Annotated in this window: 59 protein-coding genes, 1 other RNA gene and 1 pseudogene (1 of these 61 only partly in view); 29 read left to right on the plus strand and 32 right to left on the minus strand. The window is 60.8% G+C overall.

The features are described 5' to 3' along the window. A pseudogene (locus tag ACQ4WN_RS04235) lies at positions 1 to 151 on the plus strand (IS1595 family transposase); the annotation flags it as partial. Between the two features lie 57 nt (positions 152 to 208). On the opposite strand, the gene ylqF reads toward ACQ4WN_RS04235, so the two are convergent. Next, positions 209 to 1,156 (minus strand): ribosome biogenesis GTPase YlqF, encoded by a 948-nt coding sequence (gene ylqF / locus ACQ4WN_RS04240; protein ID WP_101484263.1) that lies wholly within the window; start codon positions 1,154 to 1,156, stop codon positions 209 to 211. A gap of 200 nt (positions 1,157 to 1,356) precedes the next feature. Between ylqF and ACQ4WN_RS04245 the strand changes: the two genes are divergently transcribed. Both ACQ4WN_RS04245 and ACQ4WN_RS04250 read left to right on the plus strand, forming a co-directional pair. Next, positions 1,357 to 2,154: a hypothetical protein gene (locus ACQ4WN_RS04245; RefSeq protein ID WP_436550402.1), complete on the plus strand. Its 798-nt coding sequence runs from the start codon at positions 1,357 to 1,359 to the stop codon at positions 2,152 to 2,154. A 43-nt stretch (positions 2,155 to 2,197) separates the two neighbouring features. Then, positions 2,198 to 2,383, plus strand: a complete 186-nt coding sequence (locus ACQ4WN_RS04250; protein WP_436550403.1) for a hypothetical protein — start codon at positions 2,198 to 2,200, stop codon at positions 2,381 to 2,383. Between the two features lie 14 nt (positions 2,384 to 2,397). Here ACQ4WN_RS04250 and ACQ4WN_RS04255 read toward each other — a convergent pair whose 3' ends face one another. Continuing rightward, positions 2,398 to 3,324, minus strand: a complete 927-nt coding sequence (locus tag ACQ4WN_RS04255; RefSeq protein WP_436550404.1) for a histone deacetylase family protein — start codon at positions 3,322 to 3,324, stop codon at positions 2,398 to 2,400. A gap of 244 nt (positions 3,325 to 3,568) precedes the next feature. On the opposite strand from ACQ4WN_RS04255, the gene ACQ4WN_RS04260 reads away from it, so the two are divergent. The 5 genes from ACQ4WN_RS04260 to ACQ4WN_RS04280 all read left to right on the plus strand — a co-directional run bounded on the left by ACQ4WN_RS04260 (position 3,569) and on the right by ACQ4WN_RS04280 (position 9,430). Continuing rightward, entirely contained in the window at positions 3,569 to 4,477 is a 909-nt protein-coding gene (locus ACQ4WN_RS04260; protein WP_436550405.1) for an AAA family ATPase, read from the plus strand. Positions 4,478 to 4,482: 5 nt separating this feature from the next. Continuing rightward, positions 4,483 to 5,481, plus strand: a complete 999-nt coding sequence (locus ACQ4WN_RS04265; RefSeq protein WP_436550406.1) for a DUF58 domain-containing protein — start codon at positions 4,483 to 4,485, stop codon at positions 5,479 to 5,481. Then, positions 5,478 to 7,505: a transglutaminase TgpA family protein gene (locus tag ACQ4WN_RS04270; RefSeq protein WP_436550407.1), complete on the plus strand. Its 2,028-nt coding sequence runs from the start codon at positions 5,478 to 5,480 to the stop codon at positions 7,503 to 7,505. Before ACQ4WN_RS04265 ends, ACQ4WN_RS04270 begins: the two co-directional genes overlap by 4 nt. 8 nt (positions 7,506 to 7,513) lie before the next feature. Beyond that, positions 7,514 to 8,659, plus strand: coding sequence for a lytic murein transglycosylase B (gene mltB, locus ACQ4WN_RS04275; protein ID WP_436550408.1), 1,146 nt, complete (start codon positions 7,514 to 7,516; stop codon positions 8,657 to 8,659). Between the two features lie 438 nt (positions 8,660 to 9,097). After that, positions 9,098 to 9,430: a hypothetical protein gene (locus ACQ4WN_RS04280; RefSeq protein ID WP_034751784.1), complete on the plus strand. Its 333-nt coding sequence runs from the start codon at positions 9,098 to 9,100 to the stop codon at positions 9,428 to 9,430. Between the two features lie 97 nt (positions 9,431 to 9,527). Here ACQ4WN_RS04280 and cysM read toward each other — a convergent pair whose 3' ends face one another. Next, positions 9,528 to 10,430, minus strand: coding sequence for a cysteine synthase CysM (gene cysM / locus ACQ4WN_RS04285; protein ID WP_102121602.1), 903 nt, complete (start codon positions 10,428 to 10,430; stop codon positions 9,528 to 9,530). Positions 10,431 to 10,678: 248 nt separating this feature from the next. Here cysM and ACQ4WN_RS04290 point away from each other — a divergent pair, with 248 nt between their 5' ends. From ACQ4WN_RS04290 to ACQ4WN_RS04310, 5 genes are read left to right on the plus strand one after another with little or no spacing between them, the layout of a single operon-like run. Continuing rightward, positions 10,679 to 12,448, plus strand: a complete 1,770-nt coding sequence (locus ACQ4WN_RS04290) for an FAD-dependent oxidoreductase (RefSeq protein ID WP_436550409.1) — start codon at positions 10,679 to 10,681, stop codon at positions 12,446 to 12,448. A 60-nt stretch (positions 12,449 to 12,508) separates the two neighbouring features. Beyond that, positions 12,509 to 12,868: a phospholipase D-like domain-containing protein gene (locus tag ACQ4WN_RS04295; protein WP_436550410.1), complete on the plus strand. Its 360-nt coding sequence runs from the start codon at positions 12,509 to 12,511 to the stop codon at positions 12,866 to 12,868. A gap of 43 nt (positions 12,869 to 12,911) precedes the next feature. After that, a complete protein-coding gene (locus ACQ4WN_RS04300; protein ID WP_436550411.1) occupies positions 12,912 to 13,109 on the plus strand; it encodes a hypothetical protein in 198 nt (65 codons plus the stop codon). An 18-nt stretch (positions 13,110 to 13,127) separates the two neighbouring features. After that, a complete protein-coding gene (locus ACQ4WN_RS04305; RefSeq protein WP_436550412.1) occupies positions 13,128 to 13,418 on the plus strand; it encodes a phospholipase D-like domain-containing protein in 291 nt (96 codons plus the stop codon). Then, the gene (locus ACQ4WN_RS04310; protein ID WP_436550413.1) at positions 13,387 to 13,578 is read left to right on the plus strand and encodes a phospholipase D-like domain-containing protein; all 192 of its coding nucleotides are present in this window, start codon (positions 13,387 to 13,389) and stop codon (positions 13,576 to 13,578) included. Before ACQ4WN_RS04305 ends, ACQ4WN_RS04310 begins: the two co-directional genes overlap by 32 nt. Positions 13,579 to 13,696: 118 nt before the next feature. Here the strand turns inward: ACQ4WN_RS04310 and ACQ4WN_RS04315 are convergent, their stop codons facing one another. The 15 genes from ACQ4WN_RS04315 to gyrA all read right to left on the minus strand — a co-directional run bounded on the left by ACQ4WN_RS04315 (position 13,697) and on the right by gyrA (position 30,491). Continuing rightward, the gene (locus tag ACQ4WN_RS04315) at positions 13,697 to 14,227 is read right to left on the minus strand and encodes a ComEA family DNA-binding protein (RefSeq protein WP_436550414.1); all 531 of its coding nucleotides are present in this window, start codon (positions 14,225 to 14,227) and stop codon (positions 13,697 to 13,699) included. 174 nt (positions 14,228 to 14,401) lie between these two features. Beyond that, positions 14,402 to 15,355 (minus strand): D-glycero-beta-D-manno-heptose-7-phosphate kinase, encoded by a 954-nt coding sequence (rfaE1, locus tag ACQ4WN_RS04320; RefSeq protein WP_436550415.1) that lies wholly within the window; start codon positions 15,353 to 15,355, stop codon positions 14,402 to 14,404. Then, the gene (locus tag ACQ4WN_RS04325; protein ID WP_436550416.1) at positions 15,352 to 16,719 is read right to left on the minus strand and encodes a UDP-glucose dehydrogenase family protein; all 1,368 of its coding nucleotides are present in this window, start codon (positions 16,717 to 16,719) and stop codon (positions 15,352 to 15,354) included. Before ACQ4WN_RS04325 ends, rfaE1 begins: the two co-directional genes overlap by 4 nt. An 82-nt stretch (positions 16,720 to 16,801) precedes the next feature. Continuing rightward, a complete protein-coding gene (gene lapB / locus ACQ4WN_RS04330; protein ID WP_436550417.1) occupies positions 16,802 to 17,977 on the minus strand; it encodes a lipopolysaccharide assembly protein LapB in 1,176 nt (391 codons plus the stop codon). A gap of 46 nt (positions 17,978 to 18,023) precedes the next feature. Beyond that, positions 18,024 to 18,326 (minus strand): LapA family protein, encoded by a 303-nt coding sequence (locus tag ACQ4WN_RS04335; RefSeq protein ID WP_034751796.1) that lies wholly within the window; start codon positions 18,324 to 18,326, stop codon positions 18,024 to 18,026. A 240-nt stretch (positions 18,327 to 18,566) separates the two neighbouring features. Then, positions 18,567 to 18,872: an integration host factor subunit beta gene (locus tag ACQ4WN_RS04340; protein ID WP_008446215.1), complete on the minus strand. Its 306-nt coding sequence runs from the start codon at positions 18,870 to 18,872 to the stop codon at positions 18,567 to 18,569. 17 nt (positions 18,873 to 18,889) lie between these two features. Then, positions 18,890 to 20,602, minus strand: a complete 1,713-nt coding sequence (rpsA, locus tag ACQ4WN_RS04345) for a 30S ribosomal protein S1 (RefSeq protein WP_080570587.1) — start codon at positions 20,600 to 20,602, stop codon at positions 18,890 to 18,892. A gap of 115 nt (positions 20,603 to 20,717) precedes the next feature. Next, positions 20,718 to 21,386: a (d)CMP kinase gene (gene cmk / locus ACQ4WN_RS04350; protein ID WP_436550418.1), complete on the minus strand. Its 669-nt coding sequence runs from the start codon at positions 21,384 to 21,386 to the stop codon at positions 20,718 to 20,720. A 16-nt stretch (positions 21,387 to 21,402) separates the two neighbouring features. Next, positions 21,403 to 22,758 (minus strand): 3-phosphoshikimate 1-carboxyvinyltransferase, encoded by a 1,356-nt coding sequence (gene aroA, locus ACQ4WN_RS04355; protein WP_436550419.1) that lies wholly within the window; start codon positions 22,756 to 22,758, stop codon positions 21,403 to 21,405. 18 nt (positions 22,759 to 22,776) lie between these two features. Beyond that, positions 22,777 to 23,685, minus strand: a complete 909-nt coding sequence (locus ACQ4WN_RS04360; protein WP_436550420.1) for a prephenate dehydrogenase — start codon at positions 23,683 to 23,685, stop codon at positions 22,777 to 22,779. 4 nt (positions 23,686 to 23,689) lie between these two features. Beyond that, complete coding sequence (hisC, locus tag ACQ4WN_RS04365) at positions 23,690 to 24,796, minus strand: histidinol-phosphate transaminase (RefSeq protein WP_436550421.1); 1,107 nt, start codon at positions 24,794 to 24,796, stop codon at positions 23,690 to 23,692. Positions 24,797 to 24,840: 44 nt separating this feature from the next. Next, entirely contained in the window at positions 24,841 to 25,911 is a 1,071-nt protein-coding gene (gene pheA / locus ACQ4WN_RS04370) for a prephenate dehydratase (RefSeq protein WP_436550422.1), read from the minus strand. Between the two features lie 82 nt (positions 25,912 to 25,993). After that, positions 25,994 to 27,085, minus strand: coding sequence for a 3-phosphoserine/phosphohydroxythreonine transaminase (gene serC / locus ACQ4WN_RS04375; RefSeq protein WP_436550423.1), 1,092 nt, complete (start codon positions 27,083 to 27,085; stop codon positions 25,994 to 25,996). Positions 27,086 to 27,109: 24 nt separating this feature from the next. Further along, positions 27,110 to 27,694, minus strand: a complete 585-nt coding sequence (locus ACQ4WN_RS04380) for a DUF2059 domain-containing protein (protein WP_436550424.1) — start codon at positions 27,692 to 27,694, stop codon at positions 27,110 to 27,112. Between the two features lie 109 nt (positions 27,695 to 27,803). Next, positions 27,804 to 30,491: a DNA gyrase subunit A gene (gyrA, locus tag ACQ4WN_RS04385; protein ID WP_436550425.1), complete on the minus strand. Its 2,688-nt coding sequence runs from the start codon at positions 30,489 to 30,491 to the stop codon at positions 27,804 to 27,806. A 656-nt stretch (positions 30,492 to 31,147) separates the two neighbouring features. Here gyrA and ompA point away from each other — a divergent pair. The 6 genes from ompA to ACQ4WN_RS04415 all read left to right on the plus strand — a co-directional run bounded on the left by ompA (position 31,148) and on the right by ACQ4WN_RS04415 (position 35,207). After that, a complete protein-coding gene (gene ompA, locus ACQ4WN_RS04390; protein ID WP_035825645.1) occupies positions 31,148 to 31,858 on the plus strand; it encodes an outer membrane protein OmpA in 711 nt (236 codons plus the stop codon). A 127-nt stretch (positions 31,859 to 31,985) separates the two neighbouring features. Further along, on the plus strand, positions 31,986 to 32,681 hold the full coding sequence (ubiG, locus tag ACQ4WN_RS04395; protein ID WP_436550426.1) for a bifunctional 2-polyprenyl-6-hydroxyphenol methylase/3-demethylubiquinol 3-O-methyltransferase UbiG: 696 nt from the start codon (positions 31,986 to 31,988) through the stop codon (positions 32,679 to 32,681). Between the two features lie 68 nt (positions 32,682 to 32,749). Then, positions 32,750 to 33,454 (plus strand): HAD family hydrolase, encoded by a 705-nt coding sequence (locus tag ACQ4WN_RS04400; protein ID WP_436550427.1) that lies wholly within the window; start codon positions 32,750 to 32,752, stop codon positions 33,452 to 33,454. Positions 33,455 to 33,537: 83 nt separating this feature from the next. Next, positions 33,538 to 33,898, plus strand: a transfer-messenger RNA (tmRNA) gene (gene ssrA, locus ACQ4WN_RS04405). A gap of 474 nt (positions 33,899 to 34,372) precedes the next feature. Then, positions 34,373 to 34,837, plus strand: a complete 465-nt coding sequence (locus ACQ4WN_RS04410) for a hypothetical protein (RefSeq protein ID WP_436550428.1) — start codon at positions 34,373 to 34,375, stop codon at positions 34,835 to 34,837. Position 34,838: 1 nt separating this feature from the next. Continuing rightward, positions 34,839 to 35,207, plus strand: coding sequence for a hypothetical protein (locus ACQ4WN_RS04415; protein ID WP_436550429.1), 369 nt, complete (start codon positions 34,839 to 34,841; stop codon positions 35,205 to 35,207). 98 nt (positions 35,208 to 35,305) lie between these two features. Here the strand turns inward: ACQ4WN_RS04415 and ACQ4WN_RS04420 are convergent, their stop codons facing one another. Further along, on the minus strand, positions 35,306 to 35,575 hold the full coding sequence (locus ACQ4WN_RS04420; protein WP_436550430.1) for a type II toxin-antitoxin system PrlF family antitoxin: 270 nt from the start codon (positions 35,573 to 35,575) through the stop codon (positions 35,306 to 35,308). Between the two features lie 524 nt (positions 35,576 to 36,099). Between ACQ4WN_RS04420 and ACQ4WN_RS04425 the strand changes: the two genes are divergently transcribed. After that, entirely contained in the window at positions 36,100 to 36,378 is a 279-nt protein-coding gene (locus ACQ4WN_RS04425) for a site-specific integrase (protein WP_436550431.1), read from the plus strand. A 62-nt stretch (positions 36,379 to 36,440) separates the two neighbouring features. Here ACQ4WN_RS04425 and ACQ4WN_RS04430 read toward each other — a convergent pair whose 3' ends face one another. The 3 genes from ACQ4WN_RS04430 to ACQ4WN_RS04440 are packed head-to-tail and all read right to left on the minus strand — an operon-like array spanning position 36,441 to position 37,992. Next, positions 36,441 to 36,971 (minus strand): hypothetical protein, encoded by a 531-nt coding sequence (locus ACQ4WN_RS04430; protein WP_436550432.1) that lies wholly within the window; start codon positions 36,969 to 36,971, stop codon positions 36,441 to 36,443. Further along, positions 36,926 to 37,561 carry a type II TA system antitoxin MqsA family protein gene (locus ACQ4WN_RS04435; RefSeq protein WP_436550433.1) on the minus strand — a complete coding sequence of 212 codons (636 nt, stop codon included), beginning with the start codon at positions 37,559 to 37,561 and terminating at the stop codon, positions 36,926 to 36,928. Before ACQ4WN_RS04435 ends, ACQ4WN_RS04430 begins: the two co-directional genes overlap by 46 nt. Continuing rightward, entirely contained in the window at positions 37,558 to 37,992 is a 435-nt protein-coding gene (locus ACQ4WN_RS04440) for a hypothetical protein (RefSeq protein ID WP_436550434.1), read from the minus strand. Before ACQ4WN_RS04440 ends, ACQ4WN_RS04435 begins: the two co-directional genes overlap by 4 nt. Positions 37,993 to 38,237: 245 nt before the next feature. Here ACQ4WN_RS04440 and ACQ4WN_RS04445 point away from each other — a divergent pair, with 245 nt between their 5' ends. Next, positions 38,238 to 38,423, plus strand: a complete 186-nt coding sequence (locus ACQ4WN_RS04445; RefSeq protein ID WP_436550435.1) for a transposase — start codon at positions 38,238 to 38,240, stop codon at positions 38,421 to 38,423. A gap of 936 nt (positions 38,424 to 39,359) precedes the next feature. Here the strand turns inward: ACQ4WN_RS04445 and ACQ4WN_RS04450 are convergent. From ACQ4WN_RS04450 to ACQ4WN_RS04460, 3 genes are all read right to left on the minus strand, one after another. Further along, positions 39,360 to 39,728, minus strand: coding sequence for a hypothetical protein (locus ACQ4WN_RS04450; RefSeq protein ID WP_436550436.1), 369 nt, complete (start codon positions 39,726 to 39,728; stop codon positions 39,360 to 39,362). A gap of 13 nt (positions 39,729 to 39,741) precedes the next feature. Further along, the gene (locus ACQ4WN_RS04455; RefSeq protein WP_436550437.1) at positions 39,742 to 40,203 is read right to left on the minus strand and encodes a penicillin-insensitive murein endopeptidase; all 462 of its coding nucleotides are present in this window, start codon (positions 40,201 to 40,203) and stop codon (positions 39,742 to 39,744) included. A 209-nt stretch (positions 40,204 to 40,412) separates the two neighbouring features. Continuing rightward, entirely contained in the window at positions 40,413 to 40,877 is a 465-nt protein-coding gene (locus ACQ4WN_RS04460) for an HD domain-containing protein (protein ID WP_436550641.1), read from the minus strand. A 352-nt stretch (positions 40,878 to 41,229) separates the two neighbouring features. Here ACQ4WN_RS04460 and ACQ4WN_RS04465 point away from each other — a divergent pair, with 352 nt between their 5' ends. From ACQ4WN_RS04465 to ACQ4WN_RS04475, 3 genes are all read left to right on the plus strand, one after another. Beyond that, complete coding sequence (locus ACQ4WN_RS04465; RefSeq protein ID WP_436550438.1) at positions 41,230 to 41,739, plus strand: penicillin-insensitive murein endopeptidase; 510 nt, start codon at positions 41,230 to 41,232, stop codon at positions 41,737 to 41,739. Beyond that, the gene (locus ACQ4WN_RS04470; RefSeq protein WP_436550439.1) at positions 41,739 to 42,122 is read left to right on the plus strand and encodes a hypothetical protein; all 384 of its coding nucleotides are present in this window, start codon (positions 41,739 to 41,741) and stop codon (positions 42,120 to 42,122) included. Before ACQ4WN_RS04465 ends, ACQ4WN_RS04470 begins: the two co-directional genes overlap by 1 nt. A 289-nt stretch (positions 42,123 to 42,411) precedes the next feature. Next, on the plus strand, positions 42,412 to 43,458 hold the full coding sequence (locus ACQ4WN_RS04475; RefSeq protein WP_436550440.1) for a sensor histidine kinase: 1,047 nt from the start codon (positions 42,412 to 42,414) through the stop codon (positions 43,456 to 43,458). A gap of 47 nt (positions 43,459 to 43,505) precedes the next feature. On the opposite strand, the gene ACQ4WN_RS04480 is transcribed toward ACQ4WN_RS04475, so the two are convergent. The 5 genes from ACQ4WN_RS04480 to ACQ4WN_RS04500 all read right to left on the minus strand — a co-directional run bounded on the left by ACQ4WN_RS04480 (position 43,506) and on the right by ACQ4WN_RS04500 (position 47,580). Beyond that, positions 43,506 to 43,751: a hypothetical protein gene (locus ACQ4WN_RS04480; protein WP_070257558.1), complete on the minus strand. Its 246-nt coding sequence runs from the start codon at positions 43,749 to 43,751 to the stop codon at positions 43,506 to 43,508. Positions 43,752 to 43,878: 127 nt separating this feature from the next. Continuing rightward, positions 43,879 to 45,324: an ATPase domain-containing protein gene (locus ACQ4WN_RS04485; RefSeq protein ID WP_436550441.1), complete on the minus strand. Its 1,446-nt coding sequence runs from the start codon at positions 45,322 to 45,324 to the stop codon at positions 43,879 to 43,881. After that, positions 45,321 to 45,737, minus strand: a complete 417-nt coding sequence (locus ACQ4WN_RS04490; protein ID WP_436550442.1) for a hypothetical protein — start codon at positions 45,735 to 45,737, stop codon at positions 45,321 to 45,323. The genes ACQ4WN_RS04485 and ACQ4WN_RS04490 overlap by 4 nt, the downstream gene beginning before the upstream one ends. Positions 45,738 to 45,809: 72 nt before the next feature. Continuing rightward, the gene (locus tag ACQ4WN_RS04495; RefSeq protein ID WP_436550443.1) at positions 45,810 to 47,180 is read right to left on the minus strand and encodes a hybrid sensor histidine kinase/response regulator; all 1,371 of its coding nucleotides are present in this window, start codon (positions 47,178 to 47,180) and stop codon (positions 45,810 to 45,812) included. Between the two features lie 163 nt (positions 47,181 to 47,343). Then, positions 47,344 to 47,580: a hypothetical protein gene (locus ACQ4WN_RS04500; RefSeq protein ID WP_436550444.1), complete on the minus strand. Its 237-nt coding sequence runs from the start codon at positions 47,578 to 47,580 to the stop codon at positions 47,344 to 47,346. A gap of 228 nt (positions 47,581 to 47,808) precedes the next feature. Here ACQ4WN_RS04500 and ACQ4WN_RS04505 point away from each other — a divergent pair, with 228 nt between their 5' ends. After that, complete coding sequence (locus ACQ4WN_RS04505) at positions 47,809 to 48,051, plus strand: Imm32 family immunity protein (protein ID WP_436550445.1); 243 nt, start codon at positions 47,809 to 47,811, stop codon at positions 48,049 to 48,051. A gap of 87 nt (positions 48,052 to 48,138) precedes the next feature. After that, positions 48,139 to 49,134, plus strand: coding sequence for an SMP-30/gluconolactonase/LRE family protein (locus ACQ4WN_RS04510; RefSeq protein WP_436550446.1), 996 nt, complete (start codon positions 48,139 to 48,141; stop codon positions 49,132 to 49,134). Here ACQ4WN_RS04510 and ACQ4WN_RS04515 read toward each other — a convergent pair. Further along, positions 49,121 to 50,188, minus strand: coding sequence for an SDR family oxidoreductase (locus tag ACQ4WN_RS04515; RefSeq protein ID WP_436550447.1), 1,068 nt, complete (start codon positions 50,186 to 50,188; stop codon positions 49,121 to 49,123). The two genes, ACQ4WN_RS04510 and ACQ4WN_RS04515, sit on opposite strands and share 14 nt — an antisense overlap. 97 nt (positions 50,189 to 50,285) lie before the next feature. Between ACQ4WN_RS04515 and ACQ4WN_RS04520 the strand changes: the two genes are divergently transcribed. From ACQ4WN_RS04520 to ACQ4WN_RS04530, 3 genes are all read left to right on the plus strand, one after another. Beyond that, entirely contained in the window at positions 50,286 to 51,191 is a 906-nt protein-coding gene (locus ACQ4WN_RS04520; RefSeq protein WP_436550448.1) for a LysR family transcriptional regulator, read from the plus strand. Positions 51,192 to 51,262: 71 nt separating this feature from the next. Then, a complete protein-coding gene (locus ACQ4WN_RS04525; RefSeq protein WP_436550449.1) occupies positions 51,263 to 52,294 on the plus strand; it encodes a MerR family transcriptional regulator in 1,032 nt (343 codons plus the stop codon). A 69-nt stretch (positions 52,295 to 52,363) separates the two neighbouring features. Continuing rightward, the gene (locus tag ACQ4WN_RS04530; protein ID WP_436550450.1) at positions 52,364 to 53,455 is read left to right on the plus strand and encodes a hypothetical protein; all 1,092 of its coding nucleotides are present in this window, start codon (positions 52,364 to 52,366) and stop codon (positions 53,453 to 53,455) included. Here ACQ4WN_RS04530 and ACQ4WN_RS04535 read toward each other — a convergent pair. After that, positions 53,430 to 54,492, minus strand: the 3' portion of a protein-coding gene (locus ACQ4WN_RS04535; protein ID WP_436550451.1) for a D-amino acid dehydrogenase. The gene runs 155 nt beyond the window's last position; 1,063 of the gene's 1,218 nt are visible here — the last part of the coding sequence; the start codon falls outside the window, past its right edge; the stop codon is at positions 53,430 to 53,432. The two genes, ACQ4WN_RS04530 and ACQ4WN_RS04535, sit on opposite strands and share 26 nt — an antisense overlap.

The raw sequence follows: 54,492 nt of genomic DNA on the forward strand, positions 1-54,492 counted from the left end.
CGGCTGGCTGCGCATATTCCACGGGGTAGCCAGCCATTACCTGCCGAATTATCTGGGGTGGCGCTGGATACTCGACGCCGGACGCATCCGCTCCCCAGAAACATTGTTGAAGGCAACCATGGGAGAGTTCCCACACCTTACGGTGACATAGCCTAAAAAAAACGCCGTGACAGCCATGTCGCGGCGTTTTTCCTGGTGAAGCGGTAACTTACGTGCCGCGCTTGCCGCGCGCCGCATTCTTGGCCTTTTCGGCGGCAATCGCTGCCGCTATGGCCGCTTTTTCCGCCATCTCGGCTGCGTGCTGGGCCAGCAGGGCCGCGCGCGTGTCCGGCGTTTCCAGCGAAATGCGCCCCAGGATGCCGCTGCGGTAGTCAAGCAGCAAGGTATGCGAGGCTTTCTCGAAATCGTAGTCGCCGCCCTTGATGCGGAAGCCGCGCTTGGCGGCGATGCCCTCGACCACGCCGATGGCGTCGACTTCACCGACCTTGGTGCCATAGCGGGCCGCCAGCAAGTCTGGATAGCGCTTGAGCAATTCCTCGGCCAGGAACACGGCCACTTCTTCTTCGATCAACGCGTTCGAGCCGATCGCGTGACTGGCCGCCAGCATCAGGCCGTCGCTGGGGATGGCGATCTTCGGCCACAGCATGCCGGGCGTGTCGACCAGGATGGTGTTCTTGTCCAGATACAGCTTTTGCTGCATCTTCGTCACGGCTGGTTCGTCGCCCACCTTGGCCACGCGCTTTTTCAGCAGCGCATTCATCAGGGTCGACTTGCCCACGTTGGGGATGCCCATGATCATGATGCGCAGCGGCTTGGTCGGCACGCCGCGGTGCGGCGCCAGCGATTTGGCCAGGTCCGGAATGCGCGCTACGTCGCCCGGCTTCTTGGTCGTCATCGCATACGCGGTCACGCCTTCCTGGGCATTGAAATAGGCCACCCAGGCGGCAGTGGCGGCAGGATCGGCCAGGTCGGTCTTGTTGAGGATCTTCAGGCAAGGGCGCTGGCGGAACAGGCGCAACTCGTCCACCATGGGATTGCAACTGGCTGCCGGCAGGCGCGCGTCCACCACTTCAATCACCAGGTCGGTATTTTCCATGGTTTCGGCCGCTTTCTTGCGGGCCGCGTTCATGTGTCCTGGGTACCATTGTATCGCCATGCTCTTGCCTTCAGTTCGTTCAGTCAATCCGCTATTTTACGTGGTTGCCGCCACGACGTCCCATTTTCCACCACCAGCGCCAGCCGTACGACGCGGACGAGACAATTGGTGATAATTTAGCAGTTACTTGAATGATAAGATCCGCAGTCCGTCCAGCCTGGCCGGTTTCCCCATTACAAGCTCAACCTGGCACGCATTCCATGCATCTTCCCCGTTTTTTCCTCCTTGCTCCCCTTTGCGCCTGCCTGCTGCCCGCCATGGCCCAGGAACAAGCGGCGGCGCCTGGCGACACGGCCAGCCAGGTAATGCAGCAGGTTGTCGACGTGCAAGGCACGCGCGATCCCGACTTGCGCCCCTACCGCACCATGCTCAAGGGACTCGATGCGTATGCCGACCACCAGCGCCTGGCACCGGGCGCGCCGTTGCGCTTCATGCTGATCCCCGCGACATCCCAGGCCAGGCTCGATAACGTGACCCTGCACCTGTCGGCCGACAACCTGTCGATCCCCGTCCCCCTGGCGGCGGATGGCGGCTTCACCTTGACGCGCGACAAGACCGCCTACGACGCGAATGCCGACCTGGTCAGCAACAAGAAGCGCGACACCCTGCGCTGGCGCGCCGACATCCACACGCCGGGCCTGCCCCAGAATGTGCGCCGCCTGGGCGACCTGCGCCTGGAGTGCGAAATCCGCTGGGCCGTCGAGCAGGATGACCTGCCCTTTGTCCGGCGTAAGCTGTTCCGCCTGGCGGGCGGACCCTGCCACTCGTCGCTGATCCACGTGCCGTTTCCCGTGTTCCGCAAGCTGCTGGCCGTACAGGCGCGCTCGGGCGAGCGCACACTGGACATCCGCGTCACGGAAGACCGCCAGCGCTACGTGCCGCCGCTGCATGACCTGAACTGGGACGACAATACCCTGCTGACCCTGACGTACGGCGACGATGGAAAAATGGCCGGAGCCGTCCCCGCAGCACCGTTGAAGGAAGCGCAGCGCCAGTGACGCGCGCCGGAAAAGCCAGAGCGCCGACAGCTATGGCTTGCAAATGCTGTATGACCAATTGGTCAATGAAATCAAGCACCACCGCGACATGTTGCAGCTTGACAGTGTCGACGCGGATAAATCATCGCTCGTCTACACGCAAGCCTGGCGCCGCTTTATGGCCGGCGACATACTCGATGACCAGATCCACCGCCATACCAATTCGCGCAGCCGCCCCAGCTTGCTGTAGTAATAGCGCAACCTTTACAGCTCCGCCAGCGCCTTCACATGCGCCGCCACGCTGCGGCCCAGCGACGACAGGTTGTAGCCCCCCTCGAGGCAGCTGACGATGCGGCCCTTGGCATACTGATTGGCCACGGCCATCATCTGCTGCGTCAGCCACGTGTAATCGGCCTCCACCAGGCCCATGCCGCCCACGTCGTCTTCGCGGTGGGCATCGAAACCGGCGGAAATGAAAATCATCTGTGGCTGCTGCCGGTGCAGCGCCGGCAGCCAGTGGTCGAGCACCAGCTGGCGCACGGCATCGCCCTTCGAGCGGGCCGGCACGGGCACGTTGACGCGCGTGTCCGTGTAGGACTCGACATCGCTGTACGGATAAAACGGGTGCTGGAAAAAACTCACCATCAGGATGCGTGGATCATTTGCCACGGATTCGGCCGTGCCATTGCCATGGTGCACGTCAAAGTCGACGATGGCGACTCTGTCGAGGCCCCGCACATCGAGTGCATGCTTGGCGGCGATGGCGACATTGTTGAACAGGCAGAAACCCATGGGCTCGCTGGGCCGCGCATGGTGGCCGGGCGGACGGATCGCGCAGAAGGCGTTGCTGATCTCGCCATCGATGACGGCGTCCGTGGCAGTCACGGCCGAGCCTGCTGCCGCCAGCGCCGCGTCGTAGCTGTGCGCGTTGAGCAGGGTATCGCCGTCGAGCGGATAGTAGTCGCCCTCGGCCGGCACATTGTCGCGCACCAGGCCGATGGCCGTGGCGCTGTGGTTGCGCTCGATATCGGACAATTGCGCGCGCACGCCGTCGCGGTGCTCGACCAGGTCGCTGATATGCGCGAGGATCAATTGATCATTGATGGCCTGCAAGCGGGCCGGCGATTCAGGGTGCCAGTCGCCCATTTCGTGACGCTGGCAATCGGGATGGGTATAAATGGCTGTGCTCATGCGCTGTACTGGTTACCTCTGTCTCTGCTCTCTATCCATACCGGGAACGTGCGCCGCAATCACTGCACAGCATTCCTGCCTGCCTGGCGCGTTCTCGCATAAAATCACTGGCTGGTCTGTGCAGCCCTTGCCGCCTTTGCTGTCACGCTAATCTACCACGAGCGCGCAGCTGGCGGGCGGCGCCGTTTGACCTGGCCAAAGCGATTGTAAATTAAATAATCCCTCGCACTGTGATAGAAATAACATGTTTTCGAAAATACACCAGGCCGCACAGCAGATCGGCGAAGTTCTCGTCGGCAAACACTTGCAGATCCGCCAGACCCTCGCCTGTGTGCTGGCGGGCGGCCACCTGCTGATCGAAGACGTGCCCGGCGTGGGCAAGACCACCTTGGCGCATGCGCTGGCCATCTCACTGGGCTTGCAATGGAAGCGCCAGCAATTTACCAGCGACCTGCTGCCGGCCGACGTGGCCGGCATGAGCGTGTATGACCGCGGCAGCGCCAGCTTCATCTTCCACCCCGGCCCCCTGTTCACGCAAGTACTGCTGGCAGACGAGATCAACCGCGCCACGCCGAAGACGCAATCGGGCTTGCTGGAAGCGATGGAAGAGCGGCAAGTGACGCTCGATGGCGTCACGCACGCGCTGCCGCAGCCGTTCTTCGTCATCGCCACGCAAAACTGCGCGCACCAGCTGGGTACCTTCCCCCTGCCCGAATCGCAACTCGACCGTTTTCTCATGTGCGTCACGCTCGGTTACCCCGATGCGGCCGCCGAGCGGGCGCTGCTGCTGGGCGCCGACCGCCGCGCCATGCTGCAAACCTTGCCGGCCGTGATGAATGCGGAGCAATTGCTGCAGGCGCAAGCGGGCCTGCGCGCCATCCACGCCTCGCCTGCCGTGGTCGACTACGTGCTGGCCCTCGTGCATGCCACCCGCGTGCCCGGCGTGTTTGCCGATGGACTCAGCCCGCGCGCCGCGCTGGCCCTGTTGCACGCGGCGCGTGCCTGGGCCGCCCTGGCCGGACGCGACCACGTCACGCCCGACGATGTGCAAGCCGTGCTGCTACCTGTCTGCGCCCACCGTCTGCATGCCGCGCAAGGGACCACGGACAGCCGCGCGCTGCTGCAGCACCTGCTGTTGAGCATTCCCGTCTGAGCGGCATGCGCTGGCGCACTATTCCATGGCTGCCCGCGCGCCCCTGGCTGGGCGCGCAGCGCGTGCACATCCGTCCCTCGCGTGCGGGCCTGGCATTTGCCGCGCTGCTGCTGGCGCTGTGGATCGCCGCCGTCAATTACCGCCTGGGCCTGGGTTATGCACTCACGTATTTCGCGGCCGCCTGCGCCATCGCCGACATGCTGTTTACCAGCCGCAACCTGGCGGGGCTGTCGCTGGCGGCCACGCCGGGCCATCCCGTGTTTGCGGGCAGCCACGCCTTGTTCACGTTGCGCCTGATCAACCGCAGCACCCGCCCGCGCCATGCAATCCGCCTGGCCGTTACCGGTTCCCCGGCAGCACCGGGCCTGGCCGATATTGCCGCCCACGGCGAAACGGCCGTCAGCATCGGCGTGGCAACGCGGCAACGGGGATGGGTCATTGCCCCGTCCGTGCGCCTGTCCGGCAGTTTTCCACTGGGCCTGTTTGTTGCCTGGTGCCATTGGCAGCCCGAGGCGCGCGTGCTCGTGTATCCACAGCCAGAACAGAATGCGCCGCCGCTGCCCTGGCTGGCCGGCACGGTACGGCAGGCCCGGCAGCCAGGCTCGCGCGGCGGCGCCCTGGAACTGGTGGGCGTGCGCGCCTACCAGCCCGGTGACGCCTTGCGGCGCCTGGCCTGGCGCCAGATCGCCCGCCATGACGGCGAGCAATTGTTCAGCAAGCAATTCCAGCCTGACGCCGACGCGCCAACTGGCGCACCGCACGGCCCGTATGGCAACCTTATGCTCGACCACGCGGACCTGCACGCGCTGGCGCCGGAAACGCGCCTGTCGCGCCTGGCAGCCTGGGTGCTGCAGGCGGATCGCACGGGCCTGCCGTATGGCTTGCGCCTGGGTGTGCTGACTCTGGCACCGGCCCTGGGTGCCAGCCAGCGCGACGCCTGCCTGCGCGCGCTGGCCTTGCATGGTTCGCAGCACGATTTGCCGCCAGCACAGGGGATGCCATGAAAGCCTGGCTGAGCGGCTTGCCGCGCGAGAAGGCCGACATTGTGCTGCTGTTGCTGGCCGCCGCCATGGTGCTGGCGCCGCACGCACTGCACCTGCCCCCGTGGTTGTCGGTAGCGACAGCCGCACCGCTGCTGTGGCGCGCCATCATTACCGTGCGGGGCCGGCGCCAGCCGCAGCTAACCCTGCTCGTGCCGCTGGCAGTACTGGGTATCGCCGGCGTGTACGCCAGCTATGGCAGCGTGCTGGGGCGCGATGCGGGCGTGGCCATGCTGGCCCTGCTGCTGGCCTTGAAATCGCTGGAAATGCATGGCCGGCGCGACATCTTCGTCTTCGTCTTCCTCAGTTTCTTTTTGCTGTTGGCTAATTTTTTTCATGCGCAGGGCATCCTCAGCGCCGCCTGGATGCTGGCCACTGTCATCGTCCTGCTGGCCGCCCTGCTGTCGGCCCAGTACGGCACGCTGCAGCCTCGCCTGGCGCAAAGGCTGGGCTTGCTGGGGCGCATGCTGGCGCTGGCCATTCCCCTGTCAGCCGTGATGTTTCTTGCCGTGCCGCGTCCCGACGGCCCCCTGTGGGGTGCGCCGTACGAAGGCGAAGGCGCGCAGGCGCGCACGGGCTTGTCGGACAGCATGCAGCCAGGCGCCATCGCCTCACTGGCCCTGTCCGGCGAGCCCGTCTTCACGGCGCGCTTTTCCACACCCATTCCGCCGCAAGACCAGCTGTACTGGCGCGGCGTGGTGCTGGGCGACTACGATGGCGCCACCTGGACGCGCCGGGGCACCGGCCAGCCTGCGCCTGCCAGCGACAGCCGCATCGACATCACCCTGGAAGGCCAGCCCAGCCAATACGAAGTGACCTTGCAAGCGAGCGGCCAGCGGCGCATCTTCGCCCTCGACCTGCCGCGCAGCATCGAACGCTTGCCCGGCAACCCCTACGTCGTCTCGTCCGCGCTGGAAGTGCTGACCATACAAGCCATTACTTCGACCGTGCGTTACCGCGTCAGTTCCCAGTCCCGCTACCGGCTGCAGGCCGGCCTGTCTTTGGCCCAGCAGCAGCCATGGCTGGCCTTGCCCGCTGGCAGCAACCCGCGCAGCGTGGCCTGGGCCCGCGCACTGCGCGGCAGCGGCGCGCAGATGCTGGCACCCACCGACGCCATCGCCGCCGTGTTTGAGTACTTCCGCCGCGCGCCCTTCCGCTACACCCTGCAGCCACCGCTGCTGGGCAAGCAAGGCGTCGATGACTTCCTGTTTACCACGCAGGCGGGCTTTTGCGAGCATTACGCGGGCAGCTTCGTCGTGCTGATGCGCGCCATGGGCATCCCCGCGCGCGTCGTCACGGGCTACCAGGGCGGCGCACGCAACACTGACGGCGTCAGCCTGAGCGTGCGCCAGTCCGATGCCCATGCGTGGAGCGAAGTGTGGCTGGCAGGCAGGGGCTGGGTGCGCGTCGATCCCACCAGCGCCGTCGCCCCCCTGCGCACCGAGCGCAATCTGGACGCCGCCCTGCCAGCGGCCCCGTCCCCGCTGACGGCTTGGCGCGCCCTGGCCGGCCTCGATGGCGGCGCCAACGGCGCGATTGCCGCGTGGCGCCAGCAATGGCAGCAGGCAGAGCACGCCTGGAGCAACTGGGCGCTCGACACCACGCCACAGCGCCAGCGCTCCATGCTCGATCGTTTGAAAAACCTGCCGGCGACGACCCTGGCACTCGTCTGCGCCGTGCTGGCCCTGCTGTCCGCCGTGGCCGGCGCACTGGTCTGCTGGCGGCAAGCGCGGCAAGGCGATCCGCTCGACGCCGTGTATGCGCAGTTTTGCCGCCAGCAGGCGCAGCGCGGCTACAGCCGTGCGCCGCATGAAGGCCCGCACGGTTATGCTGCGCGCCTGGCCACGGGCAAGGCCACGCCCGAGGCGCACGCCGCCATCGCACAGTTTCTGGCAATCTATGCCACGATGAAGTATGGTAATGCCAACCCAGACGAACAATTCCGCGCGCGGCGCAGCTTGCGCCGCCTGTTAACCCAATGCCGATGAGACGCTCCTTGTTACCGATCAAAACCTCCGCCCTGTCCCTGCTGCTCTCCCTTCCCCTGTGCCTGGCGACCGCGCACGCAGGCGAAAACAGCAACATTTCCGCCACTGACCGCGCCCGTGCCGTGCGCGCGGCCAAGGCGCCGCCCACCAAGGCGACGGCCAAAAAAGCACCGGCGAAATTCGACTTCGAAGGCGAGTTTGTCGACTATGCCAACTGGAAAGAAGTACGCGCCTTCCTCGACGAGATGTCTGCCAAGCATGGTTTTGACCGCGCCGAGCTCGATACCCTGATCGGCAAGGTGCGTTATGTCGAGTCGACAGTGCAACTGATGAAACCGGCGCCGCCGGGCAAGCCGAAGAACTGGCAAGCCTACAGCGCCCGTTTCATCGAGCCGGTGCGTATCAATGCGGGCGTGAAATTCTGGGAAGAGAACGCCGAAGCGCTGGCGCGCGCCGAACGCGAATATGGCGTGCCGGCCGAAATCATCGTCGGCATCATCGGCGTGGAAACCGTGTACGGACGCAACACGGGCCGTTTCCGCGTGCTCGACGCGCTGACCACCCTGGCGTTTTCCTATCCGGAAAGCCCGACGCGCGCTGCGCGCATGGAATTTTTCAAGGGGGAACTGGAAAATGCGCTGCTGTACGCGCGCAAGGATGGCATCGATCCATTGACCCTGCTCGGTTCGTATGCGGGCGCCATCGGCCTGCCGCAGTTCATGCCCAGCAGCATCATGAAATATGCGGTGGACTTCGATGGCGATGGCCACATCGACTTGCGCAACTCCACGGCCGACGCCATCGGCAGCGTGGCGCACTTCCTCGTTGAACACGACTGGCGGCGCGACGACCCGGCCATCAGCACATATCGTGTCACCGTCTCGGCCAATCACGCCTGGGAAAAGTTCATCGGCCAGGGTTTGCAGGCCAAGTACCGGCTGGAAGAATTGCAGGAGGCCGGCGTGAGTACCGTCTCGGCCACGCCCCGGAACATGTTGTTCGGCCTGATCGATCTGCAAAATGGTTCCGAAGCCACTGAGTATCACTTGGCAAGCAATAATTTCTTTGTTATAACTCAATACAACAGAAGTTATTTTTATGCCATGTCAGTGATTGACCTGGGCAAGGCTATCAGCCAAGTACGCGCACGCTAACCGAAAGTCAGTGTAAAGTTATAATATTACTTGTAAGAAAGCGTAAGCGAGGTTGAAGCGAGCCGCAAACAGGGCTATGGTGGGGCCGATAACATGTGCCAGCCTCGCTCGCCAGCCTTTGTGCGGCACGGAATACAGAAATGGTTCTATACTTAACTTTTGTCAAAGTACAATTTTTGTTCTATCATAGAGCATAATAAAGAATAAATAGCTGTTGCAACAAGACAACACCTATTTTATACAAAGCAAGATTACAGAGGTTTCCGGCCTGAAATTGAATCCTGCTGTACAATTGTGTATATATCATGAAAAACTGTATCCCGGATCGTACCGTGTGTGAATTCGTTCCTTTTGGTAAAGAATGAACATGAACGCAGCAAGAGCGAGCTCCGAGTGTTTTTTACTTTGCAGTGCAACTACAGAAGGAACATCAACATCATGACAAACCAAGTCGGCATTGATATGAACAGCGATTCGGACTCCGACGATCTGCTCCAGTACAACCCAAACAGATTGCTCGATACTCTGATCGAAAACCTGCGCCTGAAAAACGATGCAGCGCTGTCCCGCGCGCTGGAAGTCGCGCCACCAGTCATCAGCAAAATCCGTCACCACCGCCTGCCCGTCGGCGCATCGCTGCTGATCCGCATGCACGAAGTGAGCGACCTGAGCATCCGCGACCTGCGTTACCTGATGGGTGACCGTCGTAACAAGTTCCGCATCAGCGACAAGCAATTCAAGCCAAAAGAAGGCGAAACGCCACAAGGCTGATCCTGCCAGTTTCGCAGGTTTTCCCTCCCCGCCGTGGGGAGGGGGTAGTTTTCAGGCCGTCCTGGCCGACCCGAATTTCCATTTTAAAATTGAACAATCAGGCTGGGAAGACGCCCGTGGACAAGTAACGGTCGCCGCGGTCACAGACGACGAACACGATGGTCGCGTTTTCCACCGTTTGCGAGATGCGCAGCGCGATTTCGCAGGCGCCCGCCGCCGAGATGCCGCAGAACAAGCCCTCTTCCGCCGCCAGACTGCGCGCCATGCGCTCGGCCACACCCTGGCTCACGTATTCCACCTGGTCCACGCGCGACTTGTCGTAAATTTTCGGCAAGTACGCTTCCGGCCATTTGCGGATGCCGGGAATCTGCGAACCATCCTCGGGCTGTGCGCCGATGATCTGGATGGCGCGATTCTGTTCCTTCAAATAGCGCGACACGCCCATGATGGTGCCCGTCGTGCCCATGGCACTGACGAAGTGCGTGACCTGACCATTGGTATCGCGCCAGATTTCCGGTCCCGTGCTTTCATAGTGGGCGCGTGAATTGTCTTCGTTGGCGAACTGGTCGAGGATCACGCCGCGGCCATCCTTCTGCATCTGCTCGGCCAGGTCGCGCGCATATTCCATGCCCCCCGTCTTCGGCGTGAGCAGGATGTCGGCGCCATAGGCGGCCATGCTCTGGCGGCGCTCCACGCTGAGATTGTCTGGCATCAAGAGCAGCATCTTGTAGCCGCGCAAGGCGGCGGCCATGGCCAGCGCGATGCCCGTATTGCCGCTGGTGGCCTCGATCAGGGTATCGCCTGGCTTGATGACGCCGCGCTCTTCAGCACGCTTGAGCATGGACATGGCGGCGCGGTCCTTCACGGAGCCGGCCGGGTTGTTGCCTTCCAGCTTGCCGAGGATGACGTTGTTGCGCGCAATCGCATCGGCGCCCGGCAAGCGCGTCAGTTGCACCAGCGGAGTATTGCCTATCGTATCTTCAAGTGTCTTGTAAGCCATCGTGTCTGTTTGAGTAATTTCAACAAAGACCCATTCTAATATGAGATGCTGGACGGCGTATGGCTAAAAGCCGGCGTTCCGCCAGGCAGTCCGCGCTGCGCCCGCCAGCGCGCCAGGCCGCATGGCGCCTGGCTTTGCGGCATGCCAGGGTTGCCGCGTGCGGCGCACCAGCGGGCCGCGCGCGCTTGCGCTAGACTCGTCACGGTTAGTTATTTTAGTAATTTGCTTATTCAATCAATGGATCAGTCATGAGCAGCAGCGCACCCGAATTCATCCCCGAAACCACGCAGGACGATCCCGTCCAGGCCAGCAGCCTCGATATCCAGGGCCGCATGCACCAGATTTCCCCCGTCTTCACCGAGGCGGAACTGCGCCGCTTGCAACGCTATGGCAAGGCTTGCCACCATGCGGACGGCGCCACCCTGTTCGAGGCGGGCAGCAGCAGCTTCGGCATGCTGGTCATCCTGGCGGGCCACGTCGCCGTCACGCGCCACGAAGGCCTGGGCCGCACCTCGCTGATGCGCGAAATCGGCCCCGGCCATTTCATCGCCGAAGTGGCGCAACTGTCGGGCCGCCCCGCCCTCGTCAATGGCCATGCCGTGGGCGACGTGCACGTGCTCGTCATCAGCTCGGAATCGCTGCGCGCGCTGATCGTGGCGGAAGCGGAGATGGGCGAGCGCATCGTGCGCGCCCTGATACTGCGCCGTGTGGCCTTGATCGAAGTCAATTCGGGCGGCCCCGTGCTGGTGGGACCACGCGGCAATGGCAATCTGTTCCACCTGCAAAGTTTTCTATCGAGCAATGGCCACCCGCACACGGTGCTCGACCCGGCCACCGATGCGGCTGCCGCTGCGCTGGCCGAGCGCTACCAGCCCACGCCGCAGGAATGGCCGCTGGTCGTCTGTCCCGACGGTAAGGTCATGAAAAACCCCGGCAATGCGGAACTGGGACGCTGCCTGGGCATGCTGCCCGATTTGTCTGGCGACAAGATCTTCGACGTGCTGGTGGTGGGCGCCGGGCCCGCCGGCCTGGCCACGGCCGTGTATGCGGCCTCGGAAGGACTGTCGGTCCTGGCGCTGGAACAGCGCGCGTATGGCGGCCAGGCGGGCGCCAGCGCGCGCATCGAAAATTACCTGGGCTTTCCCACCGGTATCTCCGGCCGCGCCTTGGCGGGGCGCGCCTATGTGCAGGCACAAAAGTTTGGCGTCGAAATCGCCACCCCGGCCAGCGCCGCCAGCTTGCTGTGCGACAGCTGGCCCCTGCGCGTCAAGCTGTGCGACGGCACGCAGGTGCGCGCCCGCACGGTGGTTCTGTCGTGCGGTGCGCGCTACCGCCGCCCGTCGCTGGCCAACCTGAAAACATATGAAGGACGGGGCGTGTATTACTGGGCCTCGCCCATCGAAGCCAAGCTATGCAAGCAGGAAGAGATCATCCTGGTCGGCGGCGGCAATTCGGCCGGCCAGGCGGCCGTGTTTCTCTCCGGCCACGCGGCCAGGGTCCACATGGTGATCCGCGGCGAAGGGCTGGCGGCCAGCATGTCGAGCTACCTGATCGAGCGCATCGCCGCGACGCCCAACATCAGCCTGCACACGCACACGGAAATCATCGCCCTCGAAGGCGACGAGGATGGCTTGACGGGCGCACGCTGGCGCAATAACCAAACGGGCGAAGAGTGCGACTGCGCCGTGCGCCGCGTGTTTCTCTTCGTCGGCGCCGATCCGAACACGGACTGGCTGCACGACTGCGCCGTGGCCGTCGACGAACAGGGTTTTATCCGCACGGGCTTCGACGTTACGCGCGCCGGATGCCGCGCCCACGGCCACGCCGCGCATTTACCCAACCCGCCTCCCGACCTGCCAGACCGGGCCGCACTGGAAACGAGCGTGCCGGGCGTCTTCGCCATCGGTGACGTGCGGGCCGGCTCGACCAAGCGCGTGGCCGCCGCCGTCGGCGAGGGGGCAGCCGTGGTGTCGCAGATTCATGGCTTCCTGGCACGGCTGCCGGCGGGCAAGGCGTGAAAATTGTGCATGATAGAAACTGCTACAACCGGCTGCTGCCAGCCAGCTAAAAGAGACCGCATGCCCCACACCGCCAAGCTTTCTTCGCGCCGCAGCATCGACCTGCAGTACTACATCTGGCATAACCACGTCACGGGGCGGCTGCTGGTGCGCGAACTGCTGCGCGCAGCCGACCGCGGCGTGCGCGTGCGCGTGTTGCTTGACGATATCAACGCGCGGGGCCAGGACGCCGCCATCCTCGCGCTCGACAGCCATCCGCTGATCGACGTGCGCATCTTCAGTCCGGTCCGCAATCGCGACGGCATCTGGCGCCGTGCCATGGAAATGGCCTTGCGCGCCGTCAGCCTGAACCGGCGCATGCACAGCCTGAATCGTCGACGGCAGGCTGGCCCTCGTCGGCGGACGCAATATCGGCGATGAATACCTCGATGCTGCCGGGCAAGTCAATTTCCAGGATGCCGACTTGCTGCTGGTGGGTCCCGCCGTACAGCAGACGAGCGACACCTTCGACCGCTTCTGGAACAGCCGCGCCGTCATCCCCATCGGCGCCTTACATGCTGACAAAAACGCGGGCGCGCCGGCACTGCCGCAGTTGCCCGTAGTGCGCACCCGCCTCGATGCGCTCACGGGCGAACTGGGTGCCTCGCCCTACCTGCGGTAGCTGACCGATGCGGGCCAGTTGCAAGCCCACCTCGATGGCCGGTTGCGCCTGCACTGGAGCGCGCAGGTGCAAGTGCTGTCGGACCCGCCGGAAAAAGCCGCCCCCGTGGCTAGTTTGCAGCACAGCGAGCACTGGCTCATGCACAGCTTGCTGCCCCTGCTGACGCAGGCGCGCGAAGAAGCGCTGCTGAACTCGCCATACTTCGTACCCGGCACGGCGCTGAGCACGATGCTGGGCGACAAGGTTGCCGCCGGCGTAGCCCTCGTGCATGCGGGCTATGCGCGCGCTGTTCCTGCACTCGACGGCTAGCGACACCAGCTATCGCGTATTGCTCGACAACGGCGCCCTGCGCTGGTCCGGCGCCACCGAACAGCCAGCCAAGGTGTGGGCGCACGATCCGGAGTCGGGCTTCTGGCGCCACAAGCTGGTGTGCGTGATGCGCTGGCTGCCGATCGAGTCGCCGCTGTAGGCGCATCGGCAGGGCAAAGTGGCGGCGCCTAAAAAAAACCCCGCGCGGCCGGTACCACGCGGGGGTTTCTTCTCGTGTTGCGCGGCACCACCACGCAACACGCTTTACAGCAACACGCTTACTTTTTCTCGGCTTCAGCCTTCTTCGCCTCGGCTGCAGCCAGCTTCGCTTCTTTCTTCGCGGCAGCTGCAGCGGCCTTCGCTTCTTTCTTCGCGGCAGCCGCTTCTTTTTTCGTTTCAGCGGCTGTCTTGGCTGGCGCAGCAGCGGTGTCGGTCGCAGCAGCTGGCTTCGCTGCGGCTTCTTTCGCTGCAACTTCCTTCACAGCAGTTTCCTTTTTTGCCGGGGCAGCTTTCGCCACCGGGGCCGCTGGCGCGCCAGACTTGGCCTGGCCATTCACCTGCAAGCCCGCTTCCGACAGTTTCACGGAACTTTTCGGTCCGATGCCTTTTACCCGGCTTTCGAAATCGGCCCAATCCTTGAAGGCGCCGCCCTTGGCGCGTTCATCGACGATGGCTTTCGACGTGACGGGGCCGATGCCCTTGACGCCGTCGAGTGCCGCCTGGTCCGCCTTGTTGACATCGACCTGGGCAAAGGCAAAACCCATCGTCGCGATCAGGGTGACGATGGCCAGCAGTATTTTTTTGAACATGGGTATCTCTCCGTGATGTGGTTTCAAGATGACTCGAACGCAAGGGAGGAGCAGCGCCTTAACGGCTCTAACGGCTGGGGCGTGATACGGTTGACAAGACGGGAAACGGAATGGCGGGGAAACCTGCGCCAGATCAAACGACCGGCGCAGGCTAGATGTGGAATACAGCGGCGATTACTGCGGGAACAGCTCTTCGCGGGTGACGGTGGCCGTGCCCAGCTTGCCGACGACGATGCCGCCGGCCCGGTTGGCCGTGCGCACGGCGTCGCCCAGAACCATGCCGGCGCCCAGCATGGCCGCCATGGTGGCGATCACCGTGTCGCCCGCGCCCGAGACGTCGAACACTTCGCGCGCATCGGTAGGCATGTGCAGCACCTCATCGGCCGTGTACAGGCTCATGCCCTCTTCCGAGCGGGTCAGCAACAAGGCTTCCAGGCCCAGCTGCGCGCGCATCTGCTGCGCGCGTTCCGTGAGTTGCTCTTCCGTATTCCAGTTACCGATGACGCGGCGCAGTTCGGACTTGTTCGGAGTGAGCACTGACGCTCCCGCATAGCGGCTGAAATCATCGCCTTTCGGGTCGACCATGACGATCTTGCCGGCGGCCCTGGCAGCCTTGATCATCTCGGCCACATTCACCAGGCTGCCCTTGGCGTAGTCCGACAGGATCACCACGTCGTAGTGCGGCAAGAGGGCATTAAACTGCGCCAGCTTGTCGCGCAGCACCGTATCGCTGGGCGCATCCTCGAAGTCGATGCGCAGCATCTGTTGCTGACGGCCGATCACGCGCAGCTTGATGATGGTGGAAATGGCTGCATCGCGCTGCAGATAGCTGTGGATGCCGCCGCCTTCGAGCAGGCGCTCGACCTGGCTGCCGGCCTCGTCGTCGCCGACCACGCCCAGCAAGCTCGTCTTCGCTCCCAGCGCGGCCGCGTTGCGCGCCACGTTGGCCGCACCGCCCAGGCGCTCTTCGCGCTTCTCGATGCGCACGATGGGCACGGGCGCTTCCGGCGAAATACGGCTGACATCGCCAAACCAGTAACGGTCCAGCATCACATCGCCCACCACCAGCAGGCGCACCTGGGCCAGCGCGGCCGGCGCCGTCAAGGCTGCCACTGCGTGGGCGCTCATGCGCGTGTCAGGATCGAGCGACCGATCCCGTGGTATTCGATGCCATTCTCGGCCATGACGGCCGGCTCGAACAGATTGCGTCCGTCAAAGATCACGGCCTGCTTCAGGCGCGCCTTGACCTGCTCGAAATCGGGACTGCGGAAGGCTTTCCATTCGGTCACGATGACCAGCGCGTCGGCATCCTGCAGCGCATCCTTCGGACTGTCGGCAAAGCGCACTCTTGCCAATTGCTCCGGCGTCAAGTCCAGTTCCAGCACGCGGCGTGCCTCGGCCATGGCGACGGGGTCGTACGCGGCCACCGTGGCGCCGCGACCCAGCAAGTCGGCCAGCAGGACGCGGGCCGACGCTTCGCGCATGTCGTCCGTATTCGGCTTGAAGGCCAGTCCCCACACGGCGAAATGCCGGCCCGTCAGATCTTCGCCGAAGCGAGTGACCACTTTGCGCCCCAGCACCTGCTTTTGCTGGTCGTTGACGGCTTCGACGGCGCGCAGGATCAGCAACTCCTGCCCGTAGCCACGTGCCGTGCGTTCGAGCGCCTGCACGTCTTTCGGGAAGCAGGAACCGCCATAGCCGCAGCCCGCGTACAGGAAGCTGTGGCCGATGCGCGGGTCGGAACCGATGCCGTGGCGCACGGCCTCGATATCGACACCCACCTTATCGGCCAGGTTCGCCAGTTCATTCATGAAGGAAATACGCGTGGCCAGCATGGCGTTCGCCGCATACTTCGTGAATTCGGCCGAGCGCACATCCATCCAGTACGTGCGCTCGTGGTTGCGGTTGAACGGCGCGTACAGGATTTTCAGCAATTCGCGCGCGCGCTCGCCATCCGGCGTGGCATCGACGCCGATGACGATGCGGTCCGGGCGCATGAAGTCTTCGACGGCCGCCCCTTCCTTGAGGAATTCCGGGTTCGACGCCACCGAGAACGTGGCGGCCACGCCGCGCGCGTCCAGTTCGCCCTGAATGGCGGCGCGCACTTTTTCAGCCGTGCCGACGGGCACGGTGGACTTGTCGACGATGACCTTGAAGTCCGTCATGTACTTGCCGATGCCGCGCGCGGCCGCCAGCACGTATTGCAGGTCGGCCGAGCCGTCTTCATCGGGCGGCGTGCCGACGGCGATGAATTGCATCACGCCGTGCGCGGCGGCTGCCTCGACGTCGGTGGAAAAGGTCATGCGGCCGGCGGCGCGGTTGCGCGCCACGACTTCTTCCAGCCCCGGTTCATGGATGGGGATGCCGCCGCTGTTGAGCAAGGCGACCTTTTTTGCGTCCAGGTCGAGGCAAAAGACGTCGTTGCCCAGCTCCGCCAGGCAGGCGCCCGTCACGAGGCCCACATAGCCCGTGCCGATAATGGTGATTTTCATGGTTGTGCCGTATTTCTGAAATATAGGTGTTACATACGAGTACACGCCACGTTGCGCAAGGCAAGGTGGCGTGTACGATTAATCAGTTCATGACATTTAACTCTTCCGTGCGACGTGGCGGGTAGGTTTCCCACTTGTTGCAGCCAGGGCAGTGCCAGTAGAACTGGCGTGCCTTGAAGCCGCAGTGGCTGCACTGGTAGCGGGCCAGCTTCTGCGTGTAGCCGTGCACGAGGTTTTTCACCATCGACAGCTCGGACCAGATGGCGGCCGGCGCATCCATCATGCGCGCCTCGAGCAGTTTATCCAGCCCCAGCAGGGTCGGCGTGCGGCGCAGTTCGGCGCTGACCAGCTGCTTCGCCGCTTCCACGCCGTCGAGCTCGATGACGGCCTTGAAGACCACTTCGATCAGGTCGATCGACGACGCCTCTTCCAGGTAGGAACGCAGCAGGTTGACGCCTTCCTGCGCACGTCCCACCTTGGTGTAGCCATCCATCAGGCGCTGCGCCACCAGGGCTACGTGCGGCACGCTTTGCTGCTCCACGCGGCGCCAGGTGGTCAGCGCGCCTTCCACGTCGCCGCGCGCCAGCAGCACGTCACCCGTCAGGATGGTGGCGCGCACGCTCTTGCGGTCCGTCTGCAGGGCTTTTTCCAGCAGCGGCATGGCGTCGTCCGGTCGCATGTGTACCAGCGCGTCATGCGCCAGTTCGCAATAAAACTGGGCGATTTCCTTCTGGCGCGCGCCGGCGCCCGCTTCCTGCAAGCCCACGGCCGCTTCGATGGCGCGGGGCCACTCCTTTTCGCGCTGGTAGATTTCCAGCAGGGCGCGGCGCGCCTGGGCCGCATATTGCGTGTCAACCAGGCTGTTGAAGGTTTCTTCGGCGCGGTCCAGCAAGCCCGCCTTCAGGTAATCCATGCCCAGCTCATAGGCGGCATGACCCTGCTGTTCCAGCGGCAGGTCCGGGCGCGCCAGCAGGTTCTGGTGCACGCGGATGGCGCGCTCCGTCTCGCCGCGGCGGCGAAACAGGTTGCCCAGCGCAAAGTGCATATCGGCCGATTCCGGGTCCAGCTTGACGACTTCGATGAAGGCATCGATGGCCTTGTCATGCTGCTCATTAAGCAGGAAATTCAAGCCCTTGAAGTAATTGCGCGGCAGGCTGCGCGATTCGGACACCAGTTGATGAATGTCAACACGCGCGGCAATCCAGCCCAACGCGAAAAACACCGGAATACCCAAGAGCCACCAGAGTTCAAAATCCATGCGATTGTTTTTATTCGAGTAAGAGAGATAGGAGCGATGGCGCCGATTACTGCGCGCTCACGCTGTCCGGCTGCGGCTGGACATTGCTGGCCACGCCAACGGTTTGCAGCGCGGCAATGGTGGTTTTTTGCTTGGTCGCTTCGCGGCGGTGACGGAACACGGTCGGCGTCAAGGCCAGGACGCCCAGGCTGGCGCCGGCGACAAAAAAGCCCAGCAGCATCAGGACCAGGGGGCCGCGAATTTCATAATTGAGGAAAACATGCAGGTCGACAACCTGCGCATTCTTCAGCGCAAAACTGAAGAACAGGACGAAAAGAACACAGCCAACGATGGTGGAGATGATTTTCATCGATAGGTCCAGAGAGAACAAAAAATGCCAGTGCCAACATGACACAAACGTAGAGCGCTGATAAAACCGTAGCGAGCGTCAGTGATTTGTGGCCGAGAAGCGCAACCGTACTTGAGTACGGTGAGCATCGCAGGCCGCAAAGCGCGACGCGCAGTAGCTTATGTCAGGTATTCTCAGCATATTAACAAAAAAAAGCGGCATCCAAGGACGCCGCTCTTTATGTCGCCTTCCAGCAGACGATTAATCCTCGATAATCGGTTGCCCGACCATCGCGTCCACCCGCTCGCGCAACTGTTTGCCCGGTTTGAAGTGAGGTACCCGTTTTTCAGGAACCATCACCTTGTCGCCGGATTTCGGGTTGCGACCGATGCGCGGGGGCCTGCTGTTCAGGGCAAAACTGCCAAAACCGCGGATCTCGATACGCTGACCGGTCGCCAGGGCGTTGGTCATCGCATCGAGAATGGTCTTGACGGCATACTCCGCATCTTTCGCCACCAGCTGAGAATAACGCTCAGCGAGGCGGTTGATCAGCTCGGACTTTGTCATCTGCCGTATCCGCAGTCTTAGTTCTTGTTATCGAACTTAGCTTTCAACAAGGCGCCCAGGCTGGTGGTGCCCGAAGCTGCGTTGTTGTCGGTAGCTGCCATCTTCTGCATGGCTTCCTGGGTTTCAACGTTGTCTTTCGCTTTGATCGACAGTTGGATACCACGGGCTTTGCGGTCGATGTTCAACACCATTGCTTCGACGCTATCGCCGACTTTCAGGTGCGTACCAGCATCTTCAACGCGGTCGCGCGAGATTTCGGAAGCGCGCAGGTAGCCTTCAACTTCTTCGGACAGTTGGATCACGGCGCCTTTAGGCTCAACCGATTTAACGGTACCGGTTACCAGCGAGCCTTTGTCGTTCATGGCTGCGAAGTTGTTGAATGGGTCACCTTCCAATTGCTTGACGCCCAGGGAAACGCGCTCACGCTCAACGTCGATGGCCAGAACGATGGCTTCCAGTTCGTCACCTTTCTTGAAGCGACGCACGGCTTCTTCGCCGGTTTCGGTCCAGGACAGGTCGGACAGGTGCACCAGACCGTCGATGTTGCCGGCCAGGCCGATGAACACGCCGAAGTCGGTGATCGATTTGATCGCGCCGCGGACTTTATCACCCTTCTTGTGGGTCACGCCAAAGTCATCCCAAGGGTTGGCTTTGCACTGTTTCATACCCAGCGAGATACGACGACGCTCTTCGTCGATTTCCAGAACCATGACTTCTACTTCGTCGCCCAGTTGGACAACTTTGTTAGGAGCAACGTTTTTGTTCGTCCAGTCCATTTCGGAAACGTGTACCAGACCTTCGATACCCTGTTCCACTTCCACGAATGCGCCGTAGTCGGTCAGGTTCGTTACTTTACCGAACAGACGGGTGCTTTGTGGGTAACGACGGGACAGACCGGTCCAAGGATCGTCGCCCAGTTGTTTCACGCCCAGCGAAACACGGTTTTTCTCTTGATCGTATTTCAGGACTTTGGCGGTAATTTCCTGGCCAACCGTCAGTACTTCCGACGGGTGACGTACACGGCGCCATGCCAGGTCGGTGATGTGCAGCAAGCCATCGATACCGCCCAGATCCACGAACGCGCCGTAGTCGGTGATATTTTTGACGACGCCGGTCACGACCGTGCCTTCTTTCAGCGTTTCCATCAGTTTCTGACGCTCTTCGCCCATCGAAGCTTCGATGACGGCGCGGCGGGACAGAACCACGTTGTTACGCTTGCGGTCCAGTTTGATGACCTTGAATTCGAGGGTTTTGCCTTCGAATGGGGTGGTGTCTTTGACAGGACGGGTATCAACCAGCGAGCCCGGCAGGAATGCGCGGATGCCGTTGGTCAACACGGTCAGACCGCCTTTGACTTTACCATTGACGGTACCGACGACGATTTCGCCCGATTCCATCGCTTTTTCCAGAGCCAGCCACGAAGCCAGACGCTTGGCTTTATCGCGCGACAGGATGGTATCGCCGAAACCATTTTCCAGCGATTCGATCGCCACGGAAACGAAGTCACCAACTTTGACTTCCAGTTCGCCGTGGTCGTTCTTGAATTCTTCGACAGGGATGAATGCTTCGGATTTGAGGCCAGCGTTCACGATCACGAAATTGTGGTCGAGGCGCACGACTTCAGCGGAAATAACTTCGCCGGAGCGCATATCTTGACGCGACAACGATTCCTCGAAGAGCGCAGCAAAACTTTCCATACCGGTAGATTCGTTAGTTGTAACAGTAGACATAGGGTTCACACAAGTTAACCAGCAGAGATCGCACCATGCGACTTAAACTGGGTTAGGTTTTTGACACACCCGGACTGGCCAGGGGCCGTCACGGGCACCACATAGCAAAAAGACGCTATTTTGTTACGGCGGCATACCATTTCAACACGGTGTCAACGGCAACATCTGCCGTCATTTCCGACGTATCGAGGACATGCGCCCCTTCCGCGGGGACCAGCGGCGCAATCGCACGGTGAGTATCACGTTCGTCCCGCGCCTGCAAATCCATCAGAAGGTCTTCCATATTAGCAGAAAAACCCTTGTCTATCAATTGCTTGTAGCGCCGTTGCGCGCGCGCCTCGACGCTGGCGGTGAGGAACACCTTCAATGGGGCATGCGGAAAGATCACCGTGCCCATGTCGCGCCCGTCGGCCACCAGACCGGGCGTCTTGCGAAAACCCAGCTGCAAGCTCACCAGGGCCTGGCGCACCGTTGGCAGTACGGCAATTTTCGACGCTGTATTGCCCACTTCTTCGGCACGGATCTGCTCGGTGACGTTTTCCTGTGCCAGCAGGATCTCGCCGCCCGCAAAATGGCAGGGCAAGTGCTCGGCCAGCTTGGCCAGCGCGTGCTCGTCGCGCAAGTCCGTGCCGCGGCGCAGCGCGCTCAAAGCTGTCAGCCGGTACAGCGCGCCCGAGTCCAGGTAATGAAAGCCCAGCTTGTCGGCCACGCGGTGCGCCACCGTGCCCTTGCCGGAAGCGGTGGGGCCGTCGATGGCGATGACTGGAATGTTGGAGGTCTGCATAGTATTAAACAATCAATTAAATCAGGGTGTCTTTGGCAATCCCCGCAAACGCGGCGAAATACTCGGGGAAGGTCTTGGCTACGCATTTCGGGTCGTTGATGCGCATCTCGTTGCCGCGGCGCGCGGCGCCATCGAGCGAGGCGAGCGAGAAGCACATGGCCATGCGGTGGTCGTCATACGTATCGATGCTGGCAGCCTGAATTTGCGCCGGAGGCGTCACGCGCAGGTAGTCCGCGCCCTCTTCCACTTCGGCACCCAGCTTGCGCAACTCCGTTGCCATGGCGGCCAGGCGGTCCGTTTCCTTCACCCTCCAGCTGGCGATATTGCGCAAGGTGCTGGTGCCATCCGCGTACAGGGCGGCCACGGCGATCGTCATGGCCGCGTCGGGGATGTGGTTGAAATCCATGTCGACGGCTTTCAGCACGCCGTTCGAACGGGCTTCGATCCAGTTCTCGCCCATGGTGATGGTCGCGCCCATCTGCTGCAAGGCTTCGACGAAACGCACATCGCCCTGGATGCTGTCGCGCCCCACGCCTTCCACGCGCACGGGACCGCCGCCGATGGCGCCGGCCGCCAGGAAATACGACGCCGACGACGCGTCGCCTTCCACGTGGATGGTGCCCGGACTTTGATACTGCTGGCCCGGCTGCACGGTGAACGACTGCCAGCCGTCATGCTCGACCGTCACGCCGAAACGGCGCATCAGGTTCAGCGTGATTTCGATGTACGGTTTCGAGATCAGCTCGCCCGTCACGTCGATCGTCACCGCATGCTCGCGCGCCATCAGCGGCGCCACCATCAGCAGGGCCGTCAGGAACTGGCTCGACACATTGCCGCGCACGGCGATGCGCTGCGCGTGGATGTGGCCGCGACGGATGCGCAGCGGCGGGAAACCCTGCTCACCCGTGTATTCAATCTGCGTGCCGACGGCGTTCAGCGCGTCGACCAGGTCGCCGATGGGGCGCTCGTGCATGCGCGACACGCCGTGCAAGGTGTAGTCGCCGCCGATGACGGCCAGCGCCGCCGTCAGCGGGCGGATCGCCGTGCCGGCGTTGCCCATGAACAGGTCAGCCTCGTGGTGCGGAAACACGCCACCGCAGCCTTCCACGTGGTGCACCTGGTGGGCCGTGGCCGGGTCGCCCGTCATGTCATCCTGCGTCCATTTGACGCCCAGCGAGGTCAGTGCCGTGAGCATGACGAAGGTGTCGTCGGAGGCGAGCAAGTCGATGATTTTCGTCGTGCCCCTGGCCAGCGCGGCCAGCAGCAGCACGCGGTTGGAAATGCTTTTCGAGCCGGGCAAACGCACCGTGCCTTCGGCGTGCATCACCGGTTTCAAATCGATATGGTGGGGGTAGTGCTTGGTCTGGGTCATGCTGGAATCCTTGAGTATTTATTGTGCGGGCGCGGCCGGAATTTCCGCCGTTTCAATCGCCTCGATCCATTGCTGCCGCGCGTGCTGGGCGTTCGCATACACGCCCTCGATGGCGGCGCCGTCGTTCGCGGCCAGGTGGGCGCGCAAAGTCGTCAACTGCGCCAGGTAGGCGTCCAGTTCGTGCAGCAGCGCCGGCTGGTTGGCCAGGCTGATGTCGCGCCACATTTCCGGCGATGAGCCGGCGATGCGCGTAAAGTCGCGAAAGCCGCTGGCCGCGTATTGAAACAGCAGGCCCGCGTGGGACTTTTTGGCGATGTCGTCGACCAGCGCAAAGGCCAGCAAATGCGGCAGATGGCTGACGGCGGCAAACACCTTGTCATGTTCTTCGGGCGTCAAGGTGTGCAGGATGGCGCCGCAGGCGCGCCAGGCGGCGACCACCCGCTCCACGTCAGCCGCAGCGTTTTCCGACAGCGGCGTAAGCACCACTTTCTTGCCTTGATACAGATCGATGATGGCCGCGTCAGGCCCGTTCGTCTCGCGCCCCGCAATCGGGTGGCCGGGCACGAATTGCGCCACCTTGCCACCGAGCGCTGCGCGCGCGGCCGCCACCACGTCGCTCTTCGTGCTGCCCGCATCGGTGACGATGGTGCCCGGTTGCAGGTGCGGCGCGATGGACGCCAAAATAGCGCCCGTCTGCGCCACGGGCGCGGCCAGCAGCACCAGGTCGGCACCAAGCAAGGCTTGCGCCATGTCGCCGCCGATCTCGTCGATGATGCCAAGCTCCAGGGCGCGCGCCATCGAGGCCGGCGAGCGGCCCATGCCGACCACCTTGGTCACCGCGTCCGCATGCTTCAAGGCGCGCGCGAACGAGCCGCCGATCAGGCCTACGCCGAAGATGACGACTTTTTTCAGTGCAGGCGTCGTCATAAGGTCAGGCCAGCGCTTTCGTCAGCGCGGCGATGAAGATGGCGTTTTCCTGCGGCAGGCCGATGGAAATGCGCAGCCATTGCGGCAAGCCGTAGCTGCCGACGGGACGCACGATCACGCCCTGTTTCAGCAGCGCCAGGTTGACCCTGGCGCCGGCGCCGTCGTCCTCGCCCACTTTCACCAGCACGAAATTGCCGTGCGACGGCACGAATTCCAGGCCCAGTTGCGTGAACGCCTCGGTAAACTGCTGGTAGCCGGCCGCATTGTTGCGCGCGCTTTGCTCGAGGAAGGCCTTGTCGTTCAGGGCAGCGATGGCGGCAGCCTGCGCCAGCGAATTGACATTGAACGGCTGGCGGATGCGGTTCATCAGATCCGTCAGCACAGGCTGGGCAATGGCGAAGCCGATGCGCAGGCCGGCCAGGCCGTAGGCCTTCGACAAGGTGCGCGACACCACCAGGTTCGGATACTGGCGCACCCAGGCCGTCGATTCGTACTGGTCGTCGGCCGAGAGGAATTCGTTGTAGGCTTCGTCCAGCACCACCACCACGTGCTGCGGCACTTTTTGCAGGAACGCTTCGAGCTGCGCGGCCGACAGGAAGGTGCCGGTCGGGTTGTTCGGGTTGGCGATGAAGATCAAGCGCGTGTCGTCGGCAATCGCCGCCGCCATGGCGTCGAGGTCATGGCCGTAGGCTTGCGCCGGCACGACGATGTGGCGCGCGCCCAGGCCTTGCGTGGCCAGCGCGTACACGGCGAACGAATACTGCGAGTACACCACGGATTGGCCATGCTGCACGAACGCGTGCGCGGCGATTTCCAGGATGTCGTTGCTGCCGTTACCCAGGGTGATCCAGTCGGCCGGCACGTCATAGCGCTTCGACAGCACGGCTTTCAAGTCAAAGCCGTTGGCGTCCGGGTAGCGGCCCAGGTCATCGATGGCTGCGATCATCGCCTGCTTGGCCGATTCAGGCATGCCGTACGGGTTTTCATTCGACGCCAGCTTGACGATGGCTGCCTCGTCGAGGCCGAATTCGCGCGCGACTTCCGCGATCGGTTTGCCGCTCTGGTAAGGCGCGATGGCGCGGACGTATTCTGGACCGATATTTTTAGACATGGTGTTCTTTAAAAAAGTGGGTAATTGTTGGAGTATCTACAACTTCACAGGCTGACCGGATACGACCCCAGCACCTTGAAAAACGCCGCATTGCCTTGCAGCTCGGCCAGCGCCTGGGCGACGGCAGGGTCGTGCACATGGCCCTCCACGTCGACATAGAAATAATACTCCCAGCTGCCCATGCGCGCCGGGCGCGACTCGAAGCGCGTCATCGACACGCCATGCTTCGCCAGGGGCGCCAGCAACTGGTACACGGCGCCCGCCTTGTTCGGCACGGCCAGCACCAGTGACGTCTGGTCCTTGCCCGACGGTGCCGTCTGCAAGGTGCCAACGACGGCGAAGCGCGTGCGGTTGTGCGGGTCGTCCTGGATATGGCCCTTGACCAGGCCCAGCTTGTACTGCGCGCCCGCCAGTTCGCTGGCAATGGCCGCTACCGTGCCATCTTCGCCGGCCATGCGCGCCGCTTCGGCATTCGAGGCCACGGCGTGGCGCGCGATGTGCGGGTAGTTCTGGTTCAGCCACACCTGGCACTGCGCCAGCGCCTGCGAATGGGCGCAGATGGCCGTGACGCCATCCATGTTGCCGCTCTTCGTCATCAGGCTGTGGTGCACGGCAATGGCGACTTCGCCGCTGATGATGAGGCTAGTCTGCAGCATCATGTCGAGCGTGCGGTTGACGGCGCCTTCCGAGGAATTCTCGATCGGCACCACGCCGAAGTCCGCCGTTCCCGCCTCGGCGGAGCGGAACACTTCATCGATGGACGCACACGGCAAGCCTTCGACGGCGCTGCCGAACTGCTGATACACGGCCTGTTCACTGAAGGTGCCGGCCGGGCCCAGGTAGGCCACGGTGACGCGCTTTTCCAGCGAGCGGCAGGACGACATGATTTCGCGGAAGATAGTCTGCACTTCGCGGTCGCCCATGGGGCCGGGATTGCGCTCGGCGACGCCGCGCAGCACCTGCGCTTCGCGCTCGGGGCGAAACACTGGCGCCTGCGTTTCGGCCTTCACGTGGCCTACTTGCTGGGCGATTTGCGCGCGGCGGTTCAGCAGCTCGAGGATTTGCGCGTCGATCGCATCGATCTGTTCGCGCAGCGGTTTCAATTTATCGGTCATGGTTGTTTGTTTCGTCAGCTGTACTTCAATCATGGCCGCACGGCCTGCGCCGGCGGCGGGCCGGCGCGGTCGTCTATGCGACTCAGCGTCCGGCAAACTCGTTCAAATAGTTGACCAGGGCTTGCACACCCTCGATCGGCATCGCGTTATAGATCGATGCACGCATGCCGCCGACGGACTTGTGGCCCTTCAGTTGCAGCAGGCCGCGCTGCTTGGCGCCGGCCAGGAATGCGTCGTTCAAGCTTTCGTCGCGCAGATGGAACGGGACGGTCATGCGCGAGCGGTATTCCGGGGCGACCCGGTTCTGGTAGAAATCGTCCGCATCGAGCGCCGCGTACAGCAGCGCCGCTTTGTCAATATTACGCTGTTCCATGGCTGCCACGCCACCCTGGCGTTTGAGCCACTGGAAAACCAGGCCGGCGATATAGATGCCGTAGGTGGGCGGCGTGTTGTACATCGATTCATGTTCGGCGACGATGGTCCAGTCGAACGCGGACGGGCAGATCGGCAGCGCCTTGCCCAGCAAGTCTTCGCGCACGATGACCAGCGTCAGGCCGGCCGGGCCGATATTTTTCTGTGCACCGCCAAAAATGACGCCATATTGCGATACATCAATAACCCGCGACAAAATGTGCGACGACATGTCGGCCACGATGGTGGTACCTGCTGGCACATTCGGCGCTTGCTGGAACTCCACGCCGTCGATGGTTTCATTGGTGCAGATGTGCAGGTAGGCGGCGCCTGGCGTCAGCTTCCACTCGGAGATGGGCGGCACGCCCGTGAAACGGGTGGCCTTGGACGACGCGGCCACGTTCACGTTGGCATACTTGGCCGCTTCCTGGATCGACTTGCCAGACCACGAGCCCGTGTGTACGAAGTCGACGGTGGCCGGCTGCTGCGCGGCCAGGCCCACCAGGTTCATGGGAATGATGGCGTTCTCGCCCAGGCCGCCGCCCTGCAGGAACAGGATCTTGTAGTTGTCGGGCACGGCCAGCAGTTCGCGCAGGTCGGCCACCGCCTGCTTGTAGATGGAAATGAATTCGGGACCACGGTGGCTCATTTCCATCACCGACATGCCGCTGCCATGCCAGTCCTGCATTTCCGCAGCCGCCTGGGCCAGCACTTCCTTGGGCAGGACGGCGGGGCCGGCGGAGAAATTGTAGATATGGGTCACGATACGGTCCTTGGAAAAATGGAGTTATTGGGGCGACTGCGTGGCCGCCCGCATGACTTGTTCGAGCACGGCATTCACGCGCGGGATCACCACGCGCTGGCTGATGGCCATCGATTCGGCCGACAGTTGCGGCATGGTGGCCAGCATCTTGCGTCCCAGCGGCGTCTTGTAGAAGGCCGTCAGCTGCTCGACTTCCGACACCGTGTAAAAGCGCGCATACAGGGGCACCATTTCTGCGGCCAGCTCGTCGATCAGCGTCGGGTCGGCCAGCACCTGCGTCAGGGTGGCGATGGCGACGGGGATTTCTTCCTCGGCGCTGGCCAGCGCGCGCGCCTTGCGCTGCTCGTCCAGCTTCGGGTTGCTGATGATCTGCTGCTGCGCCGACTGGCGGATCATGGCCGGCACCGATTGCAGCATCTGGTCGAAGATGCTGCGCGTCAGCTGCGGGAACTGCATCGCGTCGAGCATGCGCCGCACGGCCACTTTCATGGCGGGGCTGGGCGCAGCCTGGCGGGCGGGCGTGGCTTGCGCACTCTGAGCCAGGGCCGGCAGGGTCGCAAGGAAGGCCAGCGAAAACGCGGCGAAGAAGGTGGCGACGATTTTTCTCATGGCATGCGGGACTTTACAAAAGCGGGGGAACTACCTGGGGGTACACAAAGCTGGCGCAGCAAGTGGCACGCCAATAGCAATTGGGGCTCCCGAAAGAGCCCCAATCATCTTACTCCGGCTGGGCCGGATCGACAGGATCAACGGGATCGGCTGGTTCAGCCGCTGCCGGCGCAGGCGCGGCGTCCGCCTCCGTCGTCAGCTCGACTTCGTCGATATCCGTTTCCACCACGCGCTGCAGGCCGGACAGCTTGGTGCCGTCTTCCACGGCGATCAGGGTCACGCCCTGCGTCGCGCGGCCCATCTCGCGGATTTCCGACACGCGGGTGCGGATCAGGACGCCACCGGTGGTGATCAGCATGATTTCATCGCTGGTATCGACCAGGGTCGCGGCAACCACTTTACCGTTGCGCTCGCTGGTCTGGATGGCGATCATACCCTTCGTGCCACGGCCATGGCGCGTGTACTCGGTGATCGGCGTACGCTTGCCGTAGCCGTTTTCCGTTGCCGTCAGCACCGACTGCTGCTCGTTCTCGGCCACCAGCAGGGCGATCACGTGCTGGCCTTCTTCCAGGTTCATGCCGCGCACGCCGCGCGCCGTACGGCCCATCGGACGCACATCGTTTTCGTCGAAGCGCACTGCCTTGCCCGAATCGGAGAACAGCATCACGTCGTGCTGGCCATCGGTCAGCGCCGCGCCGATCAGGAAGTCGCCGTCGTCCAGGTCGACCGCGATGATGCCGGCCTTGCGTGGATTGCTGAAGTCCTTCAGCGGCGTCTTCTTGACGGTACCGAGGCTGGTCGACATGAAGACGTAATGGTCTTCCGGGAACGTGCGGTTCTCGCCCGACAGCGGCAGGATCACGGTGATCTTTTCGTTGTCTTGCAGCGGGAACATGTTGACGATCGGCTTGCCGCGCGAATTGCGCGAGCCTTGCGGTACTTCCCACACCTTCAACCAGTACATGCGGCCACGATCCGAGAAGCACAGGATGTAGTCGTGCGTGTTGGCGATGAACAGCTGGTCGATCCAGTCTTCCTCTTTGGTCGCCATGGCTTGCTTGCCGCGTCCGCCGCGCTTCTGCGCGCGGTATTCGGTGATCGGCTGCGCCTTCATGTAGCCGGTGTGCGACAGGGTCACGACCATGTCCTGTGGCGTGATCAGGTCTTCCGTTTCGAGGTCGGTCGCATTGAGCTCGATCTGCGAGCGGCGCACGTCCTTGTTGCCGGCGCCGTATTCGTTCTTCGCCGCCGTCATTTCATCGGTGATGATGACGGTGACGCGTTCCGGCTTGGCCAGGATGTCGAGCAAGTCGGCGATATGTTCCATCACGTCCTTGTACTCGTTGACGATCTTGTCCTGCTCCAGGCCGGTCAGACGCTGCAGACGCATCTGCAAGATTTCCTGCGCCTGGTCGTCCGACAGCTTGTACAGGCCATCCGTTTGCATGCCGTAGTGCTTCGGCAGGTTTTCCGGACGGTAGGCATCGATGCCGCCTGGCGTCGTGCCATCGCCCGTGCGGGCCAGCATTTCGCGCACCACGGACGAATCCCAGGCCTTGGCCATCAGCTCGACCTTGGCGATCGGCGGCGTCGGCGCGGCCTTGATGATGGCGATGAAGTCATCGATATTGGCCAGCGCGACAGCCAGGCCTTCGAGTACGTGACCGCGTTCGCGCGCCTTGCGCAGTTCGAACACGGTACGGCGCGTGACCACTTCGCGGCGGTGCGACAGGAAGCATTGCAGCATCTGCTTGAGGTTCAGCAGCTTTGGCTGACCATCGACCAGGGCCACCATGTTCATGCCGAAGGTGTCTTGCAACTGGGTCTGCTTGTACAGGTTGTTCAGCACCACTTCCGGCACTTCGCCCCGCTTCAGCTCGATCACCACGCGCATGCCCGACTTGTCGGATTCGTCGCGGATGTCGGAAATGCCGTCGAGCTTCTTGTCGCGCACGTTCTCGGCGATGCGTTCCAGCAAGGATTTCTTGTTGACCTGGAATGGCAGCTCGTCGACGATGATGGCGATGCGGCCACCATCCTTGCCGTATTCTTCGAAGTGGGTCTTGGCGCGCATCACGACGCGGCCGCGGCCCGTGCGGTAGCCGTCGCGCACGCCCGACACGCCATAGATGATGCCGGCGGTAGGGAAATCGGGAGCGGGAATGATCTCGATCAATTCATCGATCGTGCAATCGGGATTGCGCAGCACGTGCAGCGCGCCGTCGATGACTTCGGTGATGTTGTGCGGCGGAATGTTCGTCGCCATGCCGACCGCGATACCGGACGAGCCATTGATCAGCAGGTTCGGGATACGCGTCGGCAAGACCGTCGGTTCCTTTTCCTTGCCATCGTAGTTAGGCTGGAAGTCGACGGTATCCTTGTCGATATCGGCCAGCAGCTCGCCGGCGATCTTGTCCAGGCGGCACTCGGTGTAACGCATCGCCGCGGCGCCATCGCCATCGACGGAACCGAAGTTGCCCTGGCCATCGACGAGCATGTAGCGCAGCGAAAAATCTTGCGCCATGCGCACCAGTGTGTCGTAGATCGAGGCATCGCCGTGGGGATGGTATTTACCCATGGTTTCGCCGACCACGCGGGCGCACTTGACGTAAGGGCGGTTCCACACGTTATTCATTTCATGCATCGCGAACAAGACGCGGCGGTGCACTGGCTTCAAGCCATCACGCGCATCGGGCAAGGCGCGACCAACGATCACGCTCATGGCGTAATCGAGGTAGCTCTTGCGCATCTCTTCTTCGAGGGAAATAGGAATTGTTTCTTTTGCGAATTGATCCATTGGCGGTTCGACTGATCTCAGGCTGTGGTTAACTTATCTGTTACGCAATGTATGACGCAATACTGCATATCCTAGGCGGCTGTCGTCGTGGACGCCGCACCGCGCGCTGCTGGCGCGGCCCGGCTTCCATGTCGCAGAGTGCCCGGGCAAATCGGCGGGCGGGCGGCGCGGCCGCTACCTGTACCGCAGGGGTACGTGCAGGCCATGCAGTGCCGCCGTGGGCATTTGCTCGACACTCTTAACAGTCAAGCGTACGATTTTAGCATGCGCGCCCCGCTACCTGTACAAATTGGCCATGCCGACAATATTGTCAGATTGCACCAGGACTATGCACGCCAGCCTGCCGATAATGCACACTGGCAATATCAGTTCAAGACACCTGCCCTTAAAAGAGGCAAAAAAAGCGATCAATTGTTACAGACGCGTTACAAATGAGCATTTTCGTTGCGCAAAAACAACGTGCAGTCTAAAATCGGGCAAGCTTTGATTTAACCACGGCCGTGCGCCCCTGATGCGTGTGGCAAAATGACTGGGAAGTTAATTGCTAGTTTCGCAATCTGAAACGAGCGCATATGGTCTACATGATAAAATCTTGGCACGTAGCACCAGTAGCGCAGTGTTGTTCTGCGGATATCACCCCCCGAAAGGAAAAAAGAATGAATAAATTTGTAACGCTGTTTTTCGCTGCATCCGCAGTGATTGCTGGCTCGGCTTCGGCCCAAACCCCAACCTCCCCACCATTCGCGCCAGTTACCACTGACATCAAAGCACCAAGCCCAAAAAGCGCTTACGTGCAAGATGCCCGCGGCGTGATCGTGCGCGATCCATTCGGTCTGTGCTGGCGCACCGGCTACTGGACACCTGCTGACGCAGTGCCAGGTTGCGACGTGCCACTGTGCGTAGAGCCAGAAACCCTGCAAGACGGCAAATGCGTCGCTCCTCCAGCGCCAGTCGTACCTGCTCCAGCACCAGCACCTGTCGTGCCAGTGCCAGTCGTTGTTGCTCCTACGTCGGAAAAAGTCAGCTTCGCTGCTGATGCATTCTTCGATTTCGACAAAGCTACGCTGAAGCCAGAAGGCAAAGCCAAGCTGGACGAACTGTCCGCACAACTGGGCGGCATCAACCTGGAAGTCATCATCGCTGTGGGTCACACCGACTCCGTCGGCACCGATGCTTACAACCAAAAACTGTCGGTACGTCGTGCTGATGCTGTCAAAGCCTACCTGGTCACCAAAGGCGTTGAAAGCAACCGCGTGTACACCGAAGGCAAAGGCGAGAAACAACCTGTTGCTGATAACAAAACTGCCGAAGGCCGTGCGAAAAACCGTCGCGTGGAAATCGAAGTTGTTGGTACCCGCAACAAGTAATAGCTGAACCCCTGTACTTGCCGCAAGTCATCGCGCAAGTCAAGAACAGCATGAAAAACCCCGCCACGGCGGGGTTTTTTTTCGTCCGTGGCTGCCCAATTGTAAAATTGCCGCTATCATTCGATGTATGAACGCCGACCCTCTCGAAATCCAAAAATTCAGTGAGCTGGCCCACCGCTGGTGGGACCCCACTTCCGAGTTTCGTCCCTTGCACGAAATTAACCCCCTGCGCCTGGAATGGATCAACGCAAAAGTGCCGCTGTCCGGCAAGCGCGTGATCGACATCGGCTGCGGCGGCGGCATCCTGGCCGAATCGATGGCCCGCAAGGGTGCCGACGTGACGGGCATCGACCTGTCCGACAAGGCCCTGAAAGTGGCCGACCTGCACAGCCTGGAATCGGGCGCCAAGGTGCGCTACAAGCTGATCGCCGCCGAAGCCATGGCCGAGGAAGAGCCAGGCCAGTACGACGTTGTAACCTGCATGGAAATGCTCGAGCACGTGCCGGACCCCGCTGCCATCGTCAAGGCCTGCGCCACCCTGGTCAAGCCCGGCGGCCACGTCTTCCTGTCGACCCTGAACCGCAACCCGAAAGCGTATCTGTTCGCCATCCTGGGCGCCGAATACCTGCTGCGCCTGCTGCCGAAAGGCACGCACGACTATGACAAATTCATCACCCCGGCCGAACTGTCGCAATACCTGCGCAGCGCCGGCCTGGACGTCAACAGCATGCGCGGCATGGGCTACAATCCGCTGACCAAGATTTACTCACTTAATAGCGATACCAGCGTCAATTATCTGGTGGCCTGCACCCGGCCGCTGTAACCATCACGCACAATACAAGGCGGCTGCGGCCGCCATTTTTCATTCTTACTTGACACATTTTACCCGCCATGATCACAGACCAACTGCCAGCGCCGCGCGCCATCCTGTTCGACCTCGACGGCACCCTGGCCGACACCGCGCCCGACCTGGCAGCGGCCATCAATCTGCTGCGCGCGCGCGCGGGCCTGGCGCCGACCCCGTATGACATCCTGCGTCCCACCGCATCGGCCGGCGCGCGCGGCATGATAGGCGCGTCGTATGGCGTCCAACCTGGCGACAGCGGCTACGAAGCACTGAAAGACGGCTTCCTGAACAATTACGCAGCGGCCCTGGCCGTGGAAAGCCGTCTATTTGAAGGCATCCCTGCCCTGCTCGACGGCTTGCAAGCGCTGGGCCTGGCCTGGGGCGTGGTCACCAACAAAGCCGCCCGCTTCACCGACCCGCTGGTGGGTCAGATCGGCCTGGGCGCCGCCGGCTGCGTGATCTCGGGCGACACCATGCCCCACCCGAAACCGCACCCCGCCCCCTTGCTGGAAGCGGCGCGCCGCCTGGACCTGGCACCAGCAGATTGCTGGTACGTGGGCGACGACCTGCGCGACATCCAGGCCGGCCGCGCCGCCGGCATGCGCACGATCGCCTGCGCCTGGGGCTACTGCGGCCCAGTCGAGCCGCAGCACTGGAACGCCGACCATTTACTGGACACGCCGCAAGCGTTGCTGGAACTGGTCAGCGCGGTGGTCAAGGCGGCGCAGGCGCGGCAGCTGGCGGCGTAAATCAGCGGCCGCTTGATCTGGCACGCCGACAAACGAATGCATCATGCAAGAGTGTGAACTTTGCGCTACAATGAAGGTTCTGTGGGGACGACCTGGTTTCGACGTGGGTTGCAAAGCAGCGCAGGGCATACCGAGGGCGGGCTACCTCGTAAATACAACCTGAAAAAACTTAACTGCAAACGATAACTCGTACGCACTGGCAGCTTAATCGCTGTTAGCTCTAGAACACCTCGTCCCTGGGGTGGGCCGTCAAAAGCTCTAGAGTCATTTACAGGGACTCGTCGTATGCTGGGTTACTTAGCGTCCGACTAAATAATAGGTAACTCGCTTGCCCATAACGTGCACATCCGTGCTGGCTGAGTTAAATTAAATGATAGTGCTAAGTATGTAGAACTGTCTGTAGAGTGCTTGCGGACGCGGGTTCGATTCCCGCCGTCTCCACCACTGGATAAAAAAGTAAGGGCCCCCGAGCGCAAGCGACGGGGCCCTTACTTTTTTATCCAACGACGAAACAGCCGGAACCGAATCCGCGTCCGGTACGGACGCGGGGCGTAGCGGGGAATTTGCCTCGCATGCGAGGCACCCGCGAAGCGACGTTGCGCTGCAGCGCAACGGCTCCCCGATTCTTCTGACTGGCTCTTGCGCCGCAGGCGGTTTTTCCTAACAACAATATCAGCCGCTCAGGTCGTGTCCAAATGACGGACCTGACCCCGCCTCGGTCGCGTACTCCGCAATGAAGGGGCGGATACGTCGATCCGTATGTTGCCGATTGTACATGAACCAGACTCGTGCACGCGCCGCCGAGAGCAATGGACAAATCCGGTTCCAGCTCGCCATTGTTTGCGATACCACAATTCCCGCTGGAACGGAATGCGAAACAATGCCAGCTACCCACCGTTTCACATAGCGGAGTTGACCATGCTAGAAGTGCAGCCCAGGGATAAGCGCGGTTTTTTCATCCTGCCCCAGGCTCCGGAAGATGCCGGGTATTACGTTTATGGCACCCCGGGCAGGGGTGCGGGCCAATATGCGCACCCGAACATGATGATGGCACTGCTGTATGTGGAACGCGAATGGCAAGCGTCGGATACGCGGAAATTTGGCATCGGCAACATTAGCCTGGCTAACGGAACCGCCTATGGGCAACACTCAACGCACAAGTCCGGACTGGAGGTGGACATTCGTCCACTGCGCAAAGATGGTCTGCCCATTCCGGTATATTGGTACAACAAAGAATACGATCAAACCGCGACGGCAAAGCTCATCGCACTTTTTCGCGCCCATGCCAGTGTGCGCAGGGTGCTGTTTAACGATACCGGCATTCCGCTCGTGACGCCATTCAAAAATCACGACCATCACTTCCACCTGGAACTGAAAGCTTGAAATGAAAAAACAGTGGGCTCTGGCGTGGGGCGCCTTCATCCTGTTTTCACTGGCTTATGCAGCTGGCAACAGCGACTGGGGCGAATACAGGCCGTTCAAGGGTTCTTATCTGATCTATTCGAATACCTTGGGCGACCAGCAACCACCTACACCACATGAGCGCAAGATTTCGTTCATGGTCACGGGGACCGTGGCCAAGGACATGTTTGACTCCATGGCTCCGGATTCGAAAGAGCGCTGCAGTTTGGAGAAAGGCTATCGACAGCGCGACAAGGAAAATGTTTCCTGTGTCCGGGATCACGACGGCTATGTGTGCCACTTCGGCTTTAACTTGCGCAGTGGCAAAAGCATAGGTGGATCGATTTGCTAGGTCGCCTGGGGTGACCGGGGCCAGATCCGCGATTGATACACCATCTCATCCTTGGCTGGTCCGAAGCAAATGGTACAACTCCCATTCAAGCACGCTGATCAGCACCTTCGTGCCGAGGCCTTAGCCACGGCCAGCAGGCGCTTCGGATGGCTGGCGAGATCGCGCGCCAGGAAGCCCAGGAACTGCCCCGGCACCGGGTCATTGCCTGCGGAAGCGTCGGCGCGCGTCATGACCACTTCGCCATTCGGGCGAACGGAGTAGTGGATCTTGTCCCGCTTGCCCAACCGCAAGGCGCGATGCACGGCTTCCGGCACAGTGGTCTGGTAACGGTCGATCAGCGTGGATTCGATGTCGTGGAAAGCGGCCATGATGCTCTCCGGTCAAAACACAGGAATACTTGCATGGTAATGCGATTGCATTACCATGAATTGCCGTCTTCGGCCGGCCCCGCAACATGCCGAGAAATACGTAGATGACACCCGAAGCAGGGACACAATACCCCATCCCTCACTTCAACAGCGTACACTGGCTCCTCTTCCATCAACGCATTGGTCCACTGTGAAACTATCGCGCTTTATGGAGCCGCTGGAGCCGGTGGGAGCCGGGGTCAGGTCCGCCATTTGTACACGATCTCAGCTTTGCTCATCTCTATTTGTGGCAAGTTGCGCTCTACTAAATGCCGATACGGCACGACTGACTGTCCTTGAAAAGCGGTGGCGATGTGGGGCATGGTTTGCACATCGGCATGGCTGTGGTCGTGTCTGAATGGCGGACCTGACCCCGCCTCCCCTGGCCGCCGCGAAGTCAAGCTGCTGGAGCGCGCTATGCATGCACTGCAGGAGCAAAAGGTATTCACTGGGCGAAGGAAGGGGAAGTCTTTCAAAATCCGCGCTTGGAACGGCGCTGGGAGGGCGACCAGCCGATCCGCAAGACGTTATGGACCGGCATATTAAAAAGCGCCGGCGTTCGTTATCGCAATCCGTACCAGACACGGCACACCTATGCCAGCATGATGCTATCGGCTGGTGAGCACCCGATGTGGGTTGCAAAGCAAATGGGACATGCTGATTGGACGATGATTGCCCGGATATACGGAAGATGGATGCCAGACGCAGACTTAACAGCTGGAAATAAAGCTGAAGCAATTTTTGGGAATAGAAAAGAAAAGTAAATTAAACATAGAATGGATTCCCATTCTATGTTTGAAAAACCTATTCGAAAAAATTAAAGTGGTTAGATTTTTTTCTTTGAACGAATCTTTTTCTTTTCTGAATTTTGTGAATCATCCTCCGAAAACTCACCGATACCAAAATCAAAACCAAGCTTACGAGAGGAGTTCAAACCCATAGATTTAAGCTGAGATTTAATATTGTCTTGTATTAACGGGTATGCTTGAGACGAAATTATTTTTCGATAGAAATCTGACTCCATACATCGTTCAACCACCTCTAATGCGACACCTCTGTTATAAACAAAAATAGCACCATACTCAGCAACAAACAATAGGAAATCATTAGGATCATCGATACCAGACCAACGCCCATCAAATTTAACAGTGGCAACTATACGAATTAATCGCCCAGCTGGATTCGCCCCTATAGATTCATCGTCTTCTGCTTCAATTGTCAGCTGCACTGCCTCTTTTAATTTCGCAGAAATTTTCCCGATAAGTGGCCTTGCTGCAGCTTGTGCATGCAAGGACTTAACCCTAAAATTATTTAATTGAGGTATTGGGGTTGTTGCGATGTCGTATTTAATATCCATTTATTTCCATCATCCGAGTCAAATTCGTCGTTCCGCGCATCACTGACCACATCGTCTGAATATTCAGTATGTGTACAAGAATAAGTCATGACTTTAGCGTGCATAGGAATTTCTTTTTTTACGGCTGCACTTTCAACGCAATTTTCAACAATTTCGATAGCTACTCTAGATACCTCAGCCAAGGTTCGCATTACTTCCGTAGACAATAACGCAGATTTAATAATTCGCGCAATTGCTCCGGAAGGAATAACCTCTCCACGTTCCCACTTTGAGAAAGCATTTACCCCTCCTCCAAATATAATATTGGCTTGTTTTTGAGTAAGGGTATATTTTTCCCTAACAGCCAAAATATCCGAAAGAGAAACAAAATCCAACAATTCTTTTTGATAATTCTCGATCAACTGATTGTTATATTTCCTCTGACCAGGAAGGTATCCTGACGTCTCACACACATCACATTTTGCATAATGCAATCCATTAACTTTATGTTTTTTTCTAGAGTGAGAAAATTCGTAAACACCATCAGAAAAAGGCGACATAATTCCGTCCTCACACATAGGGCATTTTTCTGCAAGAATTTTATCGGTCATGGCAATTTTGAGGGATGAATACTAATAATAAGGCATTTGGAAATATTTTCCATATAGCCAAACTTAACGTAAATTTTGGCCCCATGTTCCCAACGCTGTCGGAGTTTTCTATTCCATTTCATGGCATAGCCGTCACAATCAACTACTCTATTGATACTTGTGGAACATCTTTCCGAACCGACGTGATCGGTAGGATTCAAGGCCAAAATAAAATCCAACAGCTCTTCGTCGGAAAGCTCTGGCAAAAAAGACAATTCTTTGTGTTGCAAAGCGTTAACATTCAGAACCCGAAGGTTGTCTAACGTCAACTGCGATTGAGCAGTTCGAAGGCAATACACTGGTCCGTTACCTATGAGGATACGTCCATTGTTGCCATTTTCAAGTACACAGGTGCCTGAAGGAAGCAAGCGAAGAAGGTTATTATTGACCATAAAGGTTAGTTAACGCAAGTTAAATCCGGTGGAAGCTAGGGCAAACTGAGCTATAGTAAATTGTCATCTAGCTATTGTAGCTGCACATTGCCTAGAGAAACACTTACTTTGTGCCATGATGAGCAACGTCGTTGGAACCTTCGTTCACGTAACCTACGAGGGGCCGACAAATGCGCGACGCGGCGCGACGACACGCAGCATGGAAAAACTAAAGAACGCAGCGCTGGCCGACGGTTTACGAAGACGTGATCGAATTCTTTGGCGACCTCGCTACGCGAGAGCATGCGGTCCCGCGTAGCGTCGTGCTCAACAATGCGTCATTCCATAAGGAAACGCAGATCGTGAAACGCCGGCGAAAATGGATGACGCAGGGGTTGTTTCTGTATTGCCTGCCGCCCTACAGCCCTGAGCTGAACCGCCTTGATATCTAGTGGAAGCACCCTAGGTACTTCTAGCACCACTTCGTCAGTCTGAAAGGGGGAAAATTGCTCGAGAAAGTTAAACTATTGACAAAAAACTACGCAACTACATTCTTAATAAATTTAACCTGATTACTCAATGTACCTTTTTTGCCATCTCCATCTTGCCAGCCCTTAGTTTAGGCGATTTACGGCAGGTTCGATTCCCGCCGTCTCCACCACTGAATAAATAAAAGGGCTTCCCCGTTTTTGGCGGGGAGGCCCTTTTTATTTATTCCATGCATGCAGAACGCGGGCATCGAATCCGCGTCCGGCACGGGCGCGGGGGTTTTGCGGGGCCTTCGGCGAGCGCAGCTCGGCGCCGCAAAACCGGGTTGCGCTTGCAAGCGCAACCCTCTCCGATTCGTCTGACTAGGTTTTGCGCCGCAGACGGTTTTTCCTAACGACAACATCAGCCTCTCAGGTCTTGTACCGCAAAACCGGGATGGGCTTGCAAACACAACCCTTTCCGATTCATTTAATTGGCACCTGCGCCACCTATCACTCCCTTCGACCGCGACTTCACATACTACTTCCCACATACCGCCCCACCCACCGCTCCCCCTATACTCAACCCCGTCGACAAATCAAACCCAAAATCACAGAGATAGCCATCCTTTGGCCGATATCGGCACAGCAGCATGTCACGATGACGAATGCGTATTTGTGTATCGGGACAGCCATTGAGCAAATCCGGCCCCATGGCGTCGAACATGTCTCTGGCAGCGGCTCCCGTCAAGCGAAACGCGACTTTGGTATCGCCCGCAACCGGGGCTATGGCTTCGTCAAGATATCCGCCATAAATCGCGTACGAACCTGAAAAATCCTTCTGCACAAACTCCCAGACGGCCCGGGCCTGGTGCGCCAACAGCAAGCACAGTAGCGTGACGCCTGACAGGCTGGCGCGCCTCAACATAGGGAGCCGCCGATGCTGCGCCCGGTCAGCAGATCAAAGCCGAAGTCGCAGTGGTGGCCATCTCGTGGATGGTAGGAGCAGCTCAGTTCCGCCCGCTGGCGCAATCGATATTCGCCATCTGCGCCGCACGCGTTGCGCAAGTCCGGGCCCATCGCATCAAACAGCTGTTTTGCCGCCCTGCCGTCGATCCAGAACGCAATGCGCCTTTCTTTCTTGGTCGGCGGCTGCGGATCGCTCAAGCTTCCGCCATAAATCGCATAGTGGCCTTTGATTGACTGGTAAGAAAATAGCCATTTGGGGGCGGATTGGATCATGGCCGTAGCCAAAACAAAGAGAGGAAAAAAAGCGAGGAGGCGTTTCATGTCATCTGTCCCGCTACTTGATCGTGACATGAAAATGGTCGTCGTGCCGTTTGAGGGGTCTTACCCGGGGAATGGTGGGATCATTAAAAAAAATAACGTGGACAAAGCTGAATTCAAAAAATATGCGGATTAACTGGGCCGTGGCATCGCGGTCGTACTGAGAGTCAAACCTTGTTACAGGGCTATCCATTTTGTCTTTGCGAAGCAATCGGACGTCGACGTCTTTTCCGCTTCGATGACTTTTATGTTCACTGTAGGGAGCGCCATCAGCCAGGCTGATATTTCCAAAACCAATTTTCCGGCTATCGATACCTTGCCATTGATGCTCAACCAAAAACAGCAGCGAAAGCAGCTTGGGATGCGCATATTGTCCGGCGCCATTCGGCGGCGTACCGTAGGTGTAATATCCCGCACCTTCAGGTCGTTGCGGAAGATTGAAATAGCCGCGTGCATCCTTTGGCTGCAATTCCAGCATGCGTACTCCTGAATGTAAAATCCCGGACTCAGCTCAAACCAATGGCACGATGCCCCCCCTTTGGCAGGCCTCCTTGCACGTTCGCAAAGAAATCTGCGCGCTCGACAATTCTTACCGCTATGCATTTTCTGAGCATTGCGAAGGATCAAAGATCCGTACGTTGGTGGACTTGTTGCCAGTTGAAACGATGGCGTTGCGCCATTTCGAAGTTAAAAAACCTCACCCATTAAATATTCCATCGCCCTTCGATACTTCTCCACCCGCTCCAAATCCTTCTGCGTCGGCACCTCTATCCTCGACAAATCACTATTCTCAGCCAGATCAGCCAGCTTGACGGCCTTGCCGACCGGGTTCAAGGCCGCGCGGCTAATGAAATCCTCGTAGGACTCGCCTTCGATCTTGGTCACGGCGCGCACGCCGTCGATGACTTCTTGGGAAAAACCTTCGCGCGCCAGGTCGTCGAAGCTGACTTTGCCGTCGCTGTCCTCCACCACATCATGCAGCACGGCGACAATCTGCTGGGCGCCGGGGGCGACGCGCAGCATGACGCCCAAGGGGTGGAGTATGTACGGCGCACCGCCCTTGTCCGTCTGGCCGGCATGGGTGGCGGCGGCAATTTCAATTGCGCGCTCCAGGGAGCCGGGGTCAGGTCCGCCATTTGTACACGATCTCAGCTTTGCTCATCTCTATTTGTGGCAAGTTGCGCTCTACTAAATGCCGATACGGCACGACTGACTGTCCTTGAAAAGCGGTGGCGATGTGGGGCATGGTTTGGACATCGGCATGGCTGTGGTCGTGTCTGAATGGCGGACCTGACCCCGCCTCCTGACCTGCCCCCGCCTCCTGACCCAAGACGGTATTTGCCCCCGCCTCCTGACCCCGCCTCCACCGCCTCCATGTTCTTTCCGCCATGGCGGCGGTGAATCCTGTTCCAGCACGCAATTGTTTGCGGAAGCGCAATCCCAGATGGAACGAAATGCGAAACAATGCCAGTTTCCCCCATCGTTGCGCCTAGCAGAGTCGACCATGCTTGAAGTTCAGCCCAGTGACAAGCGCGGGTTTTTCATTCTGCCCCAGGCTCCGGAAGGTGCCGGCTACTACGTCTATGGCAATCTGCACCGGATACCACATTCCGGCCATATGGCCCAATATGCGCACCCCAGCTTGCTATCCCTGATCTTTTACATCGAACGTGAATGGCAGGCAATTGATGATCGGAAGTTTGGCATCGGGAATATCAGTATCGCGGAAGGGTTAGGGTACGACAAGCATGTGAGTCACCGGAAAGGCCTTGAAATGGATATACGCCCCATGCGGAAGGACAGGCTGGAAGGCCAGTCCGCACGGGTGTCACGCTTTGATGACGTGTATGACCGGAACGCCACCATCAAATTGATACGACTGTTTTTGCAGCATCCCATGGTCACCAAGGTCTTCTTTAACGATGGCGAGGTGCAAAAGACGATTGCCGGTGGGCGCGTCCGGTCTCTGCAAGGGCACGACGACCATCTTCACATTGAAATCAGAAAGCACTGATGAATACTCGGCTTGCATGCTGTGCCATGGCGCTCGCTCTATTCTCGCCGTCGCAAGCCGCGGACAAGCTGCCGGCATGGACTGGCGAACCACGCCCCTTGAGGGGTGACTATCAGATCTATGGCGGAACGCTGTCCGAAATGCTGCCGCCCACGCGAAACGACGGGAAAGTGGCAATCATGGTCAAAGGGGAATTGGCACGGGAACTGTTTGCCCAGCTCGGCCCCGATGTGAAACAGAAGCAGGCCTGCAGTTCCTCGGCGGACTACCGTGAGCGGCGCAGGGGAGATATTACTTGCGTTCATACAAAAGGGGCAGCATACGAATGCTATTTCGGACTCGACCTGCGTACGGGAAAAGGGATGTATGCAGCAATCTGCTAGCCTGGGAGCTGCCTGGCACAGGTAAAACCAGGACCCGCCTCCCTGTACTGGCGCACATCCAGCCGAATTCTTCCGCCTGAGCGACTCTACCTGCCTATGACACCCAGAGCAGAAGCCAATCCACCATCCCTCGCCTCAACCGCGTACACTGTCTCCTCGTCCATCACCGCATTGGTCCACTGTGAAACTATCGCGCTTTATAAGCGGCCATCTTGAGCCGATCCTGGAAGAGTGGGAACTCTTCGCCAGGTCACTCCCCATTCCTGGGACCGCCATCTCGAAAGCAGAATTGCGCGATCATGCAAAGCAGATGCTGGAAACCATCGTGCGCGACATGGATGTCATCGAGAACGCGGCGCAGCGGAAAAAGAAATCGACCACGGGCGTATCGGAAATAGCGGGCAAGGAAACCGCAGCCGCGACGCATGGTTCCCTGCGCCAGCAGATTGGCTTCACGCTGCCGCAACTGACGGCGGAATTTCGCGCGATGCGGGCCAGCGTTCTGCGTCTGTGGATGGCACAGGTGTCGGTGACGGCGAAAACGGCGGCGCTAGACATCTTGCGCTTCAATGAAGCGATAGACCAGGCGCTGCAGGAATCGGCCATACGCTATTCGCAGCAGAGCGACCGCACCCGCAATACCTTTCTCGCCATCCTCAGCCACGATCTGCGCAGTCCGCTGAGCACGATGACGATGGCCGGTGCGCTGCTGAGCAGGCCGAGCGCGAGCTCATCTTCCACGGTGGAGATCGGTGCACGGGTCGCCCGCAGCGCGGCCACCATGACAACCATGGTGAACGATCTGCTGGAATTTGCCAGGACCCAACTGGGGGGGCGCATGCCCATTTCCCCCAGCTTGGGCGACCTGGGGGAAATCTGCAAGACGGCCGTCGAGGATGCCTCGGCCGCTCACCCGAAATGCAAGTTTGAACTGAGCACCAAGGGCGAGATGATCGGCGACTTCGATGCACCCCGCCTGGCCCAGCTGTTTTCCAATTTGCTCAATAATGCTGCGCAATATCGCACCGACGACCAGCCGGTGACCATCACGGCCTGCGGCGATGCCGATACGGCAGTGGTGCAAGTGAAGAATTTTGGCCGCCAGATCCCGGAAGCGTCGCTGAAGTGCATATTCGATCCCCTCGTACAACTGGCCATTTCCGACGATCACAAGGCGCCCAATGCCACCAGTATCGGCTTGGGTCTGTTTATCGCGCGTGAAATCGCCAGCGCGCATGGAGGCACCATCGGCGCCGAGTCCAGCCTGGAATGCGGCACGGTGTTTACCGTGCGGCTACCCAGGGTATCGCTGAACGAGGGAGCGAACGGCGGCTAGCGTGGCCGCCCGCAGAAGACGACCTCCCCTGCAGGGAGCGGCCCGCCCTACCTGCGGCTGAGCGGCACATACTCGCCCGGCAAGCTGGCCGCTTCCAGCGCATCGGCAAACGCCAATAAAAACTTCGCCGGGCCATGTTCCGACACCAGCAGGGAGGCGCCCTTGTGGCGCAGCAGTTTCAAGACTTCCTGCTGATGCGCCTGATATTCCTGCGAATGGCCGTAGAAGGTCTGATACATTTCCAGCGTTTCCATGGCTTTCGCGGCCAGGATGAATTCGGGTTTGTCCATCATATCTCCTATTGATCAGTGCGGACGCACAGAAGACGCATCATCCGTCTCCTCTGCATGCAGCCATCACCGTCGGCATGGCCGCACTTCCATCATACGCCTCAACTCAGCGGTCACCAACAGCGTTTCCCTAGGCCCGGTAAGGCTCGCCCGACAGGATGCCCTGGTACTGGCTGAGGGCGTTGCCGATCTTCATGCCCCCGGCGTCGATATCGTAGAAGCGGATATCCTTGCTGTGGCCGCTGCCACGTACCTTCACCACCGATACGACGCGCTTGAACTGGCCTTCGAGCTCGATGTAGCGCTGCATGACGATGGCGTCGGCCAGGAAAGCATTGCCGTAGGAACTGAAGCGCAGCATGGTGTACTGGTCTTCCAGCTCGGCCGTCATCAGCACGGACACACCCATGTCCGTCAAGGTCGCCACCAGGCGGTACAACGATTCGCGGAAATCCTCGCGGAACATGGAGGCCAGCGCCATTTCAAAGCCGGACAGCGAGTCGATCACCACGCGCTTGGCCTTCATGCGCGTGATCATGCTCACCAGGTCATGCAGGATTTCATCGAGCGACAGGTCGAGCGTGCGCGTGTTGATCACGCCGATCTGGCCGGAATCGACGAGGGTATTCAGCTGATGGCTGAGCAGCTGGTTCGGGCTTTTCTCGAAGGCGGCGATGACGCCAGGCTCGCCACAACGCACGCCTTCCGTGAGAAATTGCGTGGCCAACACGGTCTTGCCGGAACCGGACGGTCCCACCAGCAGCAGCGAATAGCCGGCCGGCAAGCCACCGCCCATCATCCGGTCGAGTTCCGGCACGCCCATCGACAGGCGCTCATTGCCGGAAATGCTGACCTTCGCCATGCCGCTCGTCTTCAGCACTGCGCGGGGAAAGATTTCCACCCCATCATCATTGATGCGGAAGGTATGCACGCCCAGGCTTTGCGCCTGTCCGCGCATCTTGACCACCTGGATCTTGCGCACCATGGCGTCGCGGTGCACGAGCTGCGACAGCCACAGGATGCCGTCGGCGACCGTGAACACCGCGCTGGACTCGGCCTCGGGCGCCAGGTATTCGCCGATCAGGAAGGTCGTGGCCAGCCAGCTGGTCATTTGCGCGCCCAGTTGCTGCACGAAATTCTGCAGGCCGGCTGGTCCCGCGTCCATGGCCTTGGCCGACTGCACCACGGAGCGGAACGAGTCGACGAAGACGAGGCTGGGCGAGAACGCTTCGACCTCTTCGGCGATGCGCGCCAGCACGCGGTCGAAATCGCCTTCCAGCAAGTCAGCCGACAGATTGACGAATTTGATCGACTGGTTGATCTTGTCTACATCGAAGAAGGGAAACTGCTGCTGATAGCGCAGCATCTTCAGCGGTGGCTCGCCCAGGACCGTGAAAAACAGCGCCTTGCGTTCCGGCGTGGCGAGGGAAAACATGATCTGGTGCGCCAGCGTCGTCTTGCCGCTGCCTGGCGTGCCCGCCACCAGGTTGAAAGAAAATTCCGGTATTCCGCCGCCCAGCAGTTCGTCCAGTCCCGGCACGCCAGTTTCCAGGCGATGGATGGTGACTTTGTTCATTCGTTCGGCTCCGTTCCAGCATTATTCACAACGTCATCACCCCAGGCTCTGAGGAGGATGCTATTCGTTAAGAGTTCGCCAATTAATAAAATAAGGGTATTGATGAAGTGCATCAACATCGCTGTGCTTGCCGCGCAGGCGGCGGTGTCCGCCTGTCCCTGCAAGCTGGCGCGCAGGGAGGTCATCGCAGCTTCCAGTGCTTGCGGCGGATGGGGCGTCAACCAGCTAAATTGTTTCTCACTCTGGTGCAGACTGCGGGCATACATCGACTCAACGCCCCGCTCACCTATGATCTGATTCAATTCAGTGGCCAGTTGCTCCCAAAGGCGAATACTGACGTCTACCACCGCTCCTGGGTCGCGTAACAGCGCGTGCTCTATCCTGCGCTGCCGCTGTTCATGGACTGTGGCCATAATCGGATCTTTTCTCTGCGGTTTTCGGTGCATGGACCATGTTAAAAAAAAGCATCAGGGCTCCTTCGCCCATCAGCGCGGAGCCTTTGCCGTGATTATTTTCGACAAGGCGTCGATATTGATGGGCTTTACCAGGTAATGGTCAAACCCTGCCTCGCCGGCGCGGTCGTACTCGCCAAGCTGGCTGTAGCCGGATGCGGCGACAAAGCATGGCAGAGGCGGCACCAGGGCCGCGCGTGCCGCACTGATGACCTGGAAGCCATCCATGCCCGGCAAGCCGATATCGCACACGATCACATCGTAAGTCGCATCGAGCGCGGCGCGCAAGCCACTGGGGCCGTCATTGCGCACGTCGACATGGTGGCCGTCCTGCGTCAGCAGCAGCGCCAGCATTTCCGCCGCATCGGCGTTATCTTCGATCAGCAGTACGCGGCGCGGCAGTGCGCACGCCGCAGGTTCCGCCTGCATGCCCGGCGGCGGCGGCGCCAGCGACGACAAGGGCAACTGCAAGACAAACTGGCTGCCAAAGCCGACCCCAGCGCTGAACACGTCCACGGTGCCGCCATGCAACTGGGTAATGGTGCGCACCAGCGACAGGCCGATGCCCAGGCCGCCCTGCGCCCGCTCCAGCGAGCGGAAGCCCTGGGTAAACAAATCGAAGATGAAGGGCTGGATATCGAGGGCGATGCCGGCGCCATCGTCGCTGACGGCAATTTCCACCACATCATCGTGGCGCCTGACGACGATGTCGATATGGCCAAACTCGTGTGTAAACTTGCTTGCATTGATGAGCAAGTTGGCAAACACCTGCGTCAGACGCACCAGATCTCCTTCGATGACCAGCGCTTCCTTCGGCAGGCTCACGCTCAGCACTTGCTGGCGCAGACTGATGCTGGCCTGGCCAACTTCCACGGCACTGGCAATGATGTCGCTCAGCAGGATAGGCGCCAGTTGCAAGGTGATCTTACCGCTACTGACGCGCGATGCATCAAGCAAATCATCGATCAGGCGCGCCATGTGCGCCACCTGACGGCCGATCACGCCATGCACGTGCGCCAGCTGGGGATCGAGGTCGACCTTCTTGGCCAGCAAATCATTGGCCATCGCCAGCGGCTGCAAAGGATTGCGCAACTCATGCGCAAGCATGGCCAGGAACTCCGTCTGGCGCACGGTCGTCGCTTCCGCGGACGCTTGCATGTCCTGTGCACCAAACGTTGCCAGCACCAGGTTTTGATTGGCTTCGCGCAACTGCTTGACCAACAGGCCGAAGGCGTCGGACTTATCCTTCTCCTGCACCTGCATCTTGGCCATGCTCAACAATTGATTGATCGTTTCGCGCAGCAGTTTGACTTCACGATCGTGCAAGGCATGCAAATTTGGCTCGGCTGGCAACTGCTGGGCGGGCGCATCCTCAGGATCCGGCGAGAGTGCTGTGTGGTGCATGGTGACGGTGTCCGGCTTGTGGGGGCCGGCCTCAAGGACAACTCTTCGCTCCGCGGCGCTCACTCAGACATCGCCGCGCACGCCAGCTCTATTGCTGCATACGGTGTATTACTTTCTAACTAAGCACGATACTCTATTTTCCTTACGAAATGAAAGCATTAGATTACTTATCGTCAACAGTGCGCACTGGTAACACGTAATTGGCGAGCTGCCACCCCATGGCCAGGGCCGATTGCTCCGCCTCGTGCTGCGTGCTGCGGTTTTCCAGATTGGCTTGCCGGACATCTTCAAAGCCGCACTTGCTCAGCACCAACTGTCCCTGCCAGCACCCCTCGGGCAGTTCGCAGGCGTAGGCCGAGATCAGGAACCCATTATGGGTGGTGGGATTAGCATAAGACATGATGCCTCCGTGGGATTGCCTGCGCCGCCGTGAACAAGAAGCATGGCTCTTATTAAAGTATAGTCTGACTTAGTGTAACCGCAATGCGGCTCAAAGTAAGCGTAATGCGGCTCGAATTCCATTTAAATCAACTACATACGCATCAGGCCGCCTGACGAAATAGTCTCGCGCATTGACAACCTGTTGCATACCCGGCTTGCTGGGCTCCCATATCGATAATTAAACTCCATGACCACGCACCTTTCCCTGCACTGCTACCTGCAAGACACGCCTTCCGACCAGGCGCTGCCCTGCTCCGACATGACCATCCACGCCGACCCGGCCACCCTGCGCGCCATTGCCCATTTTCTGCTGGCCAGCGCCGACGAGTTTGATCTGGCGCAAGAACGCGCCGGCATGCACGCGCACCTGCAGGATGCATGGGCCGGCTGGCAAGACGACTTCCCCGACCTCATCGTCGTGGCGGCCTGAGGTGAGGCTTGGGGTAAGGCATACAATGGCGCCCCGGCTGGCGCGCGTCAGGTAACATACGCCACCCTTGCCATACAGAGATCCTTGATGCACGATACCCGCACCGCCCTGCCCTGGCTGCGCACCGCCGTACTGGCCGCCGCACTGGCCAACCTGTACGCCTGCGCCAGCCCGCCCGCGCACGAAGCGCTGTTCCTCACCACCACCTTCACGCCTGCGCATTCCTTCACCAAGGGCATCGAAGGCCCGGCCGTCGATGCGGATGGCAATATCTATGCCGTCAACTTTGCGCGCCAGCAAACCATCGGCAAGGTACGTCCCGATGGCAACGGCGAAGTGTGGCTGAGCCTGCCCGGCACCAGCATCGCCAATGGCATCCGCTTCGGCAGCCGGGGCCAGATGTATCTGGCCGACTACATGGAACACACGATCTACCTGGTCGATCCGGCCACGCGCGCGCTGTCCATCCACGCACGCGAGCCGCGCATGACGCAACCGAACGACATTGCCATCACGCAGGACGACGTGCTGTATGCGAGCGACCCGAACTGGAAGGAAAACACGGGCCGCGTGTGGCGCATCGCGCAGGATGGCACAGTGACGCTGGCACTCGACACCATGGGCACGGCCAACGGCATCGAAGTGAGCCCTGACGGCAAGATGTTGTACGTGAACGAAAGCGTGCAGCGCACTATCTGGATATATGACATCGCCGCGGACGGTAGCCTGAGCGGCAAGCGCCTGCTGATCAAGTTTGACGATTTCGGCATGGATGGCATGCGCGTGGACGTCGATGGCAACCTGTACGTGACGCGCTACGGCAAGGGCACGGTGGTGAAACTGTCGCCGCAAGGGCGCATCCTGCGCGAGATCAGCGTGCCCGGCGCCAAGCCCAGCAACATCACCTTCGGCGGCCCCGATGGCCGCACGGCCTACGTGACGGAAGTGGTGCAGGGACGCCTGCTGCAATTCCGCGTCGATAGGCCGGGCCTGGAATGGCAGCGGGCGCAGCAGCACAAGAGCAATGCGGCGGCAGCGGCAGCCCCGCCACCGGCCGCAGCGGAGCAGGTCAGCGCGGAATGACGCGCTCCGCCTTCAGGCGTTCGAACAGGGCGATGAAGGCATCCTGCGTATCCTGGTAATCAAGAAAGCCCGCCTTGCGGCTCTTGCCCATGTCCGTCATCACTTCCATCGGCCGTCCCAGGTCGGCATCGGTATGCCACCAGGACGCGAGGCGACCGATGTCCGTTTCCACCAGATCATGCTGCTGCGCGATGGCACGCCATTGCGCAGGCGCATCCTGCATACGGCCGGCCAGCGGCGCCATGGTCCCGGGCAGGTCTGCCGCTGCCACGCCGCAATACGCGGCCAGGCGTGGCCACAACCACTTCCAGCGGAACACGTCGCCATTGACGATATTAAAATCCTCGTTGCGCGCGGCGGGGCTGTCGGCCGCCCACGCCAGGTGGCGCGCAATCTGGCCAGCGTCCGTCATGTCGGACAAGCCATGCCACTGCGCGGACGAACCGGGAAAGACAAACGGCTGGCCGCTGGCCTTGCACAAATTCGCATACACGGCCAGAGTCAGGCCCATGTTCATGGCATTGCCCAGCGCGTAGCCGATGATGGTGTGCGGGCGATGCACGCTCCACGTGAAGCCGTACTGGGTGGCCGCTGCGAACAAACGGTCTTCCTGCTCGTAATAGAAATTGTCGACGTCCTGGCGGCCCTGCTCTTCGCGAAATGGCGTGACGGGCACGCTGCCCTTTCCATACGCATCGAACGGTCCCAGGTAATGCTTGAGACCCGTCACCAGCGCCGCGTGGCGCAGGTGGCCAGATGGCCCCAGCGCGGCCAGCACATTGGCCACCATGGCGCCGTTGACGCGGATGTTTTCCTGCTCGTTGTCCTGGCGCGCCCAGGCCGTGAAGAAGACGTGGCTGGCGTCAAAGCCCGCCAGGGCGGCGGCGACCGCTGCGCCATCCGTCGCATCGAGCTGCAGCGCTACGCAGCCGGCGGGGACTGGCGTGCGGCCACGCGAGACGCCCGTCACCTGCCAGCCTTGCGCCAACAGATGCGTCGCCAGGTTGCTGCCGATGACGCCGCTGGCGCCGATGATGAGGGCGTGTTTTTGCATGAAAGAGTGCCTCCAAAAGAAAAAAACATCATATCCGCGACACCAATTCTTATCCGCGATACTATTTCAGCTTATTCATGAATAAAATTCGCGAATCATGTTTTCATCGGAACATTTGAAAGGCCTCACACCGTTCCTCGCCACGGCCGACGCGGGCAGTTTTACGAAAGCGGCCGAGCGCCTGCACCTGAGCAGCTCGGCTGTCAGCAAGAGCGTGGCACGGCTGGAAGAACGGCTGGGCGTGCTGCTGTTCGAGCGCAGCACGCGGCGCTTGAAACTGAGCGACGCTGGCCGCGCCTACTACGCCACCTGCAAGCGCGTGCTGCAGGAACTGGCGGACGCGGAAGACGTGCTGGCCGAGCATGCGACGGAACTGGCGGGCAAGGTGCGCATCGGCGTGCCGGCATCGTATGGCCGCCTGCGCGTGATGCCGGCGCTGATTGATCTGTGCGAAAAATATCCGCGGCTGCAGCCATCGATCGCCTTCAGCGACCGCTTTGCCGACCTGTTCGAAGAGCGCATCGATATCGCCGTGCGCATCGGTGCGCCAGGCAGCTGGCCGCAAACGCTGGGACAGATGCCGTTGGGCGAAGAGCGCCTGATCTTTTGCGCGGCGCCCGCCTACCTGGCGCAGCGCGGCACGCCGGCCGATATCGCGGATCTCGATGGCCACGACTGCATCGCCTACGGCCGGGGTGACGGCACGCCGGCGCCGTGGCTGTTTGCCGGCGAGGACGGGATGGAGCGGCGCGCGGTCCATCCACGCCTGACGGTGGGTGACGCCGAAGCGCAGACGGCCGCCGTGCTGGCCGGCCTGGGCATCGCGCAGCAGGCGACCTGGCTGGTGCAGGAGCACCTGGCCAGCGGCGCCATCGTCGAAGTACTGCCTGCCTGCGCCACGCCAGGCTTGCCGCTCTCCCTGGCGTGGCCGCTGGCGCGCCAGCTGACGCCGAAAACGGGCACCCTGCTGCAGGAACTGCGGCAGCGGCTGACAATCAGCTGAAAATATCCCTTGACCCTGACGTAGCGTCAGGCGCCATCGTGGTTGCACGCACTGAAGACAAGGAGAAGACGATGCTGTTGAAAATCGGTGAACTGGCCAGGCTCACGGGCCTGACCATCCGCACCCTGCACCATTACGACAGCATCGGCCTGCTCTCGCCTTCGGTGCGCACGCCCGCTGGCTACCGCCTGTACCAGCACAGCGACATGGACCGGTTGCACCGGATCATGGCGCTGCGCAAGTTCGGGTTGTCGCTGGCCGATATCGCCAACGCACTCGCCGGGCCGGATCTTCCTTTGCATTCCATCGTGGCGCAGCAGATCGCCATGCTGGAGCGCCAGATCGCGCAGGCGTCCACCTTGCGTGTACGCCTGTGCAGCTTGCAGGCGCAACTGGCGCAGGGGCAGACCCCGGAACTGGCCGAGTGGCTCACCACAATGGAGTTGATGACCATGTACGACAAATACTTTAGCCCTGAAGAACTGCAACAAATGCCGCTGCTGTCGGACGCGGCCGTGGAACAGGAATGGAAAGAACTGGTAGCAAGAGTGCGCGCCGTCAAAGACGCGGGCGCCGGCGCCGGCGATGCCCAAGCGCAAGCCCTGGCCACGCAATGGATGGTCAAGCTGGTGCGCGACACGGGCGCCCACCCTGGCCTGTTCGCGCGCCTGAACGACATGCACGCGCAAGAGCCCTCCATGCAAGCGACGACCAGCATCGATGCGGATTTGATGCAATTCATCATCGCCGCCTTCAATGCCTCGCGCATTGCGCTGTACCGCCCTTTCCTCGATGCACAGGAATACGCGTACCTGGCCGCCAACTACGGCAAGCGCTCGGGCGAGTGGCCGGCCCTGATCGCCGCCGTGCGCGCCGCCATCGATGCGCGCACGCCGCCCACCGACCCGGCCGTGCTGCAACTGGCGCGGCAGTGGCTGGAGCTGTTCCGTTCGTATGCGGGCACGAACCCGGCCACGCAGCTGAAATTTCGCCAGGCGCACCAGCAGGAACCGCGCCTGATGGAAGGCAGCTTTGTCGATGGGGCCATGCTGCAATACCTGGGCGCGGCGATGGCCGTGGTGGCGCAGGAAAAGCCAGCATAAAAGTTGACGTGCGGCACATCCAGGTGGTGGCCATGTAGAATCGGCCATCGCCAATCACCGGAAAATCCGATGCGCCGCTTCTTGTTTGTATGTCTGACCCTGCCCGCCCTGAATCTGGCCATGGCGGCCGAGCCGCCCGTGCAAGGGGTGTGGCAAGGTACCCTGGGCAAGGCCAATATCGTGGCTTGCTTCAACCAGCCCAGTCCCACGCAAGGGGCTGACCGCAGCGGCAATTATTACTACACGCGCTACAAGACGCCCATCATGCTGGCCAAGCCGAACGGCAAGAGCGACTGGAACGAATCCGACGCCAAGGGCGACACGACGGGTACGTGGAAACTCACTGCGCCGCAGGGCGGCAAGCTACGTGACAAGCTCACCGGCACCTGGACGGACCCAAAAAGCGGCAAGACCCTGCCCATGGCCTTGACCCTGCTGGAAGCGGCGGGCGACCGCGAACACCCGTCCTGCGCCAGCGATGCCTACAACCTGGCGCTGGAAGACTTTCCCGGCACCAGGGTGAGTAAAGCCATCGCCTTCGAAGGCAAGCAATATCGCAACTTGCAAGTGGGTGACACCATCACGGCGGAATTGATCGCCCCCGGCGATGGCGTGGCGAAAATCAATGCGCAACTGCGCGCCGTGCTGGCGAAGAATAAAAAGGATCTGGAAGACTTCTATGCCACGCGCCGCGAATACCTGGGCCGCAACGGTTTTACGACGGAAGACGAAGTGTATGCGGAGCCCACCTACTGGTCGCCGCGCTGGGTGACGATCAAGTTTTACCGCTGGCCGGCCGGCTATGGCGCCAACGGTATCTCCATCCGCTTCCGCACCTGGGACGCGAAAACAGGCGAGGAAACGGACGTGTGGAACTGGTTTGGCGCCAGCGCCAGCGATGGCGACGACAAGGCAGAATTGCCGGTCCGCCTGCGGCAAGCGCTGTTCAAGGACGTCAAGATCGACGCCGAGTGCAAGGGGACGGATTACGACGGCCGTGGCCGCTTCCACCTGTCCTTGAAACGGGAGGGCGTGTCGTTCTGGGAAGATTCGAACGGCAGCGGCTGCGAAAACGACTTCCTGCTGCCCTACAGCAAGGTCGGCCCCTTCCTCACCGTCAAGGGCCGCGCCGCGCTCAGCGATTTGCTGCCGAAGAACTAGCCACCACCTCGGCTACCAGCTCCGCCGTCGCGGCCGCCAGGGTCCAGCCCAGATGGCCATGGCCCGTGTTGTAGTACACACCCGGCGCCTTGCCCGGCCCCACTTTCGGCAGCATGGCGGGCAGCATGGGGCGCAAGCCCGCCCACGGGATCACCTTGCGCGTATTCACGCCAGGAAAACACTGCTCTACCCACTGCAGCAGCGGGCGAATGCGGTCGGCGCGGATATCATAATTGACGCCATTGAATTCCGCCGTGCCCGCCACCCGCAGCCGGTCCTCGCCCAGGCGGCTGCTGACCAGCTTGGTGGCATCGTCAAGCAGGCTGACCTTGGGCGCGGCCGCCTGGCTGGCTGCGTCGTCCAGCTGCACGGTAATCGAATAGCCTTTCACCGGATACACATTCACATGGTCGCCCAGCGATGCCGCCAGGGCGCGGCTGGCCGTGCCCGCACAGATGACGACGGCGTCGAACCGGGTGCTGTCTTCGCCCATGCTGACGCGCACCTTGCCGTGCTCGCGCGCCAGCGCCGTCACCTGCGCGCCATAGCGGCATGTCACGCCCAGGCGGGAGCAGGCATCGGCCAGGCCGCTGGTGAATTTGTGGATGTCGCCCGTGGAATCGCTGTCCGTGTAGTAGCCGCCGTAAAAATCGCCCGCCAGGGCCGGTTCGATGCCGCGCATCTCCTGCGGCGTGACGGCGCGCCGCTGCAAGCCGCCCTGCGCCAGCAGGCGCGACACGCCGGCCGCCCGCTCGAAGCCCGCACGCTCCCGGTAGATGTGCAGGATGCCCGCGCGGCGATGATCGAAGTCGATATCTTCTTCTTGCGCCCACGCAAACAGGTGTTCGCGCGCGGCGATCGCCATGCTCGCCGTGGCGATGGTGTTGCGCTCGTAGTCCGGCATGGCAGCGAGAAATTGTGCAAACCAGCTCAGCTTGTGCCAGCTGGGCCAGGGATGGAGCAGCAGCGGTGCATCGCGCCGCGCCATCCATTTCACCGCGTTCCATATCGTCGCCTTGTGGTTCCACACTTCCGCG

The organism is Janthinobacterium pasteuri (genome assembly GCF_051380775.1).
Classification (GTDB): Bacteria; Pseudomonadota; Gammaproteobacteria; order Burkholderiales; family Burkholderiaceae_D; genus Janthinobacterium.

Bases quoted from the DNA above. Each gene is read 5' to 3' on its own strand.
- ACQ4WN_RS04505 (WP_436550445.1), top strand. From the start codon at position 47,809: ATGACCACGCACCTTTCCCTGCACTGCTACCTGCAAGACACGCCTTCC.
- ACQ4WN_RS04280 (WP_034751784.1), top strand. From the start codon at position 9,098: ATGACAAACCAAGTCGGCATTGATATGAACAGCGATTCGGACTCCGAC.
- ACQ4WN_RS04420 (WP_436550430.1), bottom strand. From the start codon at position 35,575: ATGGCCGCTTTCCACGACATCGAATCCACGCTGATCGACCGTTACCAG.
- ACQ4WN_RS04295 (WP_436550410.1), top strand. From the start codon at position 12,509: ATGCCCCACACCGCCAAGCTTTCTTCGCGCCGCAGCATCGACCTGCAG.
- ACQ4WN_RS04525 (WP_436550449.1), top strand. From the start codon at position 51,263: ATGCTGTTGAAAATCGGTGAACTGGCCAGGCTCACGGGCCTGACCATC.
- lapB (WP_436550417.1), bottom strand. From the start codon at position 17,977: ATGGATTTTGAACTCTGGTGGCTCTTGGGTATTCCGGTGTTTTTCGCG.
- ACQ4WN_RS04480 (WP_070257558.1), bottom strand. From the start codon at position 43,751: ATGATGGACAAACCCGAATTCATCCTGGCCGCGAAAGCCATGGAAACG.
- ACQ4WN_RS04310 (WP_436550413.1), top strand. From the start codon at position 13,387: ATGCGCGCGCTGTTCCTGCACTCGACGGCTAGCGACACCAGCTATCGC.
- ACQ4WN_RS04380 (WP_436550424.1), bottom strand. From the start codon at position 27,694: ATGAGAAAAATCGTCGCCACCTTCTTCGCCGCGTTTTCGCTGGCCTTC.
- ACQ4WN_RS04455 (WP_436550437.1), bottom strand. From the start codon at position 40,203: ATGCTGGAATTGCAGCCAAAGGATGCACGCGGCTATTTCAATCTTCCG.
- ACQ4WN_RS04430 (WP_436550432.1), bottom strand. From the start codon at position 36,971: ATGGATATTAAATACGACATCGCAACAACCCCAATACCTCAATTAAAT.
- ACQ4WN_RS04465 (WP_436550438.1), top strand. From the start codon at position 41,230: ATGCTTGAAGTTCAGCCCAGTGACAAGCGCGGGTTTTTCATTCTGCCC.
- ACQ4WN_RS04335 (WP_034751796.1), bottom strand. From the start codon at position 18,326: ATGAAAATCATCTCCACCATCGTTGGCTGTGTTCTTTTCGTCCTGTTC.
- ACQ4WN_RS04470 (WP_436550439.1), top strand. From the start codon at position 41,739: ATGAATACTCGGCTTGCATGCTGTGCCATGGCGCTCGCTCTATTCTCG.
- cysM (WP_102121602.1), bottom strand. From the start codon at position 10,430: ATGGCTTACAAGACACTTGAAGATACGATAGGCAATACTCCGCTGGTG.
- ACQ4WN_RS04265 (WP_436550406.1), top strand. From the start codon at position 4,483: ATGCGCTGGCGCACTATTCCATGGCTGCCCGCGCGCCCCTGGCTGGGC.
- ACQ4WN_RS04340 (WP_008446215.1), bottom strand. From the start codon at position 18,872: ATGACAAAGTCCGAGCTGATCAACCGCCTCGCTGAGCGTTATTCTCAG.
- rfaE1 (WP_436550415.1), bottom strand. From the start codon at position 15,355: ATGAGCGCCCACGCAGTGGCAGCCTTGACGGCGCCGGCCGCGCTGGCC.
- pheA (WP_436550422.1), bottom strand. From the start codon at position 25,911: ATGACCGATAAATTGAAACCGCTGCGCGAACAGATCGATGCGATCGAC.
- ylqF (WP_101484263.1), bottom strand. From the start codon at position 1,156: ATGGCGATACAATGGTACCCAGGACACATGAACGCGGCCCGCAAGAAA.
- cmk (WP_436550418.1), bottom strand. From the start codon at position 21,386: ATGCAGACCTCCAACATTCCAGTCATCGCCATCGACGGCCCCACCGCT.
- ACQ4WN_RS04490 (WP_436550442.1), bottom strand. From the start codon at position 45,737: ATGGCCACAGTCCATGAACAGCGGCAGCGCAGGATAGAGCACGCGCTG.
- ACQ4WN_RS04520 (WP_436550448.1), top strand. From the start codon at position 50,286: ATGTTTTCATCGGAACATTTGAAAGGCCTCACACCGTTCCTCGCCACG.
- ACQ4WN_RS04510 (WP_436550446.1), top strand. From the start codon at position 48,139: ATGCACGATACCCGCACCGCCCTGCCCTGGCTGCGCACCGCCGTACTG.
- ACQ4WN_RS04415 (WP_436550429.1), top strand. From the start codon at position 34,839: ATGAAAAAACAGTGGGCTCTGGCGTGGGGCGCCTTCATCCTGTTTTCA.
- ACQ4WN_RS04290 (WP_436550409.1), top strand. From the start codon at position 10,679: ATGAGCAGCAGCGCACCCGAATTCATCCCCGAAACCACGCAGGACGAT.
- gyrA (WP_436550425.1), bottom strand. From the start codon at position 30,491: ATGGATCAATTCGCAAAAGAAACAATTCCTATTTCCCTCGAAGAAGAG.
- aroA (WP_436550419.1), bottom strand. From the start codon at position 22,758: ATGACCCAGACCAAGCACTACCCCCACCATATCGATTTGAAACCGGTG.
- ompA (WP_035825645.1), top strand. From the start codon at position 31,148: ATGAATAAATTTGTAACGCTGTTTTTCGCTGCATCCGCAGTGATTGCT.
- ACQ4WN_RS04500 (WP_436550444.1), bottom strand. From the start codon at position 47,580: ATGTCTTATGCTAATCCCACCACCCATAATGGGTTCCTGATCTCGGCC.
- ACQ4WN_RS04245 (WP_436550402.1), top strand. From the start codon at position 1,357: ATGCATCTTCCCCGTTTTTTCCTCCTTGCTCCCCTTTGCGCCTGCCTG.
- ubiG (WP_436550426.1), top strand. From the start codon at position 31,986: ATGAACGCCGACCCTCTCGAAATCCAAAAATTCAGTGAGCTGGCCCAC.
- ACQ4WN_RS04250 (WP_436550403.1), top strand. From the start codon at position 2,198: ATGCTGTATGACCAATTGGTCAATGAAATCAAGCACCACCGCGACATG.
- ACQ4WN_RS04450 (WP_436550436.1), bottom strand. From the start codon at position 39,728: ATGAAACGCCTCCTCGCTTTTTTTCCTCTCTTTGTTTTGGCTACGGCC.
- ACQ4WN_RS04410 (WP_436550428.1), top strand. From the start codon at position 34,373: ATGCTAGAAGTGCAGCCCAGGGATAAGCGCGGTTTTTTCATCCTGCCC.
- ACQ4WN_RS04260 (WP_436550405.1), top strand. From the start codon at position 3,569: ATGTTTTCGAAAATACACCAGGCCGCACAGCAGATCGGCGAAGTTCTC.
- ACQ4WN_RS04485 (WP_436550441.1), bottom strand. From the start codon at position 45,324: ATGAACAAAGTCACCATCCATCGCCTGGAAACTGGCGTGCCGGGACTG.
- ACQ4WN_RS04400 (WP_436550427.1), top strand. From the start codon at position 32,750: ATGATCACAGACCAACTGCCAGCGCCGCGCGCCATCCTGTTCGACCTC.
- ACQ4WN_RS04435 (WP_436550433.1), bottom strand. From the start codon at position 37,561: ATGACCGATAAAATTCTTGCAGAAAAATGCCCTATGTGTGAGGACGGA.
- ACQ4WN_RS04440 (WP_436550434.1), bottom strand. From the start codon at position 37,992: ATGGTCAATAATAACCTTCTTCGCTTGCTTCCTTCAGGCACCTGTGTA.
- ACQ4WN_RS04315 (WP_436550414.1), bottom strand. From the start codon at position 14,227: ATGTTCAAAAAAATACTGCTGGCCATCGTCACCCTGATCGCGACGATG.
- ACQ4WN_RS04515 (WP_436550447.1), bottom strand. From the start codon at position 50,188: ATGCAAAAACACGCCCTCATCATCGGCGCCAGCGGCGTCATCGGCAGC.
- ACQ4WN_RS04255 (WP_436550404.1), bottom strand. From the start codon at position 3,324: ATGAGCACAGCCATTTATACCCATCCCGATTGCCAGCGTCACGAAATG.
- rpsA (WP_080570587.1), bottom strand. From the start codon at position 20,602: ATGTCTACTGTTACAACTAACGAATCTACCGGTATGGAAAGTTTTGCT.
- ACQ4WN_RS04495 (WP_436550443.1), bottom strand. From the start codon at position 47,180: ATGCACCACACAGCACTCTCGCCGGATCCTGAGGATGCGCCCGCCCAG.
- ACQ4WN_RS04530 (WP_436550450.1), top strand. From the start codon at position 52,364: ATGCGCCGCTTCTTGTTTGTATGTCTGACCCTGCCCGCCCTGAATCTG.
- ACQ4WN_RS04270 (WP_436550407.1), top strand. From the start codon at position 5,478: ATGAAAGCCTGGCTGAGCGGCTTGCCGCGCGAGAAGGCCGACATTGTG.
- ACQ4WN_RS04360 (WP_436550420.1), bottom strand. From the start codon at position 23,685: ATGACGACGCCTGCACTGAAAAAAGTCGTCATCTTCGGCGTAGGCCTG.
- hisC (WP_436550421.1), bottom strand. From the start codon at position 24,796: ATGTCTAAAAATATCGGTCCAGAATACGTCCGCGCCATCGCGCCTTAC.
- ACQ4WN_RS04325 (WP_436550416.1), bottom strand. From the start codon at position 16,719: ATGAAAATCACCATTATCGGCACGGGCTATGTGGGCCTCGTGACGGGC.